This is a genomic window from Bifidobacterium saguini DSM 23967 (assembly GCF_000741715.1).
Taxonomy (GTDB): Bacteria; Actinomycetota; Actinomycetes; order Actinomycetales; family Bifidobacteriaceae; genus Bifidobacterium; species Bifidobacterium saguini.
On the sequence record NZ_JGZN01000016.1, the window covers coordinates 1 to 53,831 of the forward strand.

Below are 53,831 nucleotides of genomic sequence, written 5' to 3' on the forward strand. Positions count from 1 at the left end.
CCTACGGCGCAGGCCACGATCACCAGCTGGGGGTTACCCGATGCGGCCAGGTCGGTCCATCGGAACGTCTGCGGCGCGGCCGGGGTTAGTGAATCCCACACGTCAGCCATAGGCTTCAACACGTTGAACAATGGTACGAGAGTGCCGACGATGATGCCGTCCAACGGGATGCGGTAAAGAGGCATGTCATGCGTGGCGACGCCGTTAAGAATGCTATCGGTGTTGTGTGCCGGGTCTGCTGCGGTGCCGGTGGTGGCAGTACCCTTGATGACCACGATTGAGCAGGTTTCCACACCGGTGGTGGTGTTCTTCGTGTATCGGAGCACGACTTTGTCGTTGCGTTTCTGGCCCTGAGTGCCGGATTGCACGGTCGCGGTGGTGGTGCCGGTTAGGTGCACGTGACGGCCGTTCAGCACGGCATCTCCTGATTGGATCGCGATGGTGTTCGCGTTGCTCATGGTGGCCTTGAGCTGGTTACCTGTGGCGAGCGCATAGTCGCCGGGGCCTACGATTCCGGCTTGGAATGCGCCGATGTCGTCGCTGCCGATGTGCGGGGTTCCGGCGAAGCCTGTGATGAGTTCGACTGTCATGATGGGTCCTTTCGTGTCAGGCGGTGCGTTGCCAGAGGTATCCGGTGAAGCCGGCGGCTTCGAGTTGTTTCCAGGTACCGCCGAGGCTGGTTGATGGGTTGGTGTTGTTGGCGGTCATCATGATGGCTCCGATGGGCCATGAGGCGAGTTGCACAGTGTCGAGTTTTTTCTTATCGGCGGCGCTCATGAGTCCGTTGGCGGTTTGGGTGGCCGTTCCATAAGTGGTGTTGGTGTCCGGTGGCACCTGCCAGGTGCCATCCGAGCGTAGGTAGCGGTTGCTGGCTCCGGCGGCGGGCGCAGGTGCGAGGCCTGCGGTTCCAGCGGCGCTGGTGCTTGCGCCTTTCATCGTGCTGTAGGTGGTGTTCGTGTCTGGCGGGGTTTGCCAGGTGCCGTCTCCACGTAGGTATTTGTTGTTCGTCCCGGCTGTTGGCGTGGGCACAAGTCCTGCGGCCCCCGCGGCACTGGCGGTGGCGCCTTTCATTTCGGAGTGTGTGTGGTTGGCTGTGGCGGCTCCGATGTTGGCGGGTGTGATGCCGAGGTTGCTGCGGGCTGTTTCCGCACTGGTGGCTCCGGTGCCGCCCTTGTTTATCGGCATGGTGGGCAGTCGGTCTGCGGCGAGGGTGCCGCTGGTGATGTCGCCGGCAGCGTGTTTGTGGCCGATGGCCGCGAAACCGGCTTTGATCCTGGCGACGAGGTGCTGGATGTTGCTGACCGTGACGTATTTCGAGGCCATCGGGGTTGCTCCTTCGGGTTGGGGTTAGAACAGGGCGTCGATTTCGGCGTCGGTGGCGGCGATGAGGTCGCTCTTGAGCATGTAGCCGCTTAGATCGATCATGCCTGTGAGCGCATCCCATTTCATCGCGGTGGTGGCGTTGTCTCCTTCGCCGGTGGTGACGGCCACAGCGACGACGTTAGTGCCGGCAGGCAGGTTCTTGCCGGCGCCGTCGACGAAATCGTTGGTGGTGGTGAACGCGTCGGTGACGTTGTATACGTCGCCCTTCGCGGTCGCGTCGAGGGCGGGCAGGTTTGCGAACGCGCTGGAACCTTTGGCTCGGAATGCGCTGCCGAGCGAGTTCTGCAGTTCGGTCTTTGCGGCGTTGACCTTTGCGTCCACGTTGGCCGCGGTCTGGTAGCCCTTGCCGGTGACGATGGTGTCGACCTGGGCCGCGGTCTGGTAGCCCTTCGCGGTAATGGCCGTTTCGACGTTGACTGCGGTCTGGTATCCAATCTTCTCGACGTCGGCGATGGCACCGGTGCGTGCATCGTTTGCGGCCTTGGTGACGTCATCCGGCGTGGCGAGGCCGAGACTGCCGGCGGTCTGGTCGCCGCTAGCGATTTCCTTGCCGCCGATGCTGGGCTTGCCGGTCAGGTCCGCGTAGGCGCCGGAGAACGTGGAGTCGCCGGCGTTCTGGATCTTGGTGACGAGTTCATCGGTGAGATTGTTGTCGGAGAGCACCTTGTAGGTGTCGGTGCTACCGGTCTTGAGTTCCTTGGCTACGAACAGGGTCCTGAGTTTCGCGAGGAACGCGGCGAGATTGTCTAGGTTGATGAATTTCGTTGCCATGATGATTTCCTTTCTGTGGCTATTTGCTGGCGGAATTGAACAGGTTGTTGATGTCGTCGTTGGTCGCGGATTCAATGCTTCCGGCCGCGGCTTCGAGTTCTTGGAGTCTTTCGGGTAGGCGTTTGCCGTCGACGTCCACGTCCTTGGCATTGACCATGGGGAACGTGCCGTTGTTCTTCGGCGTCAGGGTGTCAATCAGTTCGATTGCCATGTCAGCTCACCTCCACGGTGGTCTTGCCGAGATTTGCGTTCGTGCTCTTGTAGACCGTGTAGCTGACGGTCGCGCCGGACGCGTTGGTGTGATCGAAGGTGGTGAGCAAGTTGAAGCCGCCCTCGAAGCCGCCGACCTTGAATGTCGGTGTCCCCCAGCTGGCGGGGAACGCGTAGTAGATGTGCTGTCCATCGCCGGCGGTCAGCGTGAACGTCTTGGCACGGCTCGTGGCGTATTCTCCGGCGGCCTGGTTGATGAGCTCGTCGGTGATGCCCGAGGCGGCGAGGTCGGTGGCGACGAACCAGTGGCGCTTGTCGTAGAACGTGATCCCCGCCGTGCGTGATGCGCTGGCGTTTCGCGCGTCGGTGGCCTTGAGCGTCCACTGCTTGTTCGCGGTGAGGTTCACGCCCTTGAGAGATGCGCCCTTCGCGGTCGGATTCTGAGCCGCGTCGTCGAGCGTGAGCGTCGAGGGGATCTTGTTCAACCCCCATGCGAGCTCCACGTCCGCGACGGTGGCGCCGCGTTCGGCCTGCGAGGGATTGCAGGTGAACGAAGCGACCGCGATCTTCGAATACAGGCTGATGGTGCCGTCTTCGGCGATGTCGAAGTCGCTGCCGGGTTTGACGATGCCGGCCTTGTCTGCCGTGGCGATGGAGCCGCCCTCGCCCTTCAGGGCGAATTTGGCCTCGTTGGCCGCGTCCTGTTTGGTTTTGAACCGTGCGAGCCGGTCCAGGTCGATGACCTTGCTTGTGTCAGCCATCGTGTTCCTCCTTATCTGTGGTTGGTGTTGGGAACAGGTTGTCGATGTCCGCGTCGGTGGCGTAGACAATGCTCACGTCGCCGATGACCGCGTCCTCGAGGATGATTACCGGCCCCTCGTCACACGAGCAGCCGTCCAGTGTGCGGATCATGAGAGCTCCTTTCTGCTGATGGCGCTGACGACCACCCATTCGCCGTATACGAGGCGCGTCACTTCCCCCTGCGGGCTTTCCAGCAGCAGGTCCCATGCGCCCGCGTATGGCGAAAGCGTCGAGGAACGTTCGTCGGTGATGTGGATGTCCACATGGCCCTGCGCGTCCAATGCCACGCAGTCGCTCAGATCCGCCAGCACCTTGCCGTCGCGGCGCAGTTGCAGCCGGGGATTCCAGCCGGTCAGATCCACCGGCACCGCGGCGCGAGAGCCGTCCGATCGCAGGATGTTGCGCACCCACAGCAGCCTCACATGGTTGGTCACGCCGGCCACGAGCAGCAGCCTCGCCTCCAGCAGGCCGAGCCTGCCTAATGTCGCCGTCATCTCATTTCGTCCTTTCCCACACATATGCGCCCAGCGAAGGGCGCTGCTCCCAGGTGCCGCCGAAGTCACTAGCCGGATTGGCTCCGGTGGTGTTCATCACCACATAGCCAATCGGCATCACGGGTCCACCTCCGGCCGAGGTGGCGTGCGCGGTGATGACGCCATCATCGTTGACGGTGATGGTGCTGCCGTCCGGTTTGACGCCGCCAATCGTGCCGTTGGTGGCGGCTGGAAGCGTGTAGTTCTCCAATCCGTCGAGTTTCTTTTTGTCCGCAGCGCTCATGAGTCCTGATCCGTTGACTGTGGCCTCCGCTGCCGTGAGGTGCACGGCCTGACCATTTCTGCTCGCGGATAAGGGAAGGGCTGCGGTTATAGCCGCCACGTTCGCCGCCGCTATGGCGTTGGCTTCGGTGGCTGTCTGCTGCGCCTTGCCGATCTCGGACGAGAAACCGGATGCGAGCGTGTACGCGTCGGTGGCGGTCTTCTCCACCCCGTCGACGCGGCTCGGAGTCACCACGGCCGAGAACGTGTTGTTTTTCATCGTGATGGTCGTGCCATCCGCGTAATACGTGGCGCCGGAACCACCGGATTCGGCCGTGCCGCTGAGGCTAGTGGTGACGCCGTCCGCGGTGCCGCATTCGTAGTCGACGCTCATGATGCCGTTGTTGACCTTGACGATTTTCTTGGAGATCGGCACGGTGATTGTGATGCCGAGCCGGTTGTCTCGGCCGGTGACGGTGTCGCCGACATCCATGGAGAGGCTGAGGTCGTTGAGCGTGACGCTCACGCCGCCCTGCGTCTGGAGCTCTTCGAGTTTCTCTTTGGTTTTCTCGTTGAGTTCGTCAGCCTGGGCGTTGCTGTAGTCGTAGATGGCCGTATATTCGGCGAGTCCAGTCAGCGTCTTGGATTGGCTGACCTTGCCGTTGGCATCCGCATACCAGTGGACGACCACACGTTCATGCAAATCTCCCTGACCTAGGCCAATGAGATGGTTCACAGGCTGCGAGTCGAGCGACGCCTGAAAGGTCAGAAGGTCGCTGTCGATGGTGTCGCCGTAGTGGTCGACCGACTTGATGATGGCGTGCACATGGCCGTCGAGCCAAGCGAGGCGGAGCTTCGCATTGTTCGCCGTGAGCATCTTGGTGATGCCTGTGTAGACGTCGACGTATCGGTCGAATTGCCAGTTGCCGATGGTCACAGTGCTTGCGTCAGCGGTAAACAGGGCATCCAGGCCCACGCGTTTGAATAATGCGTTGAGGATGGTGGTGGCGTTGCCGCTTACAACGAGGTAATCCTTGTCTGCATCCGGTTGGAGGATACGGCGTGCGAGCATGCCATGCCACGTGGGGCCTTCCACCGACCCGTCCGTGTTGCGCACAGTCACCATGCCGCCGTACTCGGTGCCATCCATCATGATCAGCGCGCCAGCGGCTGGCTGTGGAAGGCAGGTAAGCGTGAAGTCGTTCTCGTCGCTTCCGTAAGCCAGATCGAGCTCGTAGTCGTCAAGTGAGGCGATGGGTTTGCGAGCGCTGTCGGTGATTATGAGGTCAGCCATGCCGGGGCGCTCCTTTCCATGATGATGGTCAGGTCCCAGCCGAATCCGTTCCATTGGGCGTTGGTTTCGCCGGCTGGTATCGGTTGGAAGATGTAGCGTCCACCGTCGAGTCCGCTGCCTCTTGTGGCTTTGTCGAATATGTTGGTTGTGTCGCCGTTGATGTCTGTCATCGTGATGGTTTTGTGACCGGTTTGGCTGTCGATGGTGACGTATGCTCCGACCGGTATGGTCATGGTCAGTTCGTATCGGTTGCCGCCGATGGTGATTGACGGGTTTGTGCATGGGCCGAAGATGACCATTTTGAACGGCATCGGGGCTCCGGTGGAGTTGATGGTGGTTGCGCCGCGCGTCGGTGCCTTGTAGTCGTATGGGTGGTCATAGGGGTAATCGAGGTAGAGTCCGGGTTGCAGCTCGTCGCTGAGGAAGTGCTGCACTGTGGCGGGTTTGCGCCATACGCCGTCTAGGAGGGCGACGGTGAGCGTGTATTTCGCCGGGTCGGGAAGATCTCGCGATGGTTCGATGCCGGTGATGAGGGCGGCTTGTGTCCATCCATCCACGGTGATGGTTCCGGCTTTGTTCCGGTTTCCGGTGGATGAGATGGCTCGTATGTCGGCATCGAACAGGTTGCTCGCCGTGTCCAGAATCGATAGGTCCGCGCACTTCGCCTCCAGCTGCACGGTGGAGGCGTTGAGTGCTGCGGAGTCGATGCCGTGCGCGGCGAGCTCCACATCCCATGCGTGGGTGCGCAGGGATTCGATGCGGTTGACCATGATGCCGTGGGGGTCGATGAGATCGACCGTGCGATGCGGGGTGGCACCGCAGGTGTAGGCCATGGTTCTCATCGGTTCCCTCCTTGGACTATGCCGAGCTTGCGCTTGGTTTCTCGGATGGTCATGGTTGGCGCATATTTCGCGATGGTCGGCCCGAGGTCGTCATGGAACGCTTGCAGATCGGAGCGTAGACCTCGGATCTCGGTGATGAGATCCATGAGCCCGCCGGAAGCTCCGGCGGTGAGCGCCGTTGTTCCGATGGCTGTGGCTGTTGTGCCGATCTGGCTGTCTGCGGTCATGGCTCCGCTGATGCCGGTCATCGCGTTGCGGATGGATTTTGCCGCTTCGGGGCTTGCTTTGTCCATGCCTTCGACGAGGCCTTCGACGAGGGCGCGGCCGCGGTGCGGTGTCCATCCGCTTCCCGAGAAGGGGCCTCGTTTGGCTGGCGAGTGCGGGATGAACGAGCTGATTGCGTCCATGACGCTTTTGATGGCACTGCCGGCTTTGCTGATCATGCCGGTGATGCCGTCGATGAGGCCTTGAACGATGGCTTGGCCTGCGTTCTTGAGCAGCGACCCTGCTCCGGCGAACACGCCTCTGATGGCGCTGATGACGCCTTGCAGGGCGCTTCCGGCGCCGCTCGACGCGTTGGACAGAATGCTTTTGAACGCATTCCATGCGCCTTGCCAGTCGCCGTTGATCAGCGAGGTGACCATGCTGATGACGCCGGAGACGATGCCGACGACGGCTTGGATGACGCCGCTGATGCCATTAATTACGCCTGACACGTATGGGAGCATCGCCTGCACTGCAGGTAGTAGCGAGCCGGTGATGAATCCGATGATGGTGGATACCACGGTGCCCACCACGGATACGATGCCTTGTATCACCGGCATGAGCTGCTGAAGCAGCGAGACTATGCCTTGCACGGCCTGTTGGATGACCGGCACCAGTTGTTGGATTATCGGGCCGATGACGGCTGCCATCTGTCCGATGAAGTCCACGATCTGCTGGATGACGGGCATGAGCGCGGCGAGCACTTGGCTGGCTATCTGCGTGATCATGCTGATGATCTGCGCGGCCAGTGGCAGCAATGCCGCTATGGCGTCCGTCAGCGGCGGCAGCAGGCTCGTCACGATTTGGCTGATGACGGGCATGAGCGCGGTGAGGCCGTTGATGAGCGGCTCGACGATTGTTGGGATCAGCGGCAGTAGCGTCTGGATGATGGCGCCGGCCACGGGTATCAGCTGGCCGATGGCGTCGGTGATGACCGGCATGATCTGCTTGAGCATGCCTTGGATGCTCTGCACCAGCGCATCGAACGCGGGCTGCATGCTCGTGATCTCGGCTTTGAACCGTTCGAACAGCGCGGAGACCTGTTCGCCGAACGCTTCGCGTAGTTTCGGCGTGGTGGCGATGAGCGCGCCCAATGCGGCCACGACGATGCCGATGGGTCCGCCAAGCGCTGCCAGCGGGCCGCTCAATCCTCCCAGGACTCCGCCGAGCAGCGGAATCTTGGACAGCAGCGGCGCGATGCCTCCGGCTCCGAGCGCCGCGAATGCGGCGATCAGTGGAGCGATGGCGTTCTGTGCGGGTTTGAACATCTCACCCAGCCCGTTGAACACGTTGCCGATGGCGTTGATCGCGTTCTGGAATGGTTTGGGCAGGAGCGTCACCAGATCAGAGAACAATGCCGGTATCGCCTTCACGACACCTTTGGCGATCTGGCCTACGCGGGGCAGGATGTTCTTCAGCGCGGTGCCGATGCTTTCGGCGAGCTGCTGGCTCAACGCTCCCATGTCGGCGTTCTCGTTGCCGAGACCGGCGAGCCAGTTCTGCCATGCGGCCTTCATCGAGTTCACGGATCCCTCGATGGTGGTCGCGGCTTCCTTGGCGGTGGTGCCGCTGATGCCCATTTCCTTCTGGACGCGGCTAATTGCCTCGACCACGTCGGAGAACGAGTCGATGCTCAGGTCGTTGCCGTCCTTGAGCACACCGGGCAGCTTGTTCGCGTCCGAGATGAGGCGTTCCATCTCGCTCTTGGTGCCGCCATAGCCGAGCTTGAGGTTGTCGAGCATGGCGTAGTTGCCGCGTGCGAGCGACTGGTAGGTCTGCTGGATGCTGCCGATGTCGGTGCCCATCTTGTTGGCGTTGTCCGACATGTCGATGATGGCCTGGTTGCCCATCTCGGCGGCTTTGGCGGTGTCACCGCCGAGCGAACTCACGAGACTTGCGGCGAAGCTCGTGACCTGGTTCATGTAGTCGTTCGCGCCGATGCCTGCGGTCTTGTATGCCTCGGACGCATACTTCTGCACGGTCCCGCTGGCATCCGCGAATAGCGTGTCCACACCGCCGACCGCCTGCTCCCACGTGGCATAGGCGGCGAGCGCCTGCTTGCCTGTGGCGAGCACGGTGGCTCCGATGGCGGTGATGCCGGCTCCCACCGCGGCGACCGCTCCGGTGGCGAGACTCTTGAGGTGCGAGCCGGCGCTGGAGGCAAGATTCTTGAATGCGTTGCCGGCGCTGGAGGCAAGGCCGCCGAGCGTGCTTCCGATTGCCCCGGCGGCGGTCTGTGCTCCTGCGGGAAGTTTGGACCATACGGCTCCGGCGGCGGTGGCGATATTGCCGAAGTAGTTCTTGGCGACGTTGGCCACCGGGGCGAGTTTTTGTCCTACTTTTCCGGCGACGTTTCCGATGGCCGAGCCGATTTTGCCGCCGAATGATCGGATGGGTGCGGCCCAGGTGGCGACCGCGTTTTTGATGACGGTGCCGGTTTTGCTTCCCCAGTCGCGAATAGGTTGCGTCCATGCGGTGATTGCCGCGCCGATTGGTTTGGCGATGCCTGACACGGTGGAGGCGATGCTGCTTCCCCAACCTTTGAGGGTTTGTTGGGCGGCGCTGATGGCGCCCTTGAGGCCGGTTTGGATTTTCGCACCCAGCTGTACGGCGAAGCCGCTGAGTTTGGATACCGCCGTATTGGCGAAGCCACTGATCTTCGCGCCGAGCGGCTTCCAGATGGCGTCCACGCCGAGCAGGCTGCGAACGAGACTGCCGAGCGCTCCGAAGAACCCGGTGAAGACGGATTGGCCACGGCTGATGCTGGAGAATCCTGCCGCGAACGAGCTGGCCATCGCCTTGAACGACACCGTGGCCTTGCCGTTGTTCATGGTGAGTTCGGATTCCGCCGCCTGCAGAACCTTTTTCGTTTCGGTGAGCTTGCGGGCTGCTTCGTTGGACTTCTCGAGCGCCACCGATTGGCGGAGTTGGGCCTGCTCGACCTTGATGGCTGCGGCTTGGGCCTGTGTGCTGTCAGCACCGTATTTCGCAATGGCGGCGTTGAGCTTGTCCTGGGCTGCGGCGACTGCCACGGTGGACTGCTTATAGTTGAGGAGAGCGGCGGAGGCCTTGGAGGAGGCCTGCGCCACGTCCTTCTTGAACGGTTTGAGCACGTCATCGGCGAGCTGCTGGCCGGTGCTGCCTTTGAATCCGTTCTTGAAGGACGTGCCGAAGCGGCTGCCTATCTTCTTGCCGGTCCCGAATGCCTTGTCGAAGGTTTTCGACCCGGTTTTGCCGGCGTTCTTCATCTCCTTGTTCACGGCGTTTCGGAAGCCGTTCATCACGGGGAATATGGAGATGTGGCCGGTGCCGACCTCTGCGCCTCCCGCCATTGGAGTCCTCCTTGCTAGTGTCACATGCTGAATAGGGCGCTCTCATGGGCCTCGGTGTCATGGGGTTCCGCTGGAGCCGGATCATCCGGATTCTCGCTGCCGTCACGTGCATCCACCAGACCGTTGGCTCCTATGGCGTGCAGGATGGTGATGTCGGTGGCGTTCATGGGGAACGCGAGCCCCAACGCGGCGGCTCCCGTGTATGTCGTTGGGTCGACGCTCATGGCTTCGTGGAGGCTTATCGCGTCCGCGTAGCGTAGCCGTCGACCGAGGTCGCGTTCGAGGCTCCATCCGGCTTTGGCGAAGTCGGCGCGTACCTTCACACCGTCTTTGGATCTGAGGATTCGGCAGAATCCGGCGATTTTCCCAATTCGACGCCTTGGGTCTTCATCAGGGTGGCCCCGTAGTCCTGAAGCAGGTTGAACGCGATCTGTGTCGGCCCATCTTCGAGCTTCTTCGCCTGTTCCTCGCCGGCGAACTGGGCGAGGATGCGTTTGATCTGCTCGATGCTGTCGGTATCGTCGGTGGCGGATGAGAGCGCTTCGAAGTCATGGATGCTGAGGAACATCGGCAGCTTGTAGATGACTCCGCCGGGTGCGAGCGCCCAGTATTCATCGTTCTTGATGATGTGCCGGATCTTCATCTGCGAGGCGATGGCGGCGAGTGCGGCCTGCTCGTCGTCGTCGGTCCAGTTTTCGAAGTCTTCCGGGGTTGGCGTCCATTCTGTGGTGGCCATGGTGTTCTCCTATCGGTTTTCTCCCATCGGTGAGTGGGGTCCCTCGCATGCCGATGGGAGAAGAAGCTCATGCGAGGGACGTTCGGTTTACTTGCCGGTTTCCGTGGCGGTGGTTGGCGTGTAGTAGGACTGCAGGTAGCGGCTGTTGCCGTTGTCGACGATGCTGTCCTTCTGCCAGGTGGTGGTCAGTGCGATGCCGGAGACCTCGCCTCGCGTGTCCTGCGCGGGTTCGCTTCCGGTGGTTTGCAAGACGCCGAGGCGGCGGCGGATGGTGCCGGTCTTGTAGTGGGTTTCCTGATATGCGATCCACTTGGAGTCCTGGATGGTGTCAGAGACGTGGTAGACGCCATCGGCATCCGGTGTGCCGATGGTCATGCCTCGCACGGTTTCGTTGTCTTCTGCGACAGTGAAAGCGAGGGTGAGGTTCGGGTCGGCGTTGAGCATGTATCCGGGCTGGTGGAATTCGGTGGCGTCGTCGGAGTCGCGTGCATCCTGTGGTGCGCCGTCGCTGGTGATGAGGCCGACCGCGTGCCCCTTGCTGAAAATGTCCTTGAGCGTGGTGATCGGGTCTGCCACGGTCTTGGCGATCATGGATGCGGTGAGCTTCGCGGCTGGATCGTATGGCGCGATGATGATCTTGGATGAGGTTACGTACTTGACCGCTGTCAGGTCATTGCCTTGTGCGTCTGCTGTCATGATGGTTCCTTTCGGTGGTTGTTGGTTTGGTTATTGGATTTCACCGATCACCGAATAGGCGATGATCAGGTAGTAGTGGGCCGTGGACTCGTTCTCCGGCACCACGTAGGGGCCGTTGCATTGGGAGTGGTCGACCGCTATGACGGGTGAGTTTTCGACGAATGCGATGGCATCGTCCGTGAGCAGGGCTTGGATTCGTCGTGAGAGATCCTTGCATGGCTTGTCACGGGAACGGGTCCACCCGTAGACGTTGATGCCGATGGTGCGATCGAACTGGGCGAGACCGTCTCCGGCTCCAGAGTCGTCGCGGATGGTGACGAGCGGATGATCGCCGCGGTAGTTTTCCGGCTTGCGGTTGTCGAATTGCAGTCCGTCAACGTCGTAGATCCGGTTTCGCAGATAATCGCAGAGCCATTGCTCGAGGTCGGGTGAGAGCACGCTCATGGCTTCGCCTGTTTCAAAGCGTTGACGAGATTGCCGGTCTGCGATTCGATGAGCATGGTCTTCTCATCGGTGCCGACCACCATGTAGGTGGTGCGGTGCGCGTGCTGTACGGCCTCCACCTGCAGCCCGTCTCGATAGGCTCCGGTATCCACCGGGGCGTTCGCCTTGGCGATGTTGAGGGCTTTCTCGGCCGCTCCTCTGGTCAGGGCCTGCACACCTGGTGATTTCAGGACAGAGTCAAAGAACTCGTCATTGAAGTTGACGAGAATATGGTCTCCTTTGAATGTTCCCCATTGAGCCATAGCTACGTCATCCCCTCCATTCGGTGAGTTGGATTTCGAGTGTGGGCTGCCATCCGCTGAACGCGTTCGCATCGTTCGAGGGGAAACCGCTGACCTCCCATAGGCGGCCGTCATCCGGCATGGCTCTGATGCGGTCGCCTATGCGCACATCGGCTTTGGGATTGTCGATGGTGAGCACGGCGGTGCTGGTGGTCTGCATATCCAGCGCATCGGGAAGCCGCGTGCTGGTGGAGGATGCGAGCGCGCCGCGAAGCTCGATGATGTCGGGGTGCGTCCAGTCCTCATCGGTTTGTTTCGGGTTCATGGCGCGGGGTATGCGTCTGGCACGCAAGCGTTGGAAATTGGTGGCTCCAAGAAGTGAGAATCCGCCTGGATTGTTGGTGATGTAGTCGAGCGCGTTCATATCGTACGGGCTCCCCATGTGAGCCTGTATGGATCAAGTTGGCGTTTTTCCGCTTCGAACAGTTGCAGTCCTATTGGGGCGCCGCCGTTGGTGATGTAGCTGATGCTGCTGCCGTTGGTGCTTTGCGAGGCTATCATCGGCGCCGGTGCAGTGGCGGCGCGTTTGGCGAGGGAGAGCGTGAGCGCATGCAGTTCGGGCACGTCTTCGGGATTCCAGCCGTCGGTGAGTGTGACTCGTATGGCTCCGGGTCTGTCCGGCAGCACGCCGTGCCGGAGCACCACGGTTCCTTTCTCTGACCAGTCGATGTCATCGACGTGGTTGATGCCGCCGTACTCGAGGCCGATGATGTCGGTGACGTGGCTGCTGGGGAGTATGAGTGTGCCGCCGCCGTAGCCGTCGATGCGGATGGTGTGCGTCCAGCTGGGCGTGACGTGCCATCCGCATTCGCGGCGGATGGCGGCTTGGGCTGCACGTAGGAAGAAGAGCCCGTCCGTGGTGAACTCGCCGGGATTCTCGATGATGTCCGGGGTGACTTTGGAGACGTCTGCCATCGGGCTCTCCTTTCCTGTGACTGGTGGTTACTTCGTGGTCGTGGCCGGCTTGCCGAGGGTGACCTTGACGAAGGCCTTCGGGTATTTCACCTGCAGGGTGAGGCGTTCCTTGAGGCGGATGGCGACCTTGTCGTTGATGAAGTAGTCGGCGTGCGCGTTGGTGGATTCGATGCGCAGTCCGCCCTTGCGCAGCACCTTGCCACCGGCCTTGAACGCTCCGACGAGCGCGGTGCCGGGTGCGATGGCTTCGGTGACCACGGTCTTGACGCCCCACAGCGGAGGATCCTGCATAATGCCGCCCTGACCGTACTGGCCGGTGAAGAATCCGCCGCCGAAGTACTGGCCATTCGCGTCCTTGGACAGGCGGATGGCTTCGTAGTCGGTGGGGTTGATGACGATGCCATCGGGCTGGAAGCCGGTCGCTGTGGCGATGAGCTTGCGGCATTTGAAGATGCGGTCCGCGTCGGAATCCGCGCCTTGGCCAAGAGTCTGGATCTCTCGGTTGAACAGGCCGTCGATGTTGTTGTCGGCTCCATCGCCGGAGAGCAGCTGGGTCTCTTCGAGCAACTGGATGTTGTATGCGGCGAAGTCGGTGATCTCGCTGCGCAGCCAGTCGAGGTCGTCGAGCATGTTGTCGGACACGGCGAACCAGCCGGCGACCTCCTTGAGATCGTCGGTCTTCCACGATGGATCCGGGAAGTGCAGCTGGGGTTTGAGACCGCCTTCGGCGACGGTGCCCGCACTGCCCTCTAATTCGCCGAACACCGGATACTTGACGGCGTTCGTGGAAGCTCCCATGGTGCCCTGGCTGAACAGATCGGCAACCACGAGCGGACGCTGATACGGGAACACGGCCTGGGTGTCGGTCTGCACCGTGTAGGGTGCGAACGCCCCGGTGGAGTCGCCCACGGTCTGCGTGTCCGTGTTCGCCTTGAATTCGACCGCATAGCCGGCCTTGAGACGAGTGCCCACGTTCTTCGCATACGACTTGACGAACAGGTCGCCGGCGCTCTTGGCCGGGGACTCATCGTTCTGGCCACCGGTATCGTTGCCGGTCGGGGTCGACGTGGCGGCGAGCGCGCCAATCTTGGCGATCATCTGCGCCTGGTCTTCGGCCTTGCTGATCTGCTGGTCGAGCTGGTCGACCTGGTCGAGCAGCTGCTTGATGGCGGTGGCGTCATCATCGCTGATTTCCCCGGCCTTGAGTCCGGTTTGCTTCTCCTTGAGCTGCGCCATCAGCGCGGCTCGCTTTTCGATGAGAGTGGACATGCCTACTCTCCTTTCTGCCCTTTGAGGGCGATTCGAATGGCGAGGTCGAGCGCTTCCGCTTCGGCTTTCCGGTTGGTCTCCTCGGACTTGGCCCCTTGGGGCTCCTCGTTCTTGGACTTGTCCGGCTCCGATGCCTTCGCACCGTCGCTCTGGTTGTTTTCCTGCTCCTGGCTGGCCGTCGCCGATGCCAGGAAATCCTTCATCTGTTTGGACGCCGCCTCCAGCTGTTCGGAGATGGCGGTGAGCATGTCCATGTTCGCGACGCTGAGCATGCGGCCGGCCTTGGCGAATTGTTCGCCTATGCTTTTGATGGCGACGACGCTGGTGTCCTGGTTGGCGCCGATGGGCACGAAGCTGGCCTCGTATACGGTGAGCTTCCTGAGCTCGTTGGCCTTGGTGCCGTCGTCCAATGTGACGGTGCCTTCGTCGTCCACGTCGAACGCGAAGGAGAGCTGCGAGATTCGTTTGGCCTTCACGAGCCGGTAGGTCTGTGCGGCCTTTGGTGAATCCATGTCGAAGCTGCCGTGGATCCACCATCCGTGGTCGTCTTCGCCCATGTCGGTGACGCCTCCGATGTTGTAGTCGGGGTCGTCCATGCGATGCCCGTAGAGCACGGGCATGGTGTTGCCGCTTTCCTTCCAGTGCGTGATGCTGTCAAGGAATGCTCCGGGAGCGACCACGTCGCCGTAGCAGTCGGGTTGGCGGGTGAACGTGCTGGGGTAGGCGATGAATTCGCCTTCCTGCAGGTCGTCCGCCTCATCGTTGGTTTTGAACCGGCAATCAAGCTGTTTGGTCCGCATGCTGTTGCTCCTTCGCGTAGTCGTCATGGGCTTTGCGGGTTTCATTCAATGCGATGAGTCCGCTGTTGAACTGGTCGATGTGTGCGGTGGTCAGGTCGGATTGGAGCTCGTTCTGCCATTTGAGCCAGCCGATGTCTTCCACATCGATGCCGGCGCCGAGTTTGCTGCGCACGCTTTTGCCGAGTCTTGCCTTCCACATGGCGATGATGCGGTTCTTCGCGGTTTCGTCCCCATCGGATGGGGGTCGTATCGGATCGCCGCCGTCTTGCGGGCTTGCTTGCCCGCCTTGGGTGACGTTGAGCGGCACCGTGAGGCTGTCGCCGCCTTCGATGCGTGGCAGGTTCTGCGTGGCTCGGGCTTCGTTGGGTGTGATCCATGGGGCTCCCACCGATGTGGAGAGCACGCTGGCCTGTTCTTCGAAGTCGCCGCTGAGTTTCGCGCGGATGTCGAATTCCACGTAGTCGAGAGGGTCGGAGCCGACCATCGGGGCGAGGAACGTGTTGAGCCGGTCCTCGATCATGCGCATGGTCGGGCCTAGGGTCTCGCTGTAGAGCATCTTGCGGAACTCTTTGGTATTGGAGAAGTTCGCGTTGTCGAGGATGCCGACCATTACCGGGCTCACGTGATAGATGCTGGCCACGGTCTGCAGGCTGAGTTTCGTGACTTCGCTGAATTCTTCCTCGCGCGCATTGAAGCCGAGTCGTTTGAGCTCCATGCCGTCTTCAAGCAGCGGGGTGCTGCCGGCGCGGGCTCCCTTGTCGGTGAATTCCTTCCAATCACGGGCGAAGCGTTCGCGGGCCGTGTCATCCCATGGCGGAGCATCTTTCGGTCTGACGAGAACGGTGCCCACTCGGCCGCCTCGTTGCCATGTCTGCGTGCGGTAGCTCCACGCTTGGATCTGCTCGTTGATGATGTCCTTCAACGCCATGACAGGCGTGACCCCGTTGGTCGGGTCGGTGGGATTCCAACCGTGGAACACCAGCATGTTCTCGGCCGGCACGTCGAACCAGCCTCGGCCGAGCCCCGTATCCACACGGTAGGAAGCCGGAGCGAACACGCTGCCTTCCTGTTTGGCCGTCACCCACGATGGTGGTATCGGCCTGATCTGCCAGCCTCCGAATTTCTCCACGTCCCGTTCCGGGGATTGGGTGACGATCCAGTAGGCCACGTCATGCAGAGCCAAATCCGCAGTGAGCTGGCGGAGCAGTTCGAAGCCGGTCATGTCCGGGTTCGGCTGCTTGAGCAGGTTGATGAGAGGCGAATCCGTGACACGCTGGCGGTCGGTGTCGGAGATTCTGCGGAACTCCTTCAATCCGACCTGCGCAACGTTGTCGGCGAGGAAACTGATGACCGTGCGCAGATGAGGCTGGGTTTTGTACAGCTCGGTCTCCGATTGGCCTTGGATGATGGTCATCGCGTCAGCCATATCGAAGCTGATGTGATATGTGGGACGGAATATGTCGGTGAGTTTCTGCCAGATGCCCAAGATTCAACCTCCTTCCTAGAGAACGAGCAGTCCATGCCCGGTTTCGCTGTCGTATGCGGAACGCATAGGTTTCACTGGTTCGGCGGTCATGGTCTCCAATGCGTAGAGCGCCTGGCTTTCGGCGATGAGTCCGCTGATGTGCGTGGCCGATTTCTGACGGTCCCACACCTCGACTTCACCGAGCCGGCGTGTGATGGCCACGCTCACCTGCTGTTCGATGGCTGGCTGCGGCAGATGCCGGAGTTTGCCCTCCTTGACGCGGTCCTTGAAACGGCCGGTGCATGCGCCGACACGGAAACCTTCGATTAGGTGTACGTTCCAACCGGCTTCGGTGAGCGGATCGCAGAAGTCCACGGCCGGGCATCCTTTCGACTGGATGGCGATCTCGGTGATGTTCGGCCATGATTCACGCAGCATGCCCAGATACTTGGGCACCCAGAGCATGCCGTCGCGGCGCATGATCAGTTCGACGTGCGGCAACCCATCGGCTCGGTATCCGGCGGCGGCGATATACGTGGTCTCGCGATCAGCCGATGTGTCCACGCTGAGCACCACACGATTCTCGAACGGTATGGTGGATTTCTTGTCGATGCCACGCTTCCACTGCTTCGGGTTGATAAACGGAATGATGTCGGCCGTCACCCATTGGCAGAGCACCTCGGTGCGGTATGCCGCCTCAGTCATGCCGTTAATGTCGGCAATCACACTTCGGTAAGTCATCGGCCCATAGCCAAGTGACGGATTCGCCTGACGAATCCCGTCCAGATCATCCAACCCGCAGCCGTCCGGGGCGCTCCATTCGAAGTATCCGTAGGATGGGTCATGCGCTTCCGCCCATTCAGCGGCGGTTTGTCGTCCGGTCTCCACACTCGCGTTCCACGAGTCGGAGAGCCTGCGGCCTTCATCCACGACCCTGCGCAACACGATGCTACGGTAGTCGCCGGCGTTGCTGATGCCCCACAGTTGGCTTGACCAGATGGCCTTCGTGGTCTGACTGACCGCGTTCCAACCGTCATCCGTGTGCTGTTCGCGCAGCTCGTCGAACACGACTCGGCTGGCCGATTTCGAACGGATGTTCTTATCGGCTCTGACGATGTACTGCGCCTTGTTGCGGCAGATGATCGCCTCCTCGCCGTGGCTGTTGTTGATCCGCTGCACACGCTTCTGCAGCGCAGGCACCGCGAGCGCGGCTTCCTCGTCGGTCTGCGGTGTGGGATTGCACCAGTTGAGCACGGCGGAGTATGGGGCTCTGGCGTTGTCGAGGGTTTGGGCGGCGCCAACAATGAGGAACTTCCATGATGGAGAGAGTTCGGGGCGGCGGCCGGAGTCAACGAACAGCCACCATGCGCAGAGCACGCTCATCACAGTGGTTTTGCCGTTCTGCCGTGCGACTTCGGCGACGACGCGGCGGAATCGGTAGGATCCGTCGGGGTTGGTTTCGAGCCCGTGGATGAGCAGCCATTTCTGCCACGGGTAGAGGCTCACGTGGAGGAACCGTTCGGCGAATTCGATGACCCCATAGCCGTCGGAGGTGGCCGGGGTGAGCGGCCGGAGCGGTGGCGTGTAGATTCTTGGTGCGGTGATGCCGTGGGCATCGTCGTTGATTTCGCCGATGTCCATCGGTCTTCCTCCTAGGTCATTTTCGCTAGGTATTCCTCGAACTCGTCAGCCACCTGCTTCGGCTTCGCGTCCTGGAGCGCGTTGGTGATGGCGCCGCGCGCATCAGGCGTAGCGCCGAGCTCCCGCAGCACGTTCATCAGGTGCGGCATGAGGTAGAGGGCTTTGGTGACCTCGATGCCGGTGCCGTGGGTGACGGCATAGTCGATCTGGCTGGCGATCATTCGACCGGATTGGATCAGCGCGCTGTCTTCGGGCTTCAGCCGGTCGGCGAGCGCTTTGACGGTATCCTCGTACGCCTTGAGCAGTCCCTTCTGCGCCTTGATCGGCGCGTCCATGAGCCGCAGGCGTTGTTCGCCAATCTTGAGACATTGGTCGATGGCTTTGGCATCCTGTTGCAGAGCGAGCGGATAGATCTGCCGGTAGATGCTGTCGAGGCGTTCGATCTCAATGCTGCGCGCCGTATCGGGATTCTTTCCAGACCGGGCACTTTTGAGGGCGCGAGTAATCGCCGCCATCGCGCTCGTGGTCGACCGATATCCCATCTTGGTTTTGATCTGGCCGATGGGTGTGGCGGCGAGGAACAGATTGAGGGCCTCATCGTCCTTGTCTGCCGTCATCGAGAGCTCCTTCCCGCGCGTGCGCGCGATGGGGTGGTCAATATCGGAGAGAGAGGAAGAGCGGGCACGCGGGTAGTCTCCCACTCATGGCTTGTTTTGGGATTTCACCGCCCCTACCGGTTTGGTCAGTTGGTTCGGGATGAGGGTTCGTAGTATTTCGCAGTCGATTTCGCCGTTTCGTGCGCCTGTGACGCGGCATATGCGGCGCACGTTGCCTTCCTCGATGATGAGCAGGCGTCCGACCAATGCTGATTCCGGGGCTTTGGAATCTATGCGGAGTGGTGTGGTCATGCGGTCCGTATCCATTGGCGTGACAGTGCTCCTATCGGTGTGGCTGGGTCTTTGTTGCCGCGCAGGTTGTTGCATTGGGTGTGTGAGGGGCGGAATCCTGCGGGGTCGTGCTGGAGGTCGGGTCGTTTGGTGACCGGGTAGATATGGTCGAGGTTGTACGAGTCGTCCGTGGTGTTCTGCGGCTCGTCGTAGTCGATGGGCATGCCGCACAGCCAGCAGCATGCGTGTTCGGCCTTGCATTTGAGGAAGAACGCCTTGCGATCCTTCTCGAACTGGCGTCCGCCTTTTCTGACCTTCCTGCTGGGAGACGTCATTCCAGGCCTCCCCTCGCTGGTCCGGGCATAAGAAAACCCCGAAGCGCAAGCGCCCGGGGTTTCAAAGTATCCATGTGGTTACAAAAATAACCAACGCTAGTAGTTCTAGCGGTGACAGTTTGCTTCTGTCAAGACCTTCGGCGTGTCATTCTCTTTTATCGCGTCGTGTGAATGCCTGCCATACGTCCCATACGTTGTAGACCGGATTGCCGTTCTCATCCACGTTCACCGGTTCCAGAATCCCTCGTTTGGCCCACTTGGTTATTGTGTTCGGCTTGACCGCCACCCCGTAGGGATCCATCCATCGGGCGATGGCAGACGCGCTGCCTTGCGCCCCGCCGAGAGCCAGTCTCAGAACGCTGGCCTGCTGCACATCCTTGATTCTCCACTCGCCTCGGCAGCGATCACAGGCCTTGTACCCTGAGAACATCTCCAACTCCGTGCACCACAGCTCATAACCGCATTTCGGGCACGGGCCTATCATCTTGCACGCCGGTGGAGGATTCAGCATCCGATCCATGCGCATGGCGGCGAGCGCGACTTGTTCGGTGATGGTTTCGGCGTCGTCTTGTGCGAGGAGGTTGGTTTCGTGGAGCATGATGCCTTTGAGGAGTGCGGGGACGTCCATGCCTCGGTGCGGGTGGAGGCCGGCGGCTCTGGCGAGTTTTCGGGTGAGGATGTCGATGTCTTGTTTGAGTTGCCATGCGTCGATGTTGACTGGGATTGGCGCGATGCTGTGGGTGCCGTTGCCGGTGCTGCGTGCCATGATGTTGGCTTTTTTGGCGGCGATGAGGCTGAGTATGGGCCAGCCGTCTTTGAGTGTGCTCAGGTTGTTGTGGAGTTGTTGGGCTGGTGTGGGCATGGTTCCTCCGGGTCCGTCAGTGTGGTTTCGCTGCTGTTCGGTTGGCTTCATGCCCGTTGTCCATTGTCTCACGGGTTGGTGGTTTTTTCCGGTGGTGATGGCGGGTATTCGATGTAGTAGTTGGTGCCGTAGTTGTCGTAGATGAAGCTGGCGAAGCGGATGAGTCTTTCCTCGGTGATGAGGAATCGGTTGCGGCTATACCAGTCGGCGAGCGCGGTTTTGATTTCGTGGTAGGTGAGGATTTTGCCGTGGCGTTCGGTCATTTGGCGACGCCTCCGGTCATTGGGTCGATTAGTTCACAGTCGATTGCGTCGATGTGGTCTCCGGTTTTGATTTCGATGCAGAAGCGCTTGATGTCGCCGGTGGTTTCGATTTTCTGGATGGTGGTTTGTTTGGGTTGGTCGTTGCCGGTGGCGATGGTGTAGCCGATGAGTCCGATGGTGGCGATGAGGCCTGTGGTGGCGATGAGTGCTATGAGGGTGAAGAGGAGGCCGGTGAATTCTTCGAGGGTCCAGTCTTTGAAGATGTGGTTGAGGAGCTTGTTCATTGGTTGTCCTTGGTGTTGGTGTGGTCGAGGTGGTCGAGGATGGTTGCGGCGATGAGGCCGATGGTGCAGAAGGCGAGGGTGAGTGCCACGTATGCCGCGGGTCCCCAGATGGGTAGGAGTACGATCCACCAGTTCCAGTCGATGATGTTGGCGAGGCGGAGTGCGGTGAAGATGACGGCGAGGAGGTTGATGGAGAGGATGGTTTTGCCGAATGTGGTGAGGGTGGCGCGTGCTGTGCGCGTGGTGGTTCGTTTCATGCGGTGTGGTCCTTGATGTGTTGACGGAGGGTTCGGTATTCGGTGATGTCTCTGGTGAGGCAGTCGTGGACTCGGTGGGTGCCGTGCTGGTGGTGTTGGTAGGGGTTGTGGCCGAGTGATTGCCAGAGGAGGCGGATGGTGGTCATGTCGAATGCCCTGTAGTGGAGTTGGTTGGCGAGGAAGCCGTGGCATTCGTGTTGTTCGAGCAGGTGGTTGATGGCGGGTAGGTCGAAGCGCTGGATGTTGGTGCCTGCGGGGTGGAGTGTGAGTCCTTGTTCGCTGGTGAGTCGGTCGATGAAGTCGGCGAGGTCGTCGGTGGCTTCCTGTTCGCTGCTGCCGGATTGTTCGCAGGCGGCGAGGAGGCCGTTGGCTGTGTGCATTTTCAGTGCTTTGAGGCTGATGTCGAGGAGTTGTTCGGTCTGGATGTGGATGACGGTCTCGTAGCGGCCGAACTCCCTGGTCGCGTCGAGGCTGGTGCAGATGGCTCCGATTTCGAGTATCGAACATTCGTTCGGGTCGAGTCCGGTGGTTTCCACGTCGAGCCAGAGGAGCGCGTCGGCGGGTTCCGGCGTGACGGGCGTGCCGCCGACGGTGATGGAGTGCGCATCGCTTGTGTTCATGGGTTTCCTAGCCTTTCAGGACGGTGAGGGTTTTGATGTGGGGTTGGAGGATGGCGGTGCCGTGTTTGGGGTTGACGCTGAGGATCCGCATGCCTTTGAGTGTTTCCTCGCTGTCATCCAGGGTGAATCGGGTGGCTTGGTAGCCGTCTCGTGGCCAGCTGGCTTTGAGCCGGCCGTCGATGATGGTGCCGTCCTGGGTCATGAGGATGCAGCGAGCCCCGTCGAGTTCGGCTGGTTTGGCGGTGCGCCAGTCGATGGCTTCCTGGACTTTGCCGTTCATGCGATGGCCTCGAGTCCGTCGACGTGGATGCCGAGTTCGGCGAGTTCGTCCGGCTGACCGAGGCAGATCCGATCCACGATGTCGGTGGGCGCTTTGCCCTGGCCGAGGAGCCGTGCCACGGCCGGGATCCACTCGTGGCGGATAGCCGGGTCCGGTTGGCGTTGCTTGAGGCGTGTGGAGCTGTCGACGAGCTTGCGCGCCCTGCGTTCCAGCTCCGTATCGGCCGGATCCGGGGCATCGGGCATGCCGGTGCCGAGCTTGGCGCCGCTCAGCCCGATCTCCTTGCCGCGGCGCAGCCAGTTGCGGAACGCCGGCGCCGGATTGGACGGGTACTTGCCGTTGGCGTCGAGCGCGTCACGGAATTTGGCGAGCTCATAGCCGAGGTCGAGGCCGAACGCGTCGGCGAGCGCGATGTGCGTCTGGTCGGGTTGGAAGTCGGCGAGCGCTTGGCGTGGATCCGTGGGCTGGCTGGTGGTGGTTTGGGTTGGCGTTTTTGCGCGCGCGTACTCTCTCTTAATGTTCTTAATATTCTTAATAGATTTAATACTCTTGTCTGCAGCTATACGTGCACCCCTGCTGCAGGTCAGCTGCACCCCAGCTGCACCCCTGCTGCACCCCTGTGATGCGTCGGGGTCGGCTTCGTCGGTGGTCCATTCGTCGGTGGTCCATTCGTCGGTGGTGATGGCCGGTTCCGGTTCTGTTTCCGTGGCCGGTTCCGGCGTGGGTTCGTTGATCGGGTATGCGTCATCGTCGTTCAGGGGTGCATATTCTGCACCCCTGTCGTTCATGACGATGTCGTAGACCTTGGGCCTGCGGTTGCCGGGGAGGTAGGAGACGAGGCGTTGGTCGCCTTCGCGCAGCACGCCGATTTCGACCATGTGGGCGAGTTTGGCGCGCACGGTGCGTTCGCCGATGGGTGCCCGGTAGAGTTCCATGAGGGTTTTGACGCTTTTGCCGAAGCCTCGGCCTTCGTTATCGACGTTGTCGGCGATGATGGTGAGGAGTCGGAATTCGATGGCGTCGAGTTCGATGGGCGCTTCGTAGAGGGTCCATGCGGTTGCTTGCTGGCTCATGATTCGCCTCCGATGATGATCTGGTGGATGCCGCCGTGATAGGCCGGCGGTTCGTTGTCGTCGTGCTCGGGCTCCGTCGTGTGGCCGGTTGGTTGTTTCCAGCCGAAGCGTGGCTCGGTGTCGAGGATCCACAGGTGGCGCATGTTGGCGACGTTCTGCACGTATCGCTGCGGTGGGTAGCATTCGACGGCCCAGGCTTCTTCGCCGATGGTCTCGTTCTTGATCTGCTGGAGGGCGTCCCAGCTGATGCCTTCGCGGTATTCGCCGGTGTATCTGTCGATCTGGACTCGGGTGATGGCGAGTCGTTTCATGCCGCTGTCACGGTCGATGTAGAGCATGGCCTGGTAGTCGCGGCTTCTCCATACGCGCACCGGCTCCGATTCCGGGCCGGGATAGTCGGGGTCGTCGCGGAATTCCTTGAGCCAGTCCATGTCCTGTTCGACCATGTGGCGGCTGTGCACGTGGCGTTGCATGTTCTCGACGTATCTGCTCATGGTGTTATCTCCTTTTCAGCAGGTCGAGCGCTGTCTTGTGGCCTTCGTCGGTGAGCGCCCAGTTGTCGTAGAAGTCGGGTTGGATGAGCCCGCGTTCCTCCAACGCCGCGAAGGTGCGGCTGTTGTTGGAGTTGGCGGGCAGCATGGTGTGGTTGAGGAGCGCGATCAGCAGCTCCTTCATGGTGGGTGTGAGCCGTTCGAGTCGGCTTCGTGTCTCTCTGCGGCTCATGGCTGTTCCTCCGAATGCCTGTAGAGGCTGCGGGAGGCGGCGGCGAGCGCCCTTCGGGTCTGGTTGAGGCCTGTGAGCGCTTGGGTGAGGTGTTCGAGCGTGTCTTCGGGGGCTCCTTGGTCGCGGATCGCGTTGACGATGCTGATGAGTGTGTCGGTGAGGGTGCTGGTGGTGTCGATGCGGCCCACGGCGAGCGCTTGTTGGCGTTTCATGCGTTGTGTTTCGTGTTGTGGGATCATTGCTGGTCGTTGTCCTTTGTGGCGGTGAGGTTGCCGGCGAGTGCCTGTTGTTCGTTGGTGCTGGGTTGGTGGCCGAGCCATGCGAGCGCCTGGTAGTAGATGGCGGTGGTTTTGAGGTTGGTGCCGTAGCCGGTGCCGTCCCATGTTTCGGGGGTGATGCGTGCTTCCTGGCGGGCGAGCATGACGAGGGTGAGTTGGCGGAGTTCCTGGCCGGGTTTGTCGGCTCGGCGGCGCAGCTCGTTGAGGTTGGCCGGGGTGTCGAGGTGGTAGAGGCCTTCCTTCGGGTTCTTTTTCTCGTCGGGCAGGGGTTTGCCGCTGATCTGGTTGTAGGCGGTGATCATCTGGTCGCGTTGGTTGGCGTCGAGGCCGGTGGGCAGATAGGTGCCGGTGCCGATGGTTTCGAGCCTGGCGAGGGTTTGGATGGCGTCTCGCATCTGCTGGCCGGTCCATTCGGTGGAGTGGGTGCGGATCCATTCGCGGCGGAGGCGGTTGCTGGTGGCCGTGTATTCGCGTACCTTGGCTTTGCGTTCGCGTTCCTTGGCGGCGATGGCCTTCAGGCGTTCGGTTTCCTTGGTGTTTTCCTCGGTGTCCTTCGGGGCTGCGGGTTCGGCCCATCCGTAGCCGGAGTCGGCGGTGGTGAGGATGATGCTGGCCGGGTCGCCGCCGTGGCGCAGGTATTCCTCCCAGGATTCGGCGAATGGTTTCGACGTGTTGGGCGCGTGGGTGGCGCCGTATCCTTCCATGCCGGTCCACAGGTTCTTGACCTTGATGGCGTGCAGGTGGTTCGCCGTGATGTATTCGTCGGCGGCCCGGCGCCATTGGTTCATGCGTTTGTGGTCGCGCGCGTTCTCGAGCTCCCACCGCCAGTCGTTGCTTTCGGCCTTTTCGGCGAGGCGGGCTTGCGTTTTCGGATCGTCGCTGAATTCGGCGAGCGCGTCGAGCTGGCTGAGGGTGAGTTGGCTGAAGTCCTTGGCTTTGGCGCGGGTGGCTTGCGGTATGCCGGCAATTTTGATGCGGCGGCGGACGAAGCTGGTGCTGCGGCCGGTTTTGTCGGCGAGTTCGTCGATCGATGCGCCGAGGTCGAGGAGTCCTTGGTATCCGTCGGCTTCCTCGATGGGAGTCAGGTCGGCGCGCTGTGTGTTCTCGATGAGCATGATCTCGCGTTCCTCGCGGTCGGTGAGATGGCGCACCGTGCAGGGGATCATGGTCATGCCGGCCTTGATGCAGGCCTGGTAGCGGCGGTGGCCGATGACGATCCGGTAGAGGGGTTTGCCGTCCGTGTCCTGGCCGGCCGGGGTGACGAGCAGCTGCTGCTGGAGTCCCTGGGCTTTGATGCTCGCGGCGAGTTCGGTCACGTCGCCCACGGTCTTGCGCGGGTTGGCCGCGTTGGGGATGAGCTGCGTGGCGGGGATGTCCACGATCAGCGGGCTTGTGGCGTTGTTTTCCATTGGTTGCGGGTCACTGTTCCTTCACATCGTTGGACATGGTGGTGGGCATCGGGGTGCGGGGCAGGCGTTTGCGGCGTCTGCGCTGGCGTTGGTGTTCGAGCTGCTGGCGTCCGTGCTTACGCTTGGCCATGCTTGTCGTCTCCTTCGGTGGTTTCGGTGATGTGGAATTCGAGCCGGTGGATTCCTTTGGGTGCGATGGTGGGGCTCATCCGGTAGAAGGGGCCTTCCACGTGCCGCCAGTTGTCGTCCGGCCAGAGTCCGGCTTTGGTGAAGCCGTCGATGATGGGTTTGCCCACGTTGTCGGCGTTGCTGGGATCCGCCTGGTTTCTCCCGTTGGTGGATACTGCACGTACACGTCGAGCCGGCAATGTTCGAAGCTCACCCCGCCATGCCGGTTCCTCCAGTTGACGGCTTCGGCCCAGCCGAGGCGTTTGAGGGTCTGCATGAGCCGGTTGTGCGCGTACCAGTTGCCGTGCGAGCCGTTGTCGTTCTTCCACAGGGGTTTGGGAATCTCCACGACGATCACATGCTGTGTGCTCATCGTGGCCTCTTCGCGGTGTTCAGGCTGTCGCCCGGATATTGGGCGCAGACGATCCATTTGCCCTCGTGCCGGTGGTCGGGTGCGACTTCCACACGGTATGCGCCCTTGGGGGTGAAGGCCTTGATGCTGCCGTGGAGGATCCGCTGTTTGAGGTTCAACGCGGCGCGGCGCTCCATGTTCTCGCCGATCACGGCTATCCTGCCTTCGAACCTGCGCAACGCCTTGGCGGGTTTCGACCACTTGCTTTCCGGTGGCGCCGATTTGACGTGGATGTCGGCGGGCCAGTCCGCGATGAACCTCACGGAGCGCAGCAATGCCAGGTCCTCGTCCTTGCCCACCGGCTGTGCTTCGGTTTCCGCCGGTTCCGGCATGGTGGTTTCCGGCGCCGGCGGGGCCAACGGTTCCGGCTGGGATTCGACGGGCTTGTCGTCTTCGGTTTCGGCCTGCACCGGCTGTGTGATCACGCTCGGCGTGATGCCGGGGCGCTGCAGGCCGTGTTTCCTGCAGTAGCGGCCCACGGCGAGCCGTTCGGATTGCTCCAGCTGGTCCCAGCCGTCGCGCAACGCGATGGCATACAGTTGTTCGAGTTCCTGCTGTGTGTACTTCGGTTTGGTCATCACCACTCCCCGGTATCGAAGTCGTCATTGTTCCGCACGGCCCCCGCATAGCCCTGCGCGGGAGCCGGCGCGGCCTGGTGTTGGTTGCCGTTCCGGCCGCCGCCTGTTTTCGTGATCTGCACGGTGGCGCGCTGCAGGCTGGCGCCGATGTCGTCGATGACGTACCGGGTGGACCATCGCTCCGTGCCGTCCTGCGCGGTGAACCGGTCGGTCTTCGGCCTTGCCACCGCGATCACCTGGGAGCCTTTCGCCAGACTCGCGGCGATGTGTTCGGCCAGACCACGCCAGGCCTCGCAGTTCCAGCTCGTGGGAGTGACTTCGACCGGCTGGCCGGCCGTGTCCTTCTCCCAGCCGCTGGACAGGATGCGCAGGTTCACCACGGGCGTGGCCTGGGCGCCGACGGTCCTGAGCTCCGGATCGGCGGCGAGCCTGCCGCGGATGATGACCATGCTCGGATCCTTCGCCATCTACTCCTCCTCTTCCTGTTCGTCGTCTTCGGTGAGATATGGTCCGAGCTTGCGCACCGCCCACGGTGTGGCGAGCGCCGCGCCGCAGCCCGCGTAGATGATCAGGGCGATGGTGTTGCCCAGCGGGTGCATGCATCCGTCGTGGGTGAGCAGCCATGCCAGGGCGAGCAGCGTGACGACGGCGAGCGCGATGGTCTCGATTCGTGTGTATGGCCAGCCGGTTGTGGTCTTGTCCGTGTTCATGGGTTATTCCTCCATGCCGCGGATCCAGCGGTCCATCGCGGCTTTCGTGACCCTGCGGCGGCCTGGTTTGCCGAAGCGGTTCGGCGGGCGGAATGTGTCGAGGTCGCCGTTGTTGATCGCCAGGCGTACCCCCTCGTAGTCGAGTGAGTACACCTGCGCGGCCTGGGCGGGCGACCATGCCTGCCGTTCTCCCAACGGCACACGGCTCGTGTCCTTCAATGCTTCGGTGTTCTTCTCGCTCATGTCGGTCTCCTTAGAAGCTCTTGATCTTGGCCGTGAGGCGTTGGAGGATCTGGCGCGGGGTGCCGGTGACGAACACGGTTTCGCCACCCCAGCCCGCATCGAGACTGAAGAGATGCCCCTGGTTGTCGAGCATGAGCTGGGTGACGCCGATCTCGAACTTGCCGGGCGCGGTGCTGAACACGATGCCGTATGGCGTGGCGTCCGCGAACTCATATTTGCCGGAGTCTTCCATCAGTCCGGCCAGTGCTTCCTTGGTTGTCTCGTTCATCACTTGATCTCCGGGTTGACTTCGCTGCGATTGATGGTGCCTAGGCTGTCGCCATCCTTTACATGGCGGCTCCTCAATGCGCGGCTCATGCTTTCGACGGCTATGGCCGCTAGGTCACGCACGTGTTCTGGGATATCCGGTTCGAGCTGTACAACGCCCTGGGCTCTGCCGTTCGATGGGTCGGTCAGGTGAATCGTCATGCTGGTGATCGTTTCCATAACGGTTCCGGTCGGGTCGCTGAGCGTCAATTCGAATACGGCGTCCATCACGCCACCTCCTTGGCCGGGGCGACGAGCATGGCGGCGAGCGCCTTCGCGGCTTCGGGGCTGAGTTCCCTGCGCGGGCCAGTCCCTCCCTTGCCGATGCGGATGGTCACATGGCCGTCCACGTGGCGGGTCGAGACCAGCCTTTCGTCATCGGGCTCGTAGAAGGCGACCAGACTGGCGAACCTGTCGTTGCCGCGCACCTCGGTGTGAATCTCCGTATTCATGGCCTTCCCGCACATCACGCCACCAGCTTCTGCGAGCGCGTTTTGGTGTCCCTAACTACCGTCACGACCTCGCCAGGCGTGAAGCCAAAGGCATCAAACAATCCGACGAGCACATCGGTGCCTACTTCGCCACCGGCCTTCATGTTCTCAAGCCGTTCCTCATTGATGCCTATAGCTGCCGCGAAGGATTCATCAGTTTTTATGCCAGACATTCGCTTTGCTCTATCGAGGAAGCCTTCTTTGAACACCACTCGCGAGGTCATATCATTCCTTTCCACAATGCCATGCGCTCATTGCTTATTGCAATGAGTATATTGCAGACTGTAATGCAAGTCAAATCATTTTGCAATGATTCTGAGCTTGACTGCAATGGAAAGCTATTGCATAATGCAATGTATGGGTATTAACGATTGGTTTGTAGAAGTCACCGGAGGCGAAAGTTACAATGCAGTCGCCAAAAAAGCCGGTGTGCAAGCCTCCTCTATTTGGAGGCAGCTCCCTGATCGATTGTCCGAAAAGAATGCCGTGGCAATCGCACGCGCCTATGGCCGTCCCGCCATAGAGCCCTTAATCGTTATGGGCTTGCTAACCGACGACGACGTTAAAGCGATTAAAAGCCAAGACGCCCTTCGGGATGCGACCGACGATGAGTTGATGGCAGAACTAAGCCGCCGAATAAAAGCAAATGCCGACCCCAAGTGGCAGGAGCCGCCCAATGTCGATTAGCACCAGATTCCCCAAGAATCTATGAATTTCAGTCTTCCAAAAGCCCCGCAGGGGAATATCCCCCTAGAATATAAGACCCAAAAATCGTTAGAATATAAATCGCCCCGGTCGCTCGTCTGCGAGCGCCGGGGCGATTCTTCTTTGTTGTCGTTATCTTTCGTATGCCTCTATGTTGATGCTGGTGTAGTAACGGCTTGCCAGAAGCAATAGCCTTCTTCCTTCGAGAGGTTCGGACATGGCGTATGCCGTCGCCGATCTTGCTGTGATTTCCGCGAGCGTGGTTCCGCCGCTTTTGATTGCGATGTGGGGCTTGGCCTTGGATCCGTCTGGTGTCGGTATCTTTTCGACGGTGGCCTCGAAGGCGACGAGTCCTTCGTCTGGGATTCTTGGGCCGCCCCAGTTGTTTTCCGTGATGCGGAAGGCGGCAAGTGATGTTTTCCCGGCGACCCCGTATGTCTGTCTGCGTTCGTATTCCTTGAGTGCGGTTTCCTCGGATTCGCGGTTTTTCGCCTCCGCCACTGTTGGCACCATGACGTAGACCTCCGGCACCCCTCTTTGGTACCATCCGCGTCGCACGGCCGTGAGTTCCACGCTTTGCGCGCCGTTCTCGATGAGGGTGCGGATATGTATTGATGCGATGTTGTTGAAGAGCACGCCGAATGGTTTGCCTTTGTATTCGATGGCGTATCCGTCGTCGATGCCGGTTCGCCATTGGCTGCCGTTGATTCTGCTACGTAGCGTTATCGGGCGCATGACGACTGTCACCCGATCGGCTAGCCCTTCCCTGAGCTTAAGTACGGGGCGCGGGTCGTAGACATAGATCTTCGCCTCGTATGAGCCGGATATTGTTTTCGTCGTCGCAGCCGCCTGCGTAGCCATGCTGCTTGGTTGAATGACGATCGGCCCGAGCGTGCCGGAGGCAGCGAGCGCCGGCGCATTGGCTTCGCGCCGTTTGATTGACGCAAGCACTTTATCGTTCGCCTTTTGGGCTGCGTCCGCAGAGGCGACGAATGAGCCCTCAGGTGGCTTGGAGGGCGTCGATACCACTGCAGGCGCCGCGGCCTGCAGCGGCTTCGGCTCTTCCTCCTGCCGCTGTGGTGCCGGAGGCAGGGTCAGCCCATATAGGACGAGTCCGATGAATCCCGTCAACGCCCCGATGAGGATGAAGCCGATGATGCCACCTACGGCCCAGCTCTCCTTGAGATTGAACAATCCAAAGATGATCATGACGGCCGAGAGCAGGCATGCAAGCAGGAATGGTGCGGCGAGAATCCTCAATACGATTTTCTTGGTTTTCGATTGTCGCACTTCGACGTGCTGTCCGTTTGACATCATGCCCTCCACCTGTACATCATTCGCGGCCGGCTCGTTGCGGCTCCGTTTGATTCTAGCAGCGGGTCGGCGTGTCGCTTGCGCCCGGCTTGTATAACTTACATAGTTATGTTATATTAGTTATGTCAGCAAAACAGAACAGTGAAAGGAGGTGAACATGGACGAGGTCTGGAAAGCGATCGAAGCCATCGGCTCCCTGCTTGTCGGGATTGCGGCCGTCATTGCCGCGCTCAAGTCCAACGGCAGCGAGCCATCGCCGAAGCCGAAGCCAAAACCGCCACGCAGGCGGCGCAGGCCACGCAGGTAGAGCAAGAGCCGTAGATTCCGAATAACCCTACTATCCGGAGCTACGGCTCCCTTCCCAGACTAATCCATGAATCATCATGAACGCAAAAAGCGCATACAGGTTCGTCTCGCTGGCATGCGGCGCGATGTGCCTCATCCTCGCCATCGGCGGACGGACCATCGCCGCCGGGGTCTTCGGAGCCGCCGCAGGCGTCTTCGGCTACCTCGCGGGAGGAGAACGATGACCGAACGCTTCCTGAGCCTCAAGGAGGTCGGCGAGCGCCTTGGCGTGAAGAATCCCGCCGCGAAGGGCTACAACCTGCCGGAGCCGGACGCGCTGATCGGCACGACGCGCGGCTGGCTGCCGGAGACCATCGACCGGTGGAACGCGGCCCGTCCCGGTCGTGGGGTCGGTGGCGGCAGGCCGCGCAAACATCCCGTTGAATAGGCGAAAGCCCCCGGCACTCATTGCGAGCGCCGGGGCTTTCGTTTGTTTCGTTTATGAGGCTTCCTCGATGACTTCGGCTTCGATGATGTCGGTGTCGTCGTGGAGATCGGGTATGGCCTGGCCGAGGAGTTTGGCGAGGCTGGCTTCGTCTCTGTGGGTGTAGTGGTTGGTCATCGTGATGCTGGTGTGGCCCATGATGGCGGTGCGTGCGTCGTCTGGCATGTTGGCGCGGGCCGTCATGCTGGCGGTCCAGTGGCGTGCGCTGTGGATGGTGACCGGTGGAAGGCCTGCGGCCTCCAGCGCCTTGTTCCAGTTGTAGCGTTCGGTGCTGCTGCGTATCGGGTTGCCGCGCGAGTTGGTGAATATGAGCTGGCGTGGGCCGATGCCGAGTCGTTTGATGCGCGCCCACAATCGCTGCCACAGGCTCATGGATATGGGCACGAACCGGTGTGCGGCGTGGGTCTTGGGCGTGGTGAGCCACAGGATGCCGTACAGGTGCTCGGCTTTGAGCCAGGCGGGGATGACCGCCTGTTCCGGCTTGCCGTATTGCTGGATCTGCTGCTGCACGTTGATGCCGGGCACGCCGTCGCGCTGTTCCAATTCGTAAGGCATGAGCGCGTAGCGTTCGCCCTCCCTCATGCCGGCGGCGAACGCGAGCTCGAACAGCAGCATCCAGGATTCGTCCACGTCCACGGTCGGGGCCGGGCCGCGTCGTTTCGCGCCTCTGTTGGGCACGGCTTCGATCAGCTGCTTCGGCTGGTCGGGTGAAAGAATCTTGGTCTCGGTGGGTTCCACGCGCGGTGGCTTGACCCTGCGGCACGGGTCCACCGGGATGAGTTCCTCAAGCTCGGCCTGGTCGAGCATCATCTTCAGGCTCACGAAGTGGTCCTTGAGCGTGGAGGGCGCGAGTCGCTTGGAGAGCACGCGCATGCATTGGCGCACATGGTCAGGGGTCAGTTCCGTGAGGCGAACGCGGCCGATGACATCCATGCACGCCTTGATGCGGCCTGCGCGGGTGCGGTACGTGGTCGGCTTGACGTTGAGCCGGTATTCCTCCAGCCAGCGTTCCGCGTAGTCCTTCAGGTACGGGCTCTTGGCTCCGGGCAGCAGGCCGGTGCGCTCCATCTCGGCGACCTTGGCGTCGAACCGTTCGCGGGCGTCGGCCTTCGTCCGGCCGCTTGCCGCTATGAACCGGCGTTTGCCGGTCGCGGGGTCTCGGCTGATCTCGCGGCGGAATTCCCATCGTCCATCCGTGCGGTGGATGATGCTTCCCGCGCCCTTGGTGCGTCGCGAGCGTCCGACCGTGTTCCGTGAGGTCTTCGCCGTCATGGTGTTCTCCTTGTGTCCGAGAGCACTCAATGAGCGTCCACGCACATGGCGAGAACCGTTACGGCGAGTGTCCTCCGTGACTTGCGGAAGTACACTCTATTTACACTCTATCGCCGCGTAAAACGGCGGAAGACGTGCGGAAAACGGCGGTTTTCCGTGAATCGAAAAACGGCGCGATTCCAACGCTCCGACACCTCGGAACCCTTGGAAACACGCCGTTTTCGCGGGTCTTCATACCCTATTTGGAAACGTTGAACTTGAACTCGACGATATCACCGTCTTGCATCACGTAGTCGCGGCCCTCCTGACGGAGCTTGCCTTCCTCCTTGATCTTGGCCATGGAGCCGTCGGCGGCCACGAAATCGTCGTAGGAGACGATGTCGGCCTTGATGAAGCCCTTTTCGAAGTCGGTGTGAATCACGCCGGCGGCCTGCGGGGCGGTCCAACCCTTGTGGATCTGCCAGGCGCGCACTTCCTTGACGCCTGCGGTCAGGAAGGTCTGCAGGCCGAGGATGTCGAAGCCCACGCGGGCCAGCTGGTCGAGACCGGACTCGCTCAAGCCAGCGTCGGCCAGCATTTCGCGGGCATCCGCCTCGTCGAGCTCGGTCAGGTCCGCCTCGAACTGAGCGTTGAGGAACACGGCCGGAGCCGGGGCCACGGATGCGGCGAGCTTAGCCTGCAGGTCCTTGTTGGCCAGCTCGTTGTCGTCCACGTTGAACACGTAGATGAACGGCTTGGCGGTCATCAGATGCAGGTCGTAGACGGAATCCTTGTCGAAGCGGCCTTCGCGTGCGGCCTTGTCGAGCGTCTCGCCGGCTTCAAGGATGGTCTTTGCCTGCTTGACTGCGTCCATGTAGGCCGGCTCGATCTTCTTGCCCCTCAGATCCTTCTCCAGCTTGGGCAGCGCGTTTTCGATGGTCTGCAGGTCGGCGAGGATCAGCTCGGTGTTGATGGTGTCGATGTCGTCGGCCGGATCCACCTTGCCGTTGACGTGGACGATGTCGTCGTCCTCGAAGGCGCGCACGACCTCGCAGATCGCGTCCGCCTCGCGGATGTTGGCCAGGAACTTGTTGCCCAGGCCTTCGCCTTCGGAGGCGCCCTTGACGATGCCGGCGATGTCCACGAAGGTGACGGTGGCCGGCACGATCTTTTCGGTATGCACGAGCTTGGCAAGCACTGGCAGACGGTCGTCTGGCAGCGGCACGATGCCGGTGTTCGGCTCGATGGTGGCGAACGGATAGTTCTCCGCCAGCACGTTGTTGCGGGTCAGTGCGTTGAACATGGTGGACTTGCCGACGTTGGGCAGTCCGACGATTCCGATAGTAAGAGACATGATTCCCTAGCTTAGTATTAGGCTTCGATGGCGTCGACGGCCTTGATGACCGCACCGCGGAACGCGCTTTCCTCCAGCGAGGTCACACCCTTGATTGTGGTGCCGCCCGGCGAGCAGACGGCGTCCTTCATGACGCCCGGATGGGTTTCGTTTTTGAGGTATAGCGCACCGACGCCTTCCACCATCTTCGCGGCTAGACGGTAGGCGGTGGCACGTTGCAGGCCGTATTTCACGCCCGCGTCGCCGAGCGCCTCGATATACATGTCGGTGAATGCCGGTGCGCAGCCTGCGATGCACATGCCAATGCCCATATGCGCGGAATCAACGCGTTCGATGAGGCTGATCGATGAGAACAGCCGCTCGAACACTTCGGCTTGCGTGTCGGTCAGCGTGTTGTCGGCTTCGGTGACGAGTACCCCCTTGCCGACGGCCATCGGCGTGTTCGGAATGGTGCATTGGATATGCGCCGCGTTGAAATCGGCGCCGAACAAGTCTCGGTATTTGTCAAGATCCCAGCCCGCCGCGATGGATACGACGAATTTGTCTTCGTCGGCAATCGCGCCGATGACTGGCTTGATGACACTTTCGATTCGGTACGGTTTGATGGCGATGACGACCATGTCGGACGCTGCAACGACTTCGGCCGCGTTGTGCAATGGCTTTGCACCCACTTTCATCGTGGTCTTTTCCAGCTTGTCGTAATGCGCGGCGCAAGCCACGATGTCGGCACCGTCGACGGCGCCGGCTGCGACGAGTCCTTCGGCGATGGCCTGCGCCATATTGCCGTATCCGATGAATCCGATGGTTGGATTGGACATGGTGTCCTCCTTGTCGTCTTTTCTAATGGACGTAATTGTTTTGGATGCGATGGTTTCGGAGAATTTCGGGAATGTCAGAACAGTTCTTCCAGGTCTCCCCTGTTCAACGCCTCGTCGAACAGGTGCTTGAACACCACGGAACCATGTACGCCGTCGTGCTCGAATTCGTTGGTGGTCCAATAGTGCGATCGTCCCACACGGGACAGCGTATCGAATTGCAGACCGGAGTCGACATACATGTCGTCAAAATAGACGGCAGCCTGCAGCGGAACCTCATTGCGCGCCAACTGGTCGGCATCGTAGATCGTGCCGAAATGCGTGTCTTCCATAAGCACGTCCATGGCTGGTTTGAACGGACGCAACGCACGTTCCTGCTCGAACATCCACGGGAACATGGCCTCGCCGGTGAAATTAAGCGGACGAATGTCACCCGCGAATTCCGGATACTCGCCACGCACGCGCTGGGCGGCCCAGCAAATCGGCGTTTCCAGCTCACCATTGGCGTAGATGAACTCCTGCAACGGCCAATACAGCGGGCGAGATGAAGTCGCATTCATCACGGAAGACAGGAATTCGTCAGACAGTTCCGCCGAGGTCGAGGCCGAACCGTCGCCGTCAAGGAATGCCTGGTCAAGAATCCAATGCACGCGTTCGAAACTCGGCTTCATACCGAAATCGGATCCCAAGCATTGGAAACGTTCCACCGTGAGCGGATCGCCGTCCGGCAATGCGACCTTACGCGACTGCAGAACGTCGGCAACGGCCGCGGCACGTTCGATATCGATCGGGTAACGCTCGTAGAACTGCTTCGTCTTTGCCACCATGCGTGGGAACGTATGACGGTACACGTCGGTCGCATCGGCGGGAACATGCGGAATGCCACCCGTGGTGAAACTGGCGATAACTCCTTGCGGAAACAGCGAAAGATACGTCAGCGTCAGGAATCCGCCATAGCTTTGGCCAAGCGTGACCCAACGTGCGCCCCCGAATTCGGTACGACGCAGATGCTCGAAATCACGAACGATCGAATCGGCGAGGAAACGCTTCAAAAACGCGGCACCTGCCTTGCCGTCGCCATCCATGCCCTCAATCACATGCGTATCGACACGAGACGAACGCCCCGTACCACGTTGATCCGGCAACACCACGCGGAAATGCTTAATAGCCTCCTCGATCCAACCATCGGAACTTGGGCCGAGCGGACGCGGACCGGAACCGCCGGGACCACCCTGCAGGAACACGAGCAGCGGCAGGTCGTCATGCACATGTTCGGGAGAGGTGACCACACGGTAGAACAGGCTGATCGATTCGCCATCGAACCCATGACCAGGCTCGTGGCCCGTCCAATCCAACGGCACCTTGATGGAACGATCCTCAATATGCAATCCGGGCACGTAGTATTCGCTCAGCAACGTCATGCATTCACCTTTCCCTTGGCATCATCGGCATGTTCAATGCGGGTAGTGACTTTTTGATGGCTTCCATCCCACCCACATGCGGAGACAACCTTACCTCACAAAAGCGGCTTTATCTTACCGCTATTTCATTCCTGCGCATGATGGCGTCACAGCATATCTGGCGCTAGGGTGGAACGTATGCCGAATCTCAAGCAGCGTCTCTTGTCATGGATGCATGGCCATGTTTTCGCAGGCGATCTCATCATCACGCTTGTTATAGGTGTTCTGCTGTTCGGCGTGACCGGCGGCATCACCTATAATCCGGGATTGCTGTTTGACCTTAAGCCTTCCACGCAGATGACATGGGAAGCGGCAATGCTTATTCCGCTGCTAATCCGTCGATGGTGGCCACAGACCGGAGCGTTGCTCTGCGTGGCATTGACCTTGGCGCATCTCATATTCGGCCCTTGCCTGTTGGGTGCCGATATTCTGGCATTGTTCATGCTGTATTCAGTGATCGTCTACGGCAATCCCAAAAACACGAAAGCCTTCATTATTCTGGCGTTGACCATCGGTCTTCTGGCTTCGGCGCTGGCGGCATGGACCATGACCAATGGACCACTGCTCACCGGAGGCAAAGTGCATACATGGAGCAGCTGGAATGACTCAAATCCAAATGGCGTTATGGTCACGGAAGACACTCTCGGTTCCATCTACACAGGAACATCCATATCGGAAGTCGCCAACATGGTGGCGCAATACATGTTGGTGCTGACGCCGATTTTCGAAGTATGTATCATTTCCACCGTCATTGTAGCGTTCTGGCAGCGTGCCCGTCTGGCAACCATTCGCATGATGCGGGAACGCAATGAGGCAATCGCCGCGCGAGACCAGGATGAACGCGATATCGCCGCGTTGGCGGAACGCGCACGCATCGCACGTGACATGCACGATGTGGTGGCGCACACCTTGTCAATCATCATCGTGCAGTCTGATGGTGGTCGCTATGCAGGCACGCATGATCCCGCGGTGGCCAGAAACACCATGGAGACGATTCGACACGAATCGGAACGCGCACTGCATGACATGCAACGTCTTCTGGGAGTATTCGGGGGTTCACCGCACGCCGATTATAACGATATCGGCAATCTTGTGGAACAAGCGCAAAACGTCTCCCCCGACATTCGAATCCGACGGAATATCACCGGCACCGCCAGCCCGGAACAACTCGGCGAACAAGCCTCGATAGCTTCCTACCATGTAGTGCAGGAGGCACTGACGAATATCCGCAAGTATGCGGGGCCGCACGTCGATGTGCACATTAAAGAGTCATGGAACAACGGTTTGCTCACTTTGACCATCACCGACAATGGTCATGGCGCGGCGGCCAATATCGACGGGCATACGCCAGGTTACGGCCTGCTGGGCATGAAAGAACGCATCGAATCGGCCGGAGGCTCGTTGCAGGCTGGCCCTCAACTCGGCGGAGGCTTCGAAGTCATGGCCACCCTGCCTTACGGCGGTAAAGAACAGGTGACAGAAGAAACCGGCGAACAGTATGCCTCGGAACAGTCCGAATCGTGCAACACAACTGCCATATCCAGCAAAGCGAAATTATCCGACGAAGCAATCGCACCTCACACAGTCGTCAACATATCGGCGCGAATCCCAGATCAGCCATCGGAGCAAACGAAGGAAACCAACCAACCGACCGGTCGCGATCATCGTTCGAATGCCCTGCAACATTTGCGCATCACCGCACCCAATCTGCATGATTTGCTCAAATCATTGAAACTGAAATCCGTAGAACTTGCAAATACATCCAATTCGCGAGGGCTGAATTGGGTGGAACGTGTTTCCGCGTGGACGCAGCGCCATTATGCGCTCATGGATTCCGTTGGTGCCGTGGCATTGGTCATGCTGCTGAATCGCATGTCGGTTACGTTCTTTTTTGATAGTTCACCTCATGCGCAGCTCTCAAATGCGATCGCCGCATGCTGCTTGCTGGCGCTGGCTCTTCGACGCAGGTTCCCCGAGACTTGCGCGCTTATTGTGTTCGTATTGTCAGTTGTGCAATTGGTGTTTTTGGGATCGATTGAGGTTGGACATATCGTAGCGTCGCTGTGTGCGCTGTATTCAGCCGTATTGTATGGGCGTGAACACGCATGGCGTTGGACCGGTCTTGCCGCCGCTACCTGTTCGGTGCTGATGGGCTTGAAAATCGCGGCTGATCAACACGGATACACTACCTTGTTCGGCGCCATCGCCGCTTTTGCAGGCTTGACGAAACCGGTTTCAGTCACGTCAAGTACTACGGCGGCGTTCTTTACCGGCGTTATGTATACGGTTGCAGTGCTGATGCTGTGCGCCGGCATTATGGCGTGGGCACGTTGGGCTCGTTCCAGTGATTCAAACGCACTGGTGTTGCAGGCGCGAGAGGAAGCGCTGGTGGCCGAGCAGGAGAAGCAGCGTATTCTCGCGGCGAATATGGAACGTGACCGTATCAGTGCCAGCATTCAGGCTGAGGTCACTGCCACGTTGAACAGCGTGATTAACCAAGCCGTCGATGGTATCCGCATGCTGGATCGCGCCGAAGCACAAGGCAAAGAGCCTACCGCCGACGAGATTTCCACAGCGTTCAAAGCCATTGGAGAACAGGGGCGCGCCGCGCTTAAACGTATGCGCGAACTGCTTGGCGTGCTTCGTGAGACTGGTTTCAGCGATGACGCTCATGCCGGTAGCGCGAGCGAACTACAGTTGAGGCCCGCAGCACCGCTGGAGGAGCAGCTGCAGCGCGCGTCTCGATAGCCGGTTCAAGTTTTCAGGGAGATTTAAGGGTTTGTTTCGCGCTGTGAGCGGAACAATGCCGATAAGGTGGAGAGTATGAGTGAAGAACAGAAGATTCGTGTGGTCATTGCCGATGATCAGGAATTGGTACGTGCCGGTTTCGCCATGGTGATCGGGTCCCAACCTGATATGGCGGTTGCGGCGCAGGCTCGCGATGGTGCAGAGGCTGTGGCGTTGGCGGAAACGCTGCATCCTGACGTGGTGTTGATGGATGTGCGTATGCCCGGCATGGATGGTATCGAGGCGACTCGGCAGATCAGTGCGTTGCAGCATCGCTTTGCTGCCGATGGAACGCAATCAGAAGTCACTCATACCAAAGTGATCATTCTGACGACATTCGATTTGGATGAATATGTTATGGCTGCGATCACTGCCGGGGCTTCCGGTTTTCTACTGAAAGATACGGAACCGGAAACGTTGTTGAATTCGATTCGCACGGTTTTTCAAGGTAATGCGATTATCGCACCGTCCGCCACGAAACGTCTTATCGAGAAAATGATGGAAGGCGATTTCATGGCTGCGAATGTTGGTGCACATGGAAATTCCACTGCTTCTTCCACTTCTGATTCGACGTACACCGATCCGGAATTAGATGAACTGACTGATCGCGAGCGCGAAGTGCTTATTGAGATCGCACGTGGATTGTCGAATCAGGAGATTGCCGACAAGCTTTTCATCAGTCTGCCGACGGTGAAAACGCATGTGGCGCATATTCTGGCGAAGATCAATGCGCGTGACCGTGTGCAGGCGGTGGTGTTCGCTTACGAAAACCATTTGGTCTGATTGATTTGTTGTTTTGCGTATGCATGATACGCAAAAAGGACTCCTACCATGTTTGTGGCAGGAGTCCTTTTCGTTGTGTTTGCTATGAAGCTTAGGCTTCGGCGAGCGCCTCAACAGGAGGCGTGCTCACTGCCCTGCGTGCGGGGAATACGCTGGCGAGCAATGCTGCCACGGCTGCCACGGCGAGTACGATGCCGTTAATGCCCCATTCGAACGGGAACACCACTTTGCCGTACATACTGAACACCACGTATGCGCCCAGCCAGCCGAACAGGGTGCCAAGTAGTACGCCCGCGATGCCGGATACCAGCGAGATGAGCAGGGCTTCCACCGCAAGAGAGCGTCGCAGCTGGCCTCGGGTCATGCCGATGGCGCGCAATGTGGCGGATTCTCGGGTGCGTTCGATCACTGACAGCGACAGCGTGTTGGCCACGCCGACAAGTGCGATGAGCACGGCCACAGCGATCAATCCCACCAGAAGCATCATCATGGAGTCGATCATCTTCGCCCATACGATGCGTTCGGCGATCGGTCCTGTCACTGTCGCATCAGCGCTCTTCTCCAATGCGGCCTGCATGTCGTTGTAGATGCCGTCAACGGAAACTCCTGACTTGTCAGTATCTGCCTTGACCAGCAACACATGGGTGGCGGCATCGAGGTCACCATTGGTGAAATGGCTTTCATCCACGAATCCGACAGCTCCATACTGTGCGGATACGCGACGGTAGTCGGCTTGGTTTGCTTGCAATGTCAGCGAACGCGTAGTGACGCCGTCCTGGTTCCATTCGGTAGAGAAATCAGCCGTGCCATTGGCGAACTGCAGTTCCTTGCCGGTTTGCGCATTGTATGTTGGCATGAGCACGCTATCACTGTCGATGGAGGCGTTACCCAAGTTGGCACGCATGACCTGCTTGACCTGATCGATGTTCTTCACACCGACCAGCAATGCGGACGTAGGCTGGGTTCCATCCGCTTTCTCCAAGGTCACGGAAACCGCCGGCGCATACAATGTGTCGGACACGCCGTTGATGTCGGCTACATCCTTGGCCATTTGCTGGCTGATGTCATCGCCCATGGCCACGATGTCGACGCTATAACGGGTGGCGAGCGCACCATTCATAGTCTCTTTGGCGCTAGCGGCACCGGTTGCGATGGTGGAAACCAGGGTGACACCGATGAGCAGAGCGGCACCGGTTGCTGCGATGCGTCGCGGATTCTTCTGAATGTTGGCGTGCGCAACCGTTGCGGAAGGTCCTGTCAGCGAGGCCAACGCTCCAACGCCCTTCATGAGGGTCGGCATCCAAAACACCGCGGTGACCACCATGCCGAGGAACACCAGTGCGGCGCCGGCGATGGCTATGAGCAGAATCATCGTGAATTGATCGCTGTTCGCCTCCTCGCCGCCATTGGTGGCTTGTACCTGCCAGATGGAAAATACTGCCATGGCGATACCGACCACCACCATCAGAATACCGATTATGGCTCGCGTGAGGCTGGAACGACGGTTGTCGGTCAGTTCAATCGGGCGCAATGCCTCCAATGGCGTCACCGCAGTAGCGGAACGTGCGGATCCCAAGGATGCGAGCACCGTCACCACAATACCGAAGAGAATAGGTACGACGGCGGCCTGCCAAGAGAAATTGAATCGCATACCCTCTTGCATGATGTCGCTGACGCACATGCCCCACATGAGCAGGCTTCCAAGCACCACGCCAAGCACGGATGCGACGAAGCCGAGCACCACCGCTTCGAACAGCACGGAACCATACAGTTGGCCTTTCTTTGCGCCGATGGTGCGTAGCAAGGCGAGTGTGCGGCGGCGTTGCGCCACGAGCACTTGGAACGTGTTGGCGATCACCAGAGCCGCCACGAACATGGCAAGCACGCCGAAGCACATAAGGAATGTGGTGACGATGTTGGTTTGGTTGCCGCTTAAGGATTTGATGCTTTCGTCACTGATTTGCTGTCGTGACATCAGATCGAAATGCTTTGGCAGCAACGCTTTCACACCGTTGATGGTTTTTGCGGATACGCTGTTTCCATCCAAGGCAAGGTCGAGATACACCATTGTTGTTCCGGTGGCGTTGAAATCGTCCACTCCCTGCATTGCGGCAAGCAGATTGTTGGATCCTACGATCGCACCACCATAGTATGAGTAGACGCCGTTCGGATCGGACGTGAGTCCTACCACGCGCACGTTGTCCGCCTTGGCTTTGCCATCGTCGCCTACCGCATATCGGGAGGTCAGGCTTACAGTGTCTCCAACGCCGACGTTCAACTGTTTCGCCATGTCTTCCGGCAGCGCGACTTCGTTGGAATCCTTCGGCTGGTCCCCTTCCGTGATATTCACGGGGAGCATGTTCTTCTGTGCCGCGGTGGAAATGATCTCGCCGCTGACGGTGCTGTCTCCCTTGGAAACGCTGACGCCGGTTTCCACCGAGGCACGGACGCCGCCAACCCCTTCGATGCCGGCGATCTGGTCGAGATGAAAGTCGCCGACAGTGCTGGAATACGCCTCGTTGAGTTCCTTATCGCTCAGGTCGGAGCTGTTGACGGTCACCGCATAGTTGGCGTTTCCGAACATGGCGGTCAGCTGCCGTGTCAGGGAGTCGTTCATGGCATTGCCGAACAGGAAGGTGCTGGCGATGAACGCCGTGCCGATCATGATGGCGATGCCTGCGGGTATGAGCATGCGCTTGGTTTTTCGCATGAGTTTCAAAGTGATGGACCACATGGTGGATTCTGTTCCCTTCTTCGAATGCTTCTATAGTGCGTTTAGCGGGAATGTCTCGCGGAAGCCACATTCATTGTGGCGGCCTCACGTTCCTTCATCAGCAGTTCACTCATCTGGTCTGCTGTCGGCTTGTTTACGTCCGCCACGATCTGGCCGTCGGCGAACACGAGCGCACGGTCGGCGTAAGACGCGGCGACCGCATCATGCGTGACCATGATGATGGTTTGGCCAAGTTCGTTGACGGAACGTTTCAGGAAGCTCAGCACTTCGGCGCTTGATACGGAATCAAGATTGCCGGTGGGCTCGTCTGCGAACACCAGTTTCGGTTTGGTGATCAATGCTCGCGCAATGGCAACACGCTGCTGCTGGCCTCCCGATAGTTCGTTCGGACGATGGTTGAGACGTTCCTTAAGGCCAAGCGTTTCCACCAGCAGACGCAACCACTGTCGGTCGGGTTTCGCTCCAGCCAAGGTCAATGGCATGAGAATGTTCTGTTCGGCGGTGAACATCGGCAGCAGGTTGAAGCTTTGGAAGATGAAGCCGATCTTGTGGCGACGTAGCAAGGTGAGCTGCTTGTCGTCCATGCGGGTCAGGTCGGCGCCGCCGAACAAGATATGGCCGGAAGTGGCGGAGTCGAGACCGGCGAGCGTGTGCATCAGCGTGGATTTGCCGGAACCGGATGGGCCCATGATGGCGGTGAATTTGCCGCGTTCGAAACTCACGTTCACGCCGCGCAGGGCGTGAACCATATTGCTGCCGGTGCCGTAGTTCTTGACCAAGTCGACGGCCTGAATAACGATGCCGCGCGATGCGGACGGGTTCTGCACGTTCATAATGCCTCTCCATATTGGGCCGGGCCTTATGCCCGGATGATGATTCCAACTTATGAAGAAATAACGGCGCGCCCCATCGTGCGCCAGACTGAATTGGGCGGTCGGCCACGCGCCGGCCCTCATCCTTGAGGATTATGTCGTCTCAGGTCTCACACTATTCATGCCTCTGCGCAAACAGTGTGAGGCATACAGACGCAAGAAAGCCCGCACTGCATGACGTCAGTGCGAGCTTTCTACTCCTTGAGTCAAGTTATCGGACGGAAGGCACCCCATGCGGCTCGATGATTCGCGATGCACCCCATTAGCATCGCGCCCCTTCTCATCGGGCCGTCAACCCTCCTGTCGACCTCACTTGGCCAAGCCGGAAGCGCGAAGGGCCTCGAAGCCGCCCTTCAGGTCATCGAGAATGTCCTCGATGTTCTCGGTGCCGATGGACAGGCGGATGGTGCCCTGGTGAATGCCCTGGTCCTCGAGCTCTTCCAGGGTCTCCTGGGAGTGCGTAGTGGAAGCCGGGTGGATGACGAGGGACTTTGCGTCGGCCACATTGGCCAGCAGAGAGAACAGGTGCAGATTGTCGATGAAGACACGAGCTGCATCCTTGCCACCCTTGATGTCGAAGGTGAAGATGGAGCCAGCACCGTTCGGGAAGTACTTCTCGTACAGGTCATGGTCCGGGCGTCCCGGAATGGACGGGTGAGAAACGGATTCGACTTCCGGCACGGTCTGCAGGTATTCGACAACCTTCAGTGCGTTCTGGACGTGGCGCTCAACGCGCAGGGACAGGGTTTCAGTGCCCTGCAGCAGGAGGAAGGCAGCGAACGGAGACAGCGTGGCACCAGTGTCGCGCAGCAGGATGGCGCGGATGCGGGTCACGAATGCGGTGCCGCCCAGAGCTTCGTAGAAGTTCAGACCGTGGTAGGACGGATCCGGCTCGGTCAGGGTCGGGAACTTACCCGGCACCTCAGCCCAGTTGAAGTTACCGCCTTCAACGATCACACCGCCCAAGGTAGTGCCATGTCCACCGATGAACTTGGTGGCGGATTCGACCACGACGTCAGCACCGTGCTCCAGCGGGCGGAACAGGTACGGGGTGGCGAAGGTGTTGTCGACGATCACCGGCAGATGATGCTTATGAGCGATCTCAGAGATGGCCTCGAAGTCCGGCAGATCAGCGTTCGGGTTGCCGAAAGTCTCGAAGTAGACGAGCTTGGTGTTCTCCTGGATGGCGTCCTCGAACTCCTGCGGGTTCTCAGCGGAGACGAAGGTGGTGGTGATGCCATCACGCGGCAGGGTGTGACGCAGCAGGTTGAAGGTACCACCGTAGATGTTCTTGGCGGCGACGATGTGGTCACCGGACTGGGTGATGTTGCGCACGGCGTATTCAACAGCGGCTGCACCAGAAGCCACGGCAAGACCTGCGGTACCACCTTCAAGGGCGGCGATACGATCCTCGAAGACACCCTGGGTGGAGTTGGTCAGACGGCCGTAGATGTTGCCCGGGTCAGCGAGACCGAAGCGAGCCTCGGCGTGATCGAAGTTGTGGAAAACGTAGGAAGTGGTGGCGTAAATCGGCACTGCGCGGGAATCGGTAGCCGGATCGGCCTGCTCCTGGCCCACATGCAGCTGCAGGGTTTCAAAACGGTACTTCTTGTTCTCGGCCATTGGTGTGCTCCTTGCTGGTTGTGCTGGTCGCGAGGTTCTTTTCCTTGCCACCCGCCTGCCGTATTCGGCGGTTGGCGAGGTGTTGGTTATGAAAGTACGCGTGTGACTCGGCGCGGCGCAAGCTGAGCGTTATCACGGTTGCCTATAGACCCTTATAACCCGTTGGAATCATTGGGATTGCGAGTGGTTTGCGTTGCCATTTTTCTTGCCTAAAATCTCGCGACACGCCGAAGCGAGCATATGCGCCGCACGCACAGCATGCGGGCATTCGAACCATCAAAAATTGCTTTCTGCGTTACGCTCGTCACAGAACCATTCCACTTGGCCAAGAGTCGAGCAAGAGCCGAAAGAGAACCCACCTTATGACTGACGTGACGTTGTATGACCGCGATTCGCATTACATTCCACGCGTGGCCGCCGTGCACGATATGTGCGGCTATGGCAAGTGTTCTTTGACGGCGGCTATTCCGATTCTTTCGGCAGCTGGTTGCGACGTATGCCCCGTACCGACCGCACTGTTCTCCGCGCACACCAAATACAAAGTGTTCACCTTCCACGACACCACGGATATACTCAATGGTTATTTGGACGCGTGGCAGGCCGAGGATGTGGAGCTCGACGGCATCTATTCCGGGTTCCTGGGCTCGCCCGAACAGGTGGCGATCATTCAGCGTTTGTACCGTGAGTATCCGAATGCTTTGCGTTTGGTCGATCCGGTGATGGGCGACGGCGGGCAGATGTACCCCACGTATACGCCGGAATTGTGCGAGGCAATGAGTGCGTTGGCAGTGGGCGCCGATGTGTTGATGCCGAATCTGACCGAGGCTGCGATTCTCACCAAAACCGATTACCCCGGCCATGATTTGGATGACGCAAGCGTCAATCGCATGCTTGAAGCACTGCTGGAACTTGGTGCGAAGAACGTGGTGCTGAAGGGCATCGACCGCGGAGATGGGCGCATCATCAATTATGTGGCGAGCGCCGCAACCGGCGTGGAACAGAAGATCGAACTCGGCCACGAGAAGCTGCCCTATATGATTCATGGCACCGGAGATGCGTTTGCATCCGCCTTGTGCGGGGCAGTATTGGCGGGGCGTGGCCTTGCCGAGTCGGCACGTATCGCCGGCGAATTCGTGCGCCATGCGATGGCCAATACGCGTAACCAGCCGCATTTTGAAGACCGTGGTTTGAGCTTCGAACTGAATCTTGGCGAGCTCACCGAGCTACCATTCATGGCTCCCTCTGTCGAGGGAGCTGTCAGCACAGCTGACTGAGGGAGAGTACCAACAGTTCCATGAATTACCTGTTCTTGAAATACTTGAGCAGGTGACTTTCACGCGTCAACAATACGGCCACGAATGCGCCGCACAGCACTCCCACGGTGGCGGCTACTGGCACGCGTATGAGCGTATCAGTCAGTGCCATCGCTTCGGCCGTATTGTTGCTGAGCCAAACCCAAACCAGTAATGGGCTGGCTATCAGCACACCTGCTAAGCTCCACGCAACAGTTTCCAGCATGATTTGCGCCAACAGTGCGGTTTTCGGTACACCGCAGTGCAATGCGGATGCCATTTCCAGTTTGCGCATACGCGTGGCAATAAGCCCTAATATCAGCGCTGCTGCGAGCGCAATCCATGGCACGTAGGCTGTGAGTCGGGACTGGAATACTGTTGCGCTGTCCAGCTCGCTGCCTTTGGCGGTGTTGAGCTTGTATATCTGCGGTCGTTCTGCTGCACTTGCGCTGACTGTACCGTCGCTGGACAGTCGAATCAATGATTCGAGATTCTTGGTTTGCGGCCATGCGCGCACCCAGCATTGACTGAACGCGGTACTGGAGTCTGCGGGAACCGGTGTCAGTGTTACATAGGAGAAGCCTGATTTTCTGCCGTCATCCGGCCAGTCGAATATGCCGGACACGTCCAGCTTGCGCCCGTCTTTCAAGGCCAGGGATTGCCCGGCTTGGGCTTGGAAGGGTTTCGCGGCTTCGCTGGAAAGCAATACACCTTCCTGACTCGTGGGAGCATGCTCAGGCTCCTGAGTCTCGCTATACTGCCACCCCGTGCCAGTAGTGCTTCGCATAAATACTTCGACTGCGCCCGGCGTGATTTCATACAATGGCACGCTGGTAGAGGGCAACGTTGCGAACACCAGTTTGATATCGGTTTGCCGCACCGCGCCGGCCGCCTCTACCCCGTCCAGTGACGCGAGCCGATCACAGGCGGCTCCATCAATGTGATTGGGGTATTCCAAGATCCAGGTCGAACCGCCTGACGCCACGTATTCATCGGTTTGCCGCTGGATCCTCACAATGGTGAGCCAGTCAGCTCCGGCGAGCAGCACGATTAGGCAAGCAAGTCCAATTGCCAGTGCGCATGCATGGCTGGTTCCGGTGATGAGATTGCGCCATGCTTCCCCGAGCATGCCGGCGATATGCATGCGAGGTTTCGCACTATTGTGCTGAAACTTCATGGTGCTCCTCCTCGCTCTGCCAGTCACGCAGATCAATCAGATCGGTGCATGCGTCTCGCGTGCGCGGATCATGGGTGGCCACCACTACGATGGCTCCGCTCATCGAAAGGTTATGGAGATGCTCGTTGACGGTGGCGGCGGTGTTGAGATCCAATTGCGCGGTCGGCTCATCTACGAGCAGCAGCCCTGCATGCGAAGCCACGCCACGTGCCAACATGAGCCGCTGGGCTTCGCCGCCTGATAAATCACGAAATGGTTTATCGGCCAGCGCACGCAATCCGAAGGCTTCTAGCAGTTCCATGGCGTGCATTTCCGCATCCCGCCGCCGCTCCCCTCGGGCAATGAACGGCAAAGCCACATGATCAATCGCCGAACGTCGGGCTACGCCATGGGGATTCTGCAACACCCAGCACACTCGCCCGCAATCGACGCGTTCCACGGAACCGGTTACCGGTGTGACCCATCCGGCGATGATGGACAGCAGCGTGGATTTGCCCGAACCGGAGGGGCCGGTCAACGCGTACACGTGTTGCGGCAGCAAAGTCATCGTCAGATGGCGAAACAGCATATCCTCACCGGTTCTATCGAAACTATGCCCCACGTTCGTGAGTATTACTTTTCTCGCTGAAGTGCTGGCTCCCTCTGACGAGGGAGCTGCCTCGCATCGCGAGGCTGAGGGAGAGACATCAAATGAATCTGTCGGCGGAGCCGACCATATAGCCTTGGCCATGTCACTCACCATCTTGAACCGTGCAGTGTGCCGTGGTTTGCGGGGTGACGTCAACATGGTCGAAACCAGCATTATCTCCCACACTAACCATGGTTTTGCCAAGCTGCGATGCGATAATCGACACCTGCACCGGCTTCGCGTCAACGCTGACGCATCCCGTGCCCGCGGTCGCATCATACACGGCTGAGGGCGGCACGGTGAGCGCGGTCAGCGGCTGCTTCAATTTCCAGTCATAGGACACGTTCAATGTTCCACCTGAGGAAGCACCAGCAGTATTTCCGGCAGACGCGCCACCGGCAGCCATCGAACCACCGGAATCCGAGCCGAGCGAAGCCATGCGGAATGCCACGGAATTATTGATTGCAGACAGCAATGCGGCATCCGTCAGTTCAGTGGCATCAGCCGGTACATCGAACGTTTGATCGCCAATCGTTATCACGCGCTCCCCCGCTACCAAATCCCCAGCAGTCGCCGGCAATGTGGCCTTAAGCGGAATCGCAGCCGTGGTGAACAAATCCTGACCAGCAGCGACCTGCCGGCCGACCGCAATGGAGGATTGCTTGACAGTTACCGAATCAGCGGGCAACCATACAAACCAACTCGGATCGATGGTCCAGCCAGTGTCGCGACTCAATTGGCGAGCACCCACGGATTGAGCGAGCGCATTGTAAGCAGTAATCGTGTCCCAGGTCATCCAATCGCTATCCGGCGCATTGTAGCCGAGACGGCGCAGCGCGGCGTTGAGCCCCGCGGCGTCCGAGCCTCGCATGCCGCTCTTAAGCTCGCGGTACAGCGGTACATCGGTATGCAATGCCATGACCGGCGTGGCATCAACGTTGAACACCACCTGGCCGGATGCTATTGGTGCACCCGCGCTCATGGATATGCCTGTGACCGTGCCGGAGGTCGGCGAAGCAACCACCGAAGATTCTCCCAAGCTCACGGTAAGTGCCACCGAACGGGAATCATCGAACTGAGTGGACGCCACCTTCACGCTATCAGCTTCGGTATTGGAGACTAGTGACGGAGGAATCATCGAACGAGTCAGCAGGAACCCGCCGCCCACACCTATCGCAAGCATCACCAATGCCAGCAATATCACGATGGAAATCGCCACACCATTACGCGCGGACCTATGCTCTTTGCGAGAGACTGCGGCTCTGGATGCCACTGTGTTCCCCTGAGTCATGGCATTCTCCTTACCTTCGGCTCCGGCTCCCTTGCACTCACACCGTTATTGATGCAATGGATCCTGGTTGCATGCCCAGAACTGCTGCCCCTTCGTTGAATTCTGGTCGTATTTGTAGTTCGGATTGGGTTGGCCGTCGAACGTCGTGCTCATGTATTCACTGAAGAACTTATGCTGGCGTTTGAGGGTTTCCTCGAACCGGCTTTTGTCTGTGATTCCGACGGTGCTTATCGTGCTCATGTATTCGTCTTCGCTGACGGGGCTCGGCAGCAGATCGTATTTGACATAGCACTGGTAGACCTTGCGTTCGAGGGCCGCCTGGTCGATGTTGTCGGGGTTGTTGTGCATGGTCGCGTACAGACTGGCGATATTGCCCGCATCGGTTTCGGCATGGCATTGGTCCATGACCTTGACCTGTTCGTCGTCGGACATCGAGCCGCGGAACTGCCCCATGGATTCGCCCTGCTCCACGTCCCAGGTGGCCTGCAATCCGTACGGTTCGAGGCACTTGTTGTATGCGTCGTACACTTCCTGCACTTCAGCTTGCGTGATTTTGCCGTCTTTAAGGATGTTTCTGGCCAAATCGGTGGACGCCTGCTCGTATTCCTGTTTGAATTCGGCGGCATATGGGCCGGAGAAGCTGGGCTCGCCGTCGGAACCGGCCGTTGCGCCGCCATCGTCGGCATTCGAGGGCGAGCCACAGGCCGCAAGCATCGCGCAGGCCAGCGCGGTGACGGCGATCATGAACATCGTCCGGCTTGTCCGTATCCTCCGTGTTGCCGAATGTATCCCGTGCATGATGGCCTCCTCGCCTTTTTCATCGCCTTCTTGCTTATGCATCATATGAAGCGTATGGCCGTAATCCCAGCGTTTCCGTCGCCCTGCGGACTACATGGCTACATGACCCGTCATTGGGCCAATGGATCGGACTGGCAGTCCCAGAATTGCCGGGCCTTGGCGGCGTCATAGTCGGAGTTGGGGCTGCCGTCGTCGTTGTACTGCATGTAGACGTGGTAGAACTCGTTCCACCTGCTGGTCTTTTCGGCAATCTGCTCATCGCTCAATCCTTCCGAGCCAGTGAGTTCCATGGCGAGGTACTCCTGCTCGGTAATTGGCTTGGGCAGCAGGTCGTGCTGCGTGAGGCATCGGTATGTTGCCTTCTGAACAGCCTCAACATCAAGATTGCTGGGATTGCCTTGCATCTCGTCATACAATGCTTCGATATTCCACCAATCCGTTTTCTCAGCGCATTCCGTGTTCTTTTGGTTCATCTCGTCATCGCTCAGAGCACTATCCCGCAACCGGGTGAGCTGGCTTTTCGTGGTGGCCAGCCCATATGGTGCCAGGCATGCGTTCTGCGTATCAAGAATTTCGTTGAGTTCCGCATCAGTGATTTGGCAGTCTTCCAGAATCCGTTTGCCGAGTTCTGTTTTGGACTGTTCATAGGCATTCTTGAATTCGTTGGCGTATGGGCCGGAGAAGTCCGGGGCTTTGCATGTCACTGCCGTGGATTGTGCGTTGTTCTTATCGCCATTTACCGCAGTGTTCGAAGGGAAACCACAAGCTACACATGATGCAAGCAACGGCATTGTGATAAGCAATGTCATTGTTCTGCACACAATGCTTGGTATCCGTCTGCCGCTGAATCCCCACCCAACCATGATGACCTCCCTGTCTGGTTTCAAGCATAGGCGCAACAGCATGAAAACCATCAGGCTGATGTAGCCGTAGGGATTACAAAGCATCGGGCAAGGCAGTAATCGCGCACGTATCGTGGAAGCATCAACGGGCAATGGAGTCCATTCATCACTGTCTCCATCTCATTCAACGGCAACAGTCGCGGCACTCTACACGGAACAAGGAGGATTCCTAATGAAGCGTACATTCATTCGTTCGATAACCATTGTGTTGTTCGCCGCCGCTATGAGCATATCCTCTACTGCGTGTAGCGCCCCTGCAAGTAGCACCGTGCAACCGCAGGGTGAGCCCACATTCTCCGGCCCATGGGCGGAGGATTTTCGCTGGAGCTATGATCAAGCCCGCGAATCCGGCAACACATTCGCGCAGGATGTGTTGCACGACGAGCAGATCACCGAGGCGGAGGCCATGGAGGTGGCGAATCGATACCAGTCCTGTATGGCGGATGCCGGGTTCGTGTACGACTACGTGAACCCCGATGGTTCCGTTCAAATGAGGGCCGGCGATATGAGCGATGCCGAACAGCAGCGGTTCCAGGAGCAGGGCACTGTCTGCTCCAAGGAGTCGGGCAAGGATTTCATCACGGCCTTGTATAACGCGTTGCTTCAGGATCCGGATGGCGAGCTGCGCAACCGCACCCCGGAGGAGGCACGTCAGGATCTAGCGGATTGCCTCAAACGCAAGGGCGTGGTCGACCCAGAATTCACCACGGACGATATTCCGATAGTTGATGCGGACGGAGAAGAGTTCCAGCAATGGAGCGAACAATTCACCTCTGCCGGCGGCAAGTACTACAGCGAACAGAACCATGAAAGCTGGATCCAATGCAATGATGATCCCCGTCAGTAAAGCGTTGCCGCGTCATTCAGATTGGTTGTCACGTCCCTGGTCCGTTTCCGCCAATGAGGTGAGCCACCGATAATCAGATTCGGTTTGGCATTGGTCGATAATGGATGTTCGTTGTTCGCCGCTCATTGAACCGCGAATCGGCACTATGGTTTCCCCGATGGAAGCGCCGCTGCTATCCGTAATTGTTTTGGCTTGCAAACCGTAGACCGACAAGCATTCGTTATACGCTTTATGCACTTGAGCGAGCTCATCCGCGCTCACTTTGCCATCTTCGAGTATGCTTCGCCCAAGTTCGGTATGCATATTGTTCCATGCGTTCAGCAGTTCATACTTGTGCGGACCGGTGAATTCAGGATGTTCGCTGGTAGTAGGCAATGCACTGCTGGAACCGTTACTGGCGTTGGATGCCACGTCGCTCCACGGCTGCGGCAGAAGAGCAGTCAGCAATACCGCAATGGCAATGACTGAAGCAAGGATGATTACTGTAATCACATTGCGCCGATGGGGAATCCGAATCATGACGTGCTCCCCTGCTGCGGATGCTCCGACATGCTTGGGTGCGTGGGGATACGGGCATAGAGAATCCAGTCACCGTCCTCAGCTGTGGTATTGAGTTCGCCGCCGAGCTGCTGGATGATACTGCGGTGCATGGCGAGCCCCTTGCCGTGCGGTTTCAGCATGGGAGCGGCATCTGTATCATCGTTGTTCTTACCGGCGTTCGCAGCAATCGGATTGGTTTCCATGATTTCGATGTCGTTGCCGCCGAGGGTGATCGCACAGCAGTATTCGCCTATTTCAGGAGCCATGTGGCGGGTGATGTTGGCTGCGATTTCACCGAGCAGATTGGCTGCTTCTTGTTGGGTTTCGCCGGCACAGTCGTCCGCAATTTCGCCGCGAATTTCCAATGTTCCTTGAAATCCCAGATGCTGCAGCTTGGCTTTGGCCTGGTCGGCTGCGAGATGCAGCTCATTGCTGTGACTGGAAGCGTGATGTGCTGCTGCATCCAGCACGTGCATGGTGGACGCTGTACCCGACGATGCTGTGGAAGTTACTGTGAAAGTTACTGCGGAAGCGTTTGCTGATTCCGTCTGTGGCTGCTCCAGCAGGTCGATCACATGATGAATCTCATCAAGCACGGATAGCGCCTGATCGTTGACGAATTGCCAATCCTGTCGTGCACTTGTTTGACTGGCATCATCGCCGATGCGCCGCAGCTCGCGTTGTGCAGTCAATGCAATATAGGAAAGCCCACCGCTGGCGGAATCATGAATGCGGGAAGCAAGCCGCGTATTGCGCTGCAATGTATCCAACTGCCATTGTTTGCGTTCCAACACCATCGCCTGTTCGCGGATTTCGTCACGCTGCTTGCGCCAGCGGAACGACATGCCACCCATGGTGGCGAGCGTGAACATGCCGATGTAGTTGACCATGCCTATCCATGTGGCAGAAAGCGCATTGAACGTGTTTAACGCCACCGGCACGCATTCGGCAATCGCGACAGTGAGCAATGCTGCAATAGCCACCGGAATCGTGGAATCGTAGCCGATAATGGCGAGCGCCAGATATGCCGCCCACAGCGGATTCGGGCCGGACAAATCAAGTACGAACAATCTGGCCACTACGGTGATGATGATCACCCATCCGGAGGTTCGGGGAATGAACGGCGACAGGATGATGGCGATGACCGACAGTCCTGAGAAGAGGAAATTCAATGGGTAGATTGGCGGGATCACCGACCATTCCACCAAGGTTGCCGCGAGCGCGAATGCCGCAATGGCAATGCGGAACCAATGTGATCTGAGCCACCGTATTATCTGCGACGTGCCTGTCGGACATCGTGAATCACCGCTGGACTGCATGATGCCATCGTGCGATGGCGTCTGGGCTGCGGTGGTTTCCGCTGCGTTTGGAGTCTTTCCGCGGCTCATCGCTCTTCCTCCGAGGCTCCGGTCCATAATGCCACGGCTGCCCCGCGCGAGGTGACGCCAAGCTTGTGAATGGCGCGGGTGAGGTAGGTTTTGGCGGTGGACGTGTTGACCTGCATGTCGTGAGCGATTTGTTCGGTGGTGAGTCCTCTTGAGCATAGGTTCATCGCCTCGGCTTCACGGTCGGAGAGCAGGAACTGCCTTGGCATGCGTTGACTGGTTAACCGGGCGTGTGCGGCTGGTGCGGTTTGGAATCCCTCTCCCCATGTGCCGCCGGCTGCTATGGTGCGAATCGCTTCGATGATGGGCACTTCCACGGATTTGGGCACGATGCCTTGCGCTCCG

The 53,831-nt window shown here is 59.5% G+C and carries 68 protein-coding genes (1 of these 68 running past the window's edge); 8 read left to right on the plus strand and 60 right to left on the minus strand.

What is annotated here, in order from left to right; genetic code table 11:
- The 44 genes from BISA_RS09700 to BISA_RS09910 all read right to left on the minus strand — a co-directional run.
- The coding region (locus BISA_RS09700) for a hypothetical protein (protein ID WP_033891712.1) at positions 1-590 on the minus strand (590 nt) is incomplete at its 3' end.
- 16 nt (positions 591-606) lie between these two features.
- Positions 607-1,323 carry a hypothetical protein gene (locus BISA_RS09705; RefSeq protein WP_033891713.1) on the minus strand — a complete coding sequence of 239 codons (717 nt, stop codon included), beginning with the start codon at positions 1,321-1,323 and terminating at the stop codon, positions 607-609.
- A 24-nt stretch (positions 1,324-1,347) separates the two neighbouring features.
- Positions 1,348-2,154 (minus strand): hypothetical protein, encoded by an 807-nt coding sequence (locus BISA_RS09710; protein WP_033891714.1) that lies wholly within the window; start codon positions 2,152-2,154, stop codon positions 1,348-1,350.
- 19 nt (positions 2,155-2,173) lie between these two features.
- Positions 2,174-2,365, minus strand: coding sequence for a hypothetical protein (locus tag BISA_RS09715; protein WP_033891715.1), 192 nt, complete (start codon positions 2,363-2,365; stop codon positions 2,174-2,176).
- Between the two features lies 1 nt (position 2,366).
- Complete coding sequence (locus BISA_RS09720; RefSeq protein ID WP_033891716.1) at positions 2,367-3,125, minus strand: hypothetical protein; 759 nt, start codon at positions 3,123-3,125, stop codon at positions 2,367-2,369.
- Positions 3,118-3,276, minus strand: a complete 159-nt coding sequence (locus BISA_RS13190) for a hypothetical protein (RefSeq protein ID WP_162832215.1) — start codon at positions 3,274-3,276, stop codon at positions 3,118-3,120. Before BISA_RS13190 ends, BISA_RS09720 begins: the two co-directional genes overlap by 8 nt.
- Positions 3,273-3,659, minus strand: coding sequence for a hypothetical protein (locus BISA_RS09725; RefSeq protein WP_033891717.1), 387 nt, complete (start codon positions 3,657-3,659; stop codon positions 3,273-3,275). Before BISA_RS09725 ends, BISA_RS13190 begins: the two co-directional genes overlap by 4 nt.
- Before the next feature lies 1 nt (position 3,660).
- On the minus strand, positions 3,661-5,214 hold the full coding sequence (locus BISA_RS09730) for a hypothetical protein (protein ID WP_033891718.1): 1,554 nt from the start codon (positions 5,212-5,214) through the stop codon (positions 3,661-3,663).
- A complete protein-coding gene (locus BISA_RS09735) occupies positions 5,199-6,056 on the minus strand; it encodes a hypothetical protein (RefSeq protein ID WP_033891720.1) in 858 nt (285 codons plus the stop codon). The genes BISA_RS09730 and BISA_RS09735 overlap by 16 nt, the downstream gene beginning before the upstream one ends.
- The gene (locus tag BISA_RS09740) at positions 6,053-9,652 is read right to left on the minus strand and encodes a phage tail protein (RefSeq protein WP_237746136.1); all 3,600 of its coding nucleotides are present in this window, start codon (positions 9,650-9,652) and stop codon (positions 6,053-6,055) included. The genes BISA_RS09735 and BISA_RS09740 overlap by 4 nt, the downstream gene beginning before the upstream one ends.
- 20 nt (positions 9,653-9,672) lie before the next feature.
- The gene (locus tag BISA_RS09745) at positions 9,673-9,975 is read right to left on the minus strand and encodes a hypothetical protein (protein WP_051917491.1); all 303 of its coding nucleotides are present in this window, start codon (positions 9,973-9,975) and stop codon (positions 9,673-9,675) included.
- Positions 9,972-10,388 (minus strand): hypothetical protein, encoded by a 417-nt coding sequence (locus tag BISA_RS09750; RefSeq protein WP_033891721.1) that lies wholly within the window; start codon positions 10,386-10,388, stop codon positions 9,972-9,974. Before BISA_RS09750 ends, BISA_RS09745 begins: the two co-directional genes overlap by 4 nt.
- Before the next feature lie 87 nt (positions 10,389-10,475).
- On the minus strand, positions 10,476-11,084 hold the full coding sequence (locus BISA_RS09755) for a hypothetical protein (RefSeq protein WP_033891722.1): 609 nt from the start codon (positions 11,082-11,084) through the stop codon (positions 10,476-10,478).
- Between the two features lie 30 nt (positions 11,085-11,114).
- On the minus strand, positions 11,115-11,528 hold the full coding sequence (locus tag BISA_RS09760) for a hypothetical protein (protein ID WP_033891724.1): 414 nt from the start codon (positions 11,526-11,528) through the stop codon (positions 11,115-11,117).
- A complete protein-coding gene (locus BISA_RS09765; protein WP_033891725.1) occupies positions 11,525-11,830 on the minus strand; it encodes an HK97 gp10 family phage protein in 306 nt (101 codons plus the stop codon). Before BISA_RS09765 ends, BISA_RS09760 begins: the two co-directional genes overlap by 4 nt.
- A 7-nt stretch (positions 11,831-11,837) precedes the next feature.
- Entirely contained in the window at positions 11,838-12,251 is a 414-nt protein-coding gene (locus tag BISA_RS09770) for a hypothetical protein (RefSeq protein ID WP_237746137.1), read from the minus strand.
- Positions 12,230-12,784, minus strand: coding sequence for a hypothetical protein (locus tag BISA_RS09775; protein WP_033891729.1), 555 nt, complete (start codon positions 12,782-12,784; stop codon positions 12,230-12,232). The genes BISA_RS09770 and BISA_RS09775 overlap by 22 nt, the downstream gene beginning before the upstream one ends.
- A gap of 27 nt (positions 12,785-12,811) precedes the next feature.
- Positions 12,812-14,053 carry a phage major capsid protein gene (locus BISA_RS09780; RefSeq protein WP_033891730.1) on the minus strand — a complete coding sequence of 414 codons (1,242 nt, stop codon included), beginning with the start codon at positions 14,051-14,053 and terminating at the stop codon, positions 12,812-12,814.
- A 2-nt stretch (positions 14,054-14,055) separates the two neighbouring features.
- Positions 14,056-14,853, minus strand: coding sequence for an HK97 family phage prohead protease (locus BISA_RS12305; protein WP_051917493.1), 798 nt, complete (start codon positions 14,851-14,853; stop codon positions 14,056-14,058).
- Positions 14,834-16,339 carry a phage portal protein gene (locus BISA_RS09790; RefSeq protein WP_051917495.1) on the minus strand — a complete coding sequence of 502 codons (1,506 nt, stop codon included), beginning with the start codon at positions 16,337-16,339 and terminating at the stop codon, positions 14,834-14,836. The genes BISA_RS12305 and BISA_RS09790 overlap by 20 nt, the downstream gene beginning before the upstream one ends.
- Positions 16,340-16,354: 15 nt before the next feature.
- Entirely contained in the window at positions 16,355-17,959 is a 1,605-nt protein-coding gene (locus BISA_RS09795) for a terminase (protein ID WP_051917497.1), read from the minus strand.
- An 11-nt stretch (positions 17,960-17,970) separates the two neighbouring features.
- Positions 17,971-18,576, minus strand: a complete 606-nt coding sequence (locus BISA_RS09800) for a terminase small subunit (RefSeq protein WP_033891731.1) — start codon at positions 18,574-18,576, stop codon at positions 17,971-17,973.
- An 84-nt stretch (positions 18,577-18,660) separates the two neighbouring features.
- Positions 18,661-18,867 (minus strand): hypothetical protein, encoded by a 207-nt coding sequence (locus BISA_RS09805; protein WP_152597225.1) that lies wholly within the window; start codon positions 18,865-18,867, stop codon positions 18,661-18,663.
- A complete protein-coding gene (locus BISA_RS09810; RefSeq protein WP_033891734.1) occupies positions 18,864-19,181 on the minus strand; it encodes a hypothetical protein in 318 nt (105 codons plus the stop codon). The genes BISA_RS09805 and BISA_RS09810 overlap by 4 nt, the downstream gene beginning before the upstream one ends.
- Positions 19,182-19,326: 145 nt before the next feature.
- On the minus strand, positions 19,327-20,043 hold the full coding sequence (locus BISA_RS09815; RefSeq protein ID WP_033891735.1) for a hypothetical protein: 717 nt from the start codon (positions 20,041-20,043) through the stop codon (positions 19,327-19,329).
- A 68-nt stretch (positions 20,044-20,111) separates the two neighbouring features.
- Positions 20,112-20,306, minus strand: a complete 195-nt coding sequence (locus tag BISA_RS09820; protein WP_033891737.1) for a hypothetical protein — start codon at positions 20,304-20,306, stop codon at positions 20,112-20,114.
- Positions 20,303-20,590, minus strand: coding sequence for a hypothetical protein (locus tag BISA_RS09825; protein WP_033891738.1), 288 nt, complete (start codon positions 20,588-20,590; stop codon positions 20,303-20,305). Before BISA_RS09825 ends, BISA_RS09820 begins: the two co-directional genes overlap by 4 nt.
- Positions 20,587-20,847: a hypothetical protein gene (locus tag BISA_RS09830; protein ID WP_033891739.1), complete on the minus strand. Its 261-nt coding sequence runs from the start codon at positions 20,845-20,847 to the stop codon at positions 20,587-20,589. The genes BISA_RS09825 and BISA_RS09830 overlap by 4 nt, the downstream gene beginning before the upstream one ends.
- Complete coding sequence (locus BISA_RS09835) at positions 20,844-21,467, minus strand: exonuclease domain-containing protein (protein ID WP_051917499.1); 624 nt, start codon at positions 21,465-21,467, stop codon at positions 20,844-20,846. The genes BISA_RS09830 and BISA_RS09835 overlap by 4 nt, the downstream gene beginning before the upstream one ends.
- 7 nt (positions 21,468-21,474) lie before the next feature.
- Positions 21,475-21,747 (minus strand): hypothetical protein, encoded by a 273-nt coding sequence (locus BISA_RS09840; RefSeq protein ID WP_033891741.1) that lies wholly within the window; start codon positions 21,745-21,747, stop codon positions 21,475-21,477.
- The gene (locus BISA_RS12310) at positions 21,744-22,820 is read right to left on the minus strand and encodes a hypothetical protein (RefSeq protein WP_051917501.1); all 1,077 of its coding nucleotides are present in this window, start codon (positions 22,818-22,820) and stop codon (positions 21,744-21,746) included. Before BISA_RS12310 ends, BISA_RS09840 begins: the two co-directional genes overlap by 4 nt.
- A complete protein-coding gene (locus BISA_RS12315; protein ID WP_051917502.1) occupies positions 22,817-23,314 on the minus strand; it encodes a DUF7694 domain-containing protein in 498 nt (165 codons plus the stop codon). The genes BISA_RS12310 and BISA_RS12315 overlap by 4 nt, the downstream gene beginning before the upstream one ends.
- A gap of 4 nt (positions 23,315-23,318) precedes the next feature.
- Positions 23,319-23,543 carry a helix-turn-helix domain-containing protein gene (locus BISA_RS09855; protein ID WP_033891742.1) on the minus strand — a complete coding sequence of 75 codons (225 nt, stop codon included), beginning with the start codon at positions 23,541-23,543 and terminating at the stop codon, positions 23,319-23,321.
- Positions 23,540-23,782: a hypothetical protein gene (locus BISA_RS09860; RefSeq protein WP_033891743.1), complete on the minus strand. Its 243-nt coding sequence runs from the start codon at positions 23,780-23,782 to the stop codon at positions 23,540-23,542. Before BISA_RS09860 ends, BISA_RS09855 begins: the two co-directional genes overlap by 4 nt.
- On the minus strand, positions 23,779-25,230 hold the full coding sequence (locus BISA_RS09865; protein ID WP_051917504.1) for a ParB/RepB/Spo0J family partition protein: 1,452 nt from the start codon (positions 25,228-25,230) through the stop codon (positions 23,779-23,781). Before BISA_RS09865 ends, BISA_RS09860 begins: the two co-directional genes overlap by 4 nt.
- 116 nt (positions 25,231-25,346) lie before the next feature.
- A complete protein-coding gene (locus BISA_RS09870) occupies positions 25,347-25,598 on the minus strand; it encodes a hypothetical protein (protein ID WP_033891744.1) in 252 nt (83 codons plus the stop codon).
- Positions 25,599-25,767: 169 nt separating this feature from the next.
- A complete protein-coding gene (locus tag BISA_RS09875; RefSeq protein ID WP_033891745.1) occupies positions 25,768-26,388 on the minus strand; it encodes a hypothetical protein in 621 nt (206 codons plus the stop codon).
- Positions 26,388-26,855 (minus strand): single-stranded DNA-binding protein, encoded by a 468-nt coding sequence (locus BISA_RS09880; RefSeq protein WP_051917505.1) that lies wholly within the window; start codon positions 26,853-26,855, stop codon positions 26,388-26,390. Before BISA_RS09880 ends, BISA_RS09875 begins: the two co-directional genes overlap by 1 nt.
- Positions 26,856-27,098, minus strand: a complete 243-nt coding sequence (locus BISA_RS09885) for a hypothetical protein (RefSeq protein ID WP_033891746.1) — start codon at positions 27,096-27,098, stop codon at positions 26,856-26,858. It abuts the gene before it with no gap.
- Between the two features lie 3 nt (positions 27,099-27,101).
- Positions 27,102-27,341 carry a hypothetical protein gene (locus tag BISA_RS09890; protein WP_033891747.1) on the minus strand — a complete coding sequence of 80 codons (240 nt, stop codon included), beginning with the start codon at positions 27,339-27,341 and terminating at the stop codon, positions 27,102-27,104.
- A 10-nt stretch (positions 27,342-27,351) separates the two neighbouring features.
- Positions 27,352-27,609, minus strand: a complete 258-nt coding sequence (locus BISA_RS09895) for a hypothetical protein (RefSeq protein WP_033891748.1) — start codon at positions 27,607-27,609, stop codon at positions 27,352-27,354.
- Positions 27,609-27,875: a hypothetical protein gene (locus BISA_RS09900; protein WP_033891749.1), complete on the minus strand. Its 267-nt coding sequence runs from the start codon at positions 27,873-27,875 to the stop codon at positions 27,609-27,611. Before BISA_RS09900 ends, BISA_RS09895 begins: the two co-directional genes overlap by 1 nt.
- The gene (locus BISA_RS09905) at positions 27,875-28,099 is read right to left on the minus strand and encodes a hypothetical protein (RefSeq protein ID WP_152597226.1); all 225 of its coding nucleotides are present in this window, start codon (positions 28,097-28,099) and stop codon (positions 27,875-27,877) included. Before BISA_RS09905 ends, BISA_RS09900 begins: the two co-directional genes overlap by 1 nt.
- 14 nt (positions 28,100-28,113) lie before the next feature.
- Positions 28,114-28,362, minus strand: a complete 249-nt coding sequence (locus BISA_RS09910) for a hypothetical protein (protein WP_051917507.1) — start codon at positions 28,360-28,362, stop codon at positions 28,114-28,116.
- A gap of 133 nt (positions 28,363-28,495) precedes the next feature.
- Here BISA_RS09910 and BISA_RS09915 point away from each other — a divergent pair, with 133 nt between their 5' ends.
- Positions 28,496-28,825, plus strand: coding sequence for a hypothetical protein (locus tag BISA_RS09915; RefSeq protein WP_152597227.1), 330 nt, complete (start codon positions 28,496-28,498; stop codon positions 28,823-28,825).
- A gap of 150 nt (positions 28,826-28,975) precedes the next feature.
- Here BISA_RS09915 and BISA_RS09920 read toward each other — a convergent pair whose 3' ends face one another.
- Positions 28,976-30,160, minus strand: coding sequence for a hypothetical protein (locus BISA_RS09920; RefSeq protein ID WP_152597228.1), 1,185 nt, complete (start codon positions 30,158-30,160; stop codon positions 28,976-28,978).
- 154 nt (positions 30,161-30,314) lie between these two features.
- Here BISA_RS09920 and BISA_RS12955 point away from each other — a divergent pair, with 154 nt between their 5' ends.
- From BISA_RS12955 to BISA_RS09925, 3 genes are all read left to right on the plus strand, one after another.
- Entirely contained in the window at positions 30,315-30,464 is a 150-nt protein-coding gene (locus BISA_RS12955) for a hypothetical protein (protein WP_156099600.1), read from the plus strand.
- 76 nt (positions 30,465-30,540) lie between these two features.
- Positions 30,541-30,687, plus strand: coding sequence for a hypothetical protein (locus BISA_RS13195; protein WP_162832216.1), 147 nt, complete (start codon positions 30,541-30,543; stop codon positions 30,685-30,687).
- Positions 30,684-30,890: a hypothetical protein gene (locus BISA_RS09925; RefSeq protein ID WP_033891753.1), complete on the plus strand. Its 207-nt coding sequence runs from the start codon at positions 30,684-30,686 to the stop codon at positions 30,888-30,890. The genes BISA_RS13195 and BISA_RS09925 overlap by 4 nt, the downstream gene beginning before the upstream one ends.
- Positions 30,891-30,941: 51 nt before the next feature.
- On the opposite strand, the gene BISA_RS09930 is transcribed toward BISA_RS09925, so the two are convergent.
- The 4 genes from BISA_RS09930 to BISA_RS09945 form a co-directional block, all read right to left on the minus strand.
- Entirely contained in the window at positions 30,942-32,219 is a 1,278-nt protein-coding gene (locus BISA_RS09930; RefSeq protein ID WP_033891754.1) for a tyrosine-type recombinase/integrase, read from the minus strand.
- Between the two features lie 238 nt (positions 32,220-32,457).
- Positions 32,458-33,552, minus strand: a complete 1,095-nt coding sequence (ychF, locus tag BISA_RS09935) for a redox-regulated ATPase YchF (protein ID WP_033891755.1) — start codon at positions 33,550-33,552, stop codon at positions 32,458-32,460.
- Between the two features lie 17 nt (positions 33,553-33,569).
- On the minus strand, positions 33,570-34,370 hold the full coding sequence (proC, locus tag BISA_RS09940) for a pyrroline-5-carboxylate reductase (RefSeq protein ID WP_007052076.1): 801 nt from the start codon (positions 34,368-34,370) through the stop codon (positions 33,570-33,572).
- Between the two features lie 74 nt (positions 34,371-34,444).
- The gene (locus tag BISA_RS09945; protein ID WP_007052075.1) at positions 34,445-35,788 is read right to left on the minus strand and encodes an alpha/beta fold hydrolase; all 1,344 of its coding nucleotides are present in this window, start codon (positions 35,786-35,788) and stop codon (positions 34,445-34,447) included.
- Positions 35,789-35,965: 177 nt separating this feature from the next.
- Between BISA_RS09945 and BISA_RS09950 the strand changes: the two genes are divergently transcribed.
- Complete coding sequence (locus BISA_RS09950; protein WP_033891757.1) at positions 35,966-38,575, plus strand: sensor histidine kinase; 2,610 nt, start codon at positions 35,966-35,968, stop codon at positions 38,573-38,575.
- A gap of 75 nt (positions 38,576-38,650) precedes the next feature.
- Positions 38,651-39,397 (plus strand): response regulator, encoded by a 747-nt coding sequence (locus tag BISA_RS09955; protein WP_033891759.1) that lies wholly within the window; start codon positions 38,651-38,653, stop codon positions 39,395-39,397.
- Between the two features lie 91 nt (positions 39,398-39,488).
- Here the strand turns inward: BISA_RS09955 and BISA_RS09960 are convergent, their stop codons facing one another.
- The 3 genes from BISA_RS09960 to BISA_RS09970 form a co-directional block, all read right to left on the minus strand.
- Positions 39,489-42,131, minus strand: coding sequence for an ABC transporter permease (locus tag BISA_RS09960; protein ID WP_033891760.1), 2,643 nt, complete (start codon positions 42,129-42,131; stop codon positions 39,489-39,491).
- A 41-nt stretch (positions 42,132-42,172) separates the two neighbouring features.
- A complete protein-coding gene (locus tag BISA_RS09965) occupies positions 42,173-42,964 on the minus strand; it encodes an ABC transporter ATP-binding protein (RefSeq protein WP_033891761.1) in 792 nt (263 codons plus the stop codon).
- 348 nt (positions 42,965-43,312) lie between these two features.
- Positions 43,313-44,626, minus strand: coding sequence for an O-acetylhomoserine aminocarboxypropyltransferase/cysteine synthase family protein (locus BISA_RS09970; RefSeq protein ID WP_033891762.1), 1,314 nt, complete (start codon positions 44,624-44,626; stop codon positions 43,313-43,315).
- A 362-nt stretch (positions 44,627-44,988) separates the two neighbouring features.
- Between BISA_RS09970 and BISA_RS09975 the strand changes: the two genes are divergently transcribed.
- Positions 44,989-45,900 (plus strand): pyridoxamine kinase, encoded by a 912-nt coding sequence (locus BISA_RS09975; protein ID WP_051917509.1) that lies wholly within the window; start codon positions 44,989-44,991, stop codon positions 45,898-45,900.
- Positions 45,901-45,925: 25 nt separating this feature from the next.
- Here BISA_RS09975 and BISA_RS09980 read toward each other — a convergent pair whose 3' ends face one another.
- The 5 genes from BISA_RS09980 to BISA_RS10000 form a co-directional block, all read right to left on the minus strand.
- Positions 45,926-47,095 carry an ABC transporter permease gene (locus tag BISA_RS09980; protein WP_033891763.1) on the minus strand — a complete coding sequence of 390 codons (1,170 nt, stop codon included), beginning with the start codon at positions 47,093-47,095 and terminating at the stop codon, positions 45,926-45,928.
- Positions 47,076-47,696 (minus strand): ATP-binding cassette domain-containing protein, encoded by a 621-nt coding sequence (locus BISA_RS09985; RefSeq protein WP_237746138.1) that lies wholly within the window; start codon positions 47,694-47,696, stop codon positions 47,076-47,078. The genes BISA_RS09980 and BISA_RS09985 overlap by 20 nt, the downstream gene beginning before the upstream one ends.
- A 130-nt stretch (positions 47,697-47,826) precedes the next feature.
- Entirely contained in the window at positions 47,827-49,014 is a 1,188-nt protein-coding gene (locus BISA_RS09990; protein WP_051917512.1) for a hypothetical protein, read from the minus strand.
- Between the two features lie 45 nt (positions 49,015-49,059).
- A complete protein-coding gene (locus BISA_RS09995) occupies positions 49,060-49,857 on the minus strand; it encodes a hypothetical protein (RefSeq protein ID WP_156099601.1) in 798 nt (265 codons plus the stop codon).
- Between the two features lie 65 nt (positions 49,858-49,922).
- The gene (locus tag BISA_RS10000; RefSeq protein WP_033891766.1) at positions 49,923-50,621 is read right to left on the minus strand and encodes a hypothetical protein; all 699 of its coding nucleotides are present in this window, start codon (positions 50,619-50,621) and stop codon (positions 49,923-49,925) included.
- Positions 50,622-50,886: 265 nt separating this feature from the next.
- Between BISA_RS10000 and BISA_RS10005 the strand changes: the two genes are divergently transcribed.
- Positions 50,887-51,561, plus strand: coding sequence for a hypothetical protein (locus BISA_RS10005; RefSeq protein WP_033891767.1), 675 nt, complete (start codon positions 50,887-50,889; stop codon positions 51,559-51,561).
- A gap of 12 nt (positions 51,562-51,573) precedes the next feature.
- Here the strand turns inward: BISA_RS10005 and BISA_RS10010 are convergent, their stop codons facing one another.
- The 3 genes in view from BISA_RS10010 to BISA_RS10020 are tightly spaced (each overlapping or abutting the next) and all read right to left on the minus strand, a layout consistent with a single transcriptional unit that may run on beyond the window.
- On the minus strand, positions 51,574-52,080 hold the full coding sequence (locus tag BISA_RS10010) for a hypothetical protein (protein ID WP_033891768.1): 507 nt from the start codon (positions 52,078-52,080) through the stop codon (positions 51,574-51,576).
- Positions 52,077-53,489, minus strand: coding sequence for a sensor histidine kinase (locus tag BISA_RS10015; protein ID WP_033891769.1), 1,413 nt, complete (start codon positions 53,487-53,489; stop codon positions 52,077-52,079). Before BISA_RS10015 ends, BISA_RS10010 begins: the two co-directional genes overlap by 4 nt.
- Positions 53,486-53,831, minus strand: partial view of a response regulator transcription factor gene (locus tag BISA_RS10020; protein WP_161786507.1) — the 3' end only. Its footprint extends 386 nt past the window's final position; the window shows 346 of its 732 coding nt (coding positions 387-732); its start codon lies beyond the right edge, outside the window; it ends in the stop codon at positions 53,486-53,488. Before BISA_RS10020 ends, BISA_RS10015 begins: the two co-directional genes overlap by 4 nt.

Excerpts from the sequence above, each read along its gene's own strand:
- BISA_RS09955 (WP_033891759.1), top strand. The coding sequence starts at position 38,651 with ATGAGTGAAGAACAGAAGATTCGTGTGGTCATTGCCGATGATCAGGAA.
- BISA_RS09760 (WP_033891724.1), bottom strand. The coding sequence starts at position 11,528 with ATGAGCGTGCTCTCACCCGACCTCGAGCAATGGCTCTGCGATTATCTG.
- BISA_RS13195 (WP_162832216.1), top strand. The coding sequence starts at position 30,541 with ATGAACGCAAAAAGCGCATACAGGTTCGTCTCGCTGGCATGCGGCGCG.
- BISA_RS09995 (WP_156099601.1), bottom strand. The coding sequence starts at position 49,857 with ATGATGCATAAGCAAGAAGGCGATGAAAAAGGCGAGGAGGCCATCATG.
- BISA_RS09740 (WP_237746136.1), bottom strand. The coding sequence starts at position 9,652 with ATGGCGGGAGGCGCAGAGGTCGGCACCGGCCACATCTCCATATTCCCC.
- BISA_RS09895 (WP_033891748.1), bottom strand. The coding sequence starts at position 27,609 with ATGAACGAGACAACCAAGGAAGCACTGGCCGGACTGATGGAAGACTCC.
- BISA_RS09795 (WP_051917497.1), bottom strand. The coding sequence starts at position 17,959 with ATGGACATCGGCGAAATCAACGACGATGCCCACGGCATCACCGCACCA.
- BISA_RS10015 (WP_033891769.1), bottom strand. The coding sequence starts at position 53,489 with ATGAGCCGCGGAAAGACTCCAAACGCAGCGGAAACCACCGCAGCCCAG.
- BISA_RS10005 (WP_033891767.1), top strand. The coding sequence starts at position 50,887 with ATGAAGCGTACATTCATTCGTTCGATAACCATTGTGTTGTTCGCCGCC.
- BISA_RS09800 (WP_033891731.1), bottom strand. The coding sequence starts at position 18,576 with ATGACGGCAGACAAGGACGATGAGGCCCTCAATCTGTTCCTCGCCGCC.
- BISA_RS13190 (WP_162832215.1), bottom strand. The coding sequence starts at position 3,276 with ATGATCCGCACACTGGACGGCTGCTCGTGTGACGAGGGGCCGGTAATC.
- BISA_RS09835 (WP_051917499.1), bottom strand. The coding sequence starts at position 21,467 with ATGAACACAAGCGATGCGCACTCCATCACCGTCGGCGGCACGCCCGTC.
- BISA_RS09825 (WP_033891738.1), bottom strand. The coding sequence starts at position 20,590 with ATGAACAAGCTCCTCAACCACATCTTCAAAGACTGGACCCTCGAAGAA.
- BISA_RS09815 (WP_033891735.1), bottom strand. The coding sequence starts at position 20,043 with ATGCCCACACCAGCCCAACAACTCCACAACAACCTGAGCACACTCAAA.
- BISA_RS09810 (WP_033891734.1), bottom strand. The coding sequence starts at position 19,181 with ATGACGTCTCCCAGCAGGAAGGTCAGAAAAGGCGGACGCCAGTTCGAG.
- BISA_RS09840 (WP_033891741.1), bottom strand. The coding sequence starts at position 21,747 with ATGAACGGCAAAGTCCAGGAAGCCATCGACTGGCGCACCGCCAAACCA.
- BISA_RS09750 (WP_033891721.1), bottom strand. The coding sequence starts at position 10,388 with ATGGCCACCACAGAATGGACGCCAACCCCGGAAGACTTCGAAAACTGG.
- BISA_RS09715 (WP_033891715.1), bottom strand. The coding sequence starts at position 2,365 with ATGGCAATCGAACTGATTGACACCCTGACGCCGAAGAACAACGGCACG.
- BISA_RS09730 (WP_033891718.1), bottom strand. The coding sequence starts at position 5,214 with ATGGCTGACCTCATAATCACCGACAGCGCTCGCAAACCCATCGCCTCA.
- BISA_RS09755 (WP_033891722.1), bottom strand. The coding sequence starts at position 11,084 with ATGACAGCAGACGCACAAGGCAATGACCTGACAGCGGTCAAGTACGTA.
- BISA_RS12305 (WP_051917493.1), bottom strand. The coding sequence starts at position 14,853 with ATGCGGACCAAACAGCTTGATTGCCGGTTCAAAACCAACGATGAGGCG.
- BISA_RS09765 (WP_033891725.1), bottom strand. The coding sequence starts at position 11,830 with ATGGCTCAATGGGGAACATTCAAAGGAGACCATATTCTCGTCAACTTC.
- BISA_RS12955 (WP_156099600.1), top strand. The coding sequence starts at position 30,315 with ATGGACGAGGTCTGGAAAGCGATCGAAGCCATCGGCTCCCTGCTTGTC.
- BISA_RS09830 (WP_033891739.1), bottom strand. The coding sequence starts at position 20,847 with ATGAAACGAACCACCACGCGCACAGCACGCGCCACCCTCACCACATTC.
- BISA_RS09930 (WP_033891754.1), bottom strand. The coding sequence starts at position 32,219 with ATGACGGCGAAGACCTCACGGAACACGGTCGGACGCTCGCGACGCACC.
- BISA_RS10000 (WP_033891766.1), bottom strand. The coding sequence starts at position 50,621 with ATGACATTGCTTATCACAATGCCGTTGCTTGCATCATGTGTAGCTTGT.
- BISA_RS09905 (WP_152597226.1), bottom strand. The coding sequence starts at position 28,099 with ATGAATACGGAGATTCACACCGAGGTGCGCGGCAACGACAGGTTCGCC.
- BISA_RS09860 (WP_033891743.1), bottom strand. The coding sequence starts at position 23,782 with ATGATCCCACAACACGAAACACAACGCATGAAACGCCAACAAGCGCTC.
- BISA_RS09880 (WP_051917505.1), bottom strand. The coding sequence starts at position 26,855 with ATGGCGAAGGATCCGAGCATGGTCATCATCCGCGGCAGGCTCGCCGCC.
- BISA_RS09890 (WP_033891747.1), bottom strand. The coding sequence starts at position 27,341 with ATGAGCGAGAAGAACACCGAAGCATTGAAGGACACGAGCCGTGTGCCG.
- BISA_RS10010 (WP_033891768.1), bottom strand. The coding sequence starts at position 52,080 with ATGATTCGGATTCCCCATCGGCGCAATGTGATTACAGTAATCATCCTT.
- BISA_RS09775 (WP_033891729.1), bottom strand. The coding sequence starts at position 12,784 with ATGGCAGACGTCTCCAAAGTCACCCCGGACATCATCGAGAATCCCGGC.
- BISA_RS09865 (WP_051917504.1), bottom strand. The coding sequence starts at position 25,230 with ATGGAAAACAACGCCACAAGCCCGCTGATCGTGGACATCCCCGCCACG.
- BISA_RS09720 (WP_033891716.1), bottom strand. The coding sequence starts at position 3,125 with ATGGCTGACACAAGCAAGGTCATCGACCTGGACCGGCTCGCACGGTTC.
- BISA_RS09820 (WP_033891737.1), bottom strand. The coding sequence starts at position 20,306 with ATGACCGAACGCCACGGCAAAATCCTCACCTACCACGAAATCAAAACC.
- BISA_RS09910 (WP_051917507.1), bottom strand. The coding sequence starts at position 28,362 with ATGACCTCGCGAGTGGTGTTCAAAGAAGGCTTCCTCGATAGAGCAAAG.
- BISA_RS09780 (WP_033891730.1), bottom strand. The coding sequence starts at position 14,053 with ATGTCCACTCTCATCGAAAAGCGAGCCGCGCTGATGGCGCAGCTCAAG.
- BISA_RS09875 (WP_033891745.1), bottom strand. The coding sequence starts at position 26,388 with ATGACCAAACCGAAGTACACACAGCAGGAACTCGAACAACTGTATGCC.
- BISA_RS09725 (WP_033891717.1), bottom strand. The coding sequence starts at position 3,659 with ATGACGGCGACATTAGGCAGGCTCGGCCTGCTGGAGGCGAGGCTGCTG.
- BISA_RS09970 (WP_033891762.1), bottom strand. The coding sequence starts at position 44,626 with ATGGCCGAGAACAAGAAGTACCGTTTTGAAACCCTGCAGCTGCATGTG.
- BISA_RS12310 (WP_051917501.1), bottom strand. The coding sequence starts at position 22,820 with ATGAGCCAGCAAGCAACCGCATGGACCCTCTACGAAGCGCCCATCGAA.
- BISA_RS09900 (WP_033891749.1), bottom strand. The coding sequence starts at position 27,875 with ATGGACGCCGTATTCGAATTGACGCTCAGCGACCCGACCGGAACCGTT.
- BISA_RS09990 (WP_051917512.1), bottom strand. The coding sequence starts at position 49,014 with ATGACTCAGGGGAACACAGTGGCATCCAGAGCCGCAGTCTCTCGCAAA.
- BISA_RS09855 (WP_033891742.1), bottom strand. The coding sequence starts at position 23,543 with ATGAGCCGCAGAGAGACACGAAGCCGACTCGAACGGCTCACACCCACC.
- BISA_RS09885 (WP_033891746.1), bottom strand. The coding sequence starts at position 27,098 with ATGAACACGGACAAGACCACAACCGGCTGGCCATACACACGAATCGAG.
- BISA_RS09920 (WP_152597228.1), bottom strand. The coding sequence starts at position 30,160 with ATGATGTCAAACGGACAGCACGTCGAAGTGCGACAATCGAAAACCAAG.
- BISA_RS09975 (WP_051917509.1), top strand. The coding sequence starts at position 44,989 with ATGACTGACGTGACGTTGTATGACCGCGATTCGCATTACATTCCACGC.
- BISA_RS12315 (WP_051917502.1), bottom strand. The coding sequence starts at position 23,314 with ATGAGCAGATACGTCGAGAACATGCAACGCCACGTGCACAGCCGCCAC.
- BISA_RS09770 (WP_237746137.1), bottom strand. The coding sequence starts at position 12,251 with ATGGGGAGCCCGTACGATATGAACGCGCTCGACTACATCACCAACAAT.
- BISA_RS09965 (WP_033891761.1), bottom strand. The coding sequence starts at position 42,964 with ATGAACGTGCAGAACCCGTCCGCATCGCGCGGCATCGTTATTCAGGCC.
- proC (WP_007052076.1), bottom strand. The coding sequence starts at position 34,370 with ATGTCCAATCCAACCATCGGATTCATCGGATACGGCAATATGGCGCAG.
- BISA_RS09705 (WP_033891713.1), bottom strand. The coding sequence starts at position 1,323 with ATGGCCTCGAAATACGTCACGGTCAGCAACATCCAGCACCTCGTCGCC.
- BISA_RS09945 (WP_007052075.1), bottom strand. The coding sequence starts at position 35,788 with ATGACGTTGCTGAGCGAATACTACGTGCCCGGATTGCATATTGAGGAT.
- BISA_RS09950 (WP_033891757.1), top strand. The coding sequence starts at position 35,966 with ATGCCGAATCTCAAGCAGCGTCTCTTGTCATGGATGCATGGCCATGTT.
- BISA_RS09915 (WP_152597227.1), top strand. The coding sequence starts at position 28,496 with ATGGGTATTAACGATTGGTTTGTAGAAGTCACCGGAGGCGAAAGTTAC.
- BISA_RS09710 (WP_033891714.1), bottom strand. The coding sequence starts at position 2,154 with ATGGCAACGAAATTCATCAACCTAGACAATCTCGCCGCGTTCCTCGCG.
- ychF (WP_033891755.1), bottom strand. The coding sequence starts at position 33,552 with ATGTCTCTTACTATCGGAATCGTCGGACTGCCCAACGTCGGCAAGTCC.
- BISA_RS09960 (WP_033891760.1), bottom strand. The coding sequence starts at position 42,131 with ATGTGGTCCATCACTTTGAAACTCATGCGAAAAACCAAGCGCATGCTC.
- BISA_RS09735 (WP_033891720.1), bottom strand. The coding sequence starts at position 6,056 with ATGAGAACCATGGCCTACACCTGCGGTGCCACCCCGCATCGCACGGTC.
- BISA_RS09805 (WP_152597225.1), bottom strand. The coding sequence starts at position 18,867 with ATGACCACACCACTCCGCATAGATTCCAAAGCCCCGGAATCAGCATTG.
- BISA_RS09925 (WP_033891753.1), top strand. The coding sequence starts at position 30,684 with ATGACCGAACGCTTCCTGAGCCTCAAGGAGGTCGGCGAGCGCCTTGGC.
- BISA_RS09980 (WP_033891763.1), bottom strand. The coding sequence starts at position 47,095 with ATGAAGTTTCAGCACAATAGTGCGAAACCTCGCATGCATATCGCCGGC.